The sequence below is a fragment of the Streptomyces sp. NPDC087270 genome, assembly GCF_044744625.1.
In the GTDB taxonomy this organism is placed as follows: domain Bacteria; phylum Actinomycetota; class Actinomycetes; order Streptomycetales; family Streptomycetaceae; genus Actinacidiphila.
Genome location: NZ_JBIUYR010000022.1, coordinates 56,218 through 96,736, shown reverse-complemented (window position 1 = coordinate 96,736; position 40,519 = coordinate 56,218). Strand labels below are relative to the sequence as shown.

Sequence of the window (40,519 nt, the reverse complement as noted above, 5' to 3'; positions counted from 1 at the left end):
GATCGGGTGCCCCCTGGTCGGTGCTTGGGGTGGGGGGGGGGGGGGGGGGTTCCGCCGGGGGGGGGCCCCCCCCCCCGCCGCCGTATGCGTATGCCCGCTCCGCTCGGCACCGTTCACCCCGGCCCGCCCCACCACCCGACATAAATCCGCAAATCCGGCCTTTCGGGTGGGTTCGTCAACACGGTGACTGCGCCTGCCCTGTTTCACCTCCCTCGTCAGAGTGACTAAATGTCGCCAAATCATCACCAGTCGCTACGATCCGATGCGTGAACCAGGTAGCTCGCCGTCTCGGCAAGACATTCGCGCTCGTTCTTCCGGTCGTCCTCGTGCTGTCGGGGACGCTCGCCGTCACCCGCGTGCCGTGGGCCGGTTCGTCCTCGGACGGACAGGTGCTGACCGCGGCGTCGTCGAAGAAGCAAGCGGCCCTCGCGCCCCAGGAGGCGCTGCGCCAGAAACTGCTGGCCGAACTCCAGGAGAAGGACCCGGGCGCCGCCCTGACCGACCTCCAGGTGGCCATGGCCAAGCAGCCCAGCCTGGCGCGCTACTGCGTCGACATCGCCCGCTCGCTGGGCCGCGCGGCCGTCGCCAAGTACGACGGTGCCGCCCACCGCGCCCAGGCGTGGTCGCGACCGGTGTGCGACACCTCGTTCGCGACGGGCGTGGCGTCCGTCGGCTGAACGGTCCCCCGCCCTGACGGCACGCGGACAGGCGTACGGCCCGCACCACACGGGCCGTACGCCCCTCGTCGCATAGGGTGCGCTCCATGAAGCGCGCCGACCAACGACCCCGTACCACCGCCTCATCCACCGCCGCCCGGGACACCGGTGGCGGAGCTTCCACCCCGGTCACCCAGGCGGTACTGCTCGCCGGCGGCCAGGGGTCACGGCTGCGGCCGTACACCGACGACCGGCCCAAGCCGATGGTGGAGATCCCCGGCACCGGGACGCCGATCATCGGCCACCAACTGGCCTGGCTGGCCGCGGAAGGCGTCACGGACGCCGTGATCTCCTGCGGCCACCTCGCCGAGGTACTGCAGGAGTGGCTGGACGGGACCCCGCTCCCGCTCAACGTCACCACCGTCATCGAACGCGAACCGCTGGGCCGCGGCGGCGGGTTGAAGTACGCGGCCGCCTCGCTGCCCCGCCCCGACGAGTCCTGGTACGCCACCAACGGCGACATCTGGACCCGCTTCCCGCTGCACGAGATGGCCGAGTTCCACGAGGAGCGCGGCGCCGTCGCGACGCTCGCGCTGGCCCGCCCCCGTATCCCCTGGGGCGCCGTGGAGACCAACGAGTTCGGGCAGGTGCTGGACTTCATCGAGGCGCCCCCGTCGCCTTACCTGATCAACGCCGGTGTGTACGTCTTCGCGCCCGAGTTCACCGCGATGCTGCCCGACCTCGGGGACCACGAGCGGACCACCTTCCCCCGGCTCGCCCGCGAACGCCGGCTCGCCGGGTTCCCGATCCCCCACGGTGCGTACTGGCGGGCCATCGACACCGCCAAGGACCTCAACGAGGCCGCCAAGGAGCTGGGTTCGCACCAGGGGTGATGTCCCTGGCGCCGCACCCCGGCAGCCGTCCCAGGGCCCTTCCAGAGCCGCGTCGGGACCGCGCCAGGGCCCTCCCACGGCCATCCCGGAGCCCCGCACCCCGGAAGGCGTCCTCAGGGCCCGTTCCGCGGAGCCGGCCCAGGCCGCCCCTCCCCCCTCGCGGCAGGCAGAACGAACGCGCAGGGGCGCCCCCTTCGAAAGGGGGCGCCCCTGCGCGGTGTGCCAGACGGTCAGGCCATGTTCTGCGGGGCTTCCGAGTGGCCCGCGGGCCCCGCCGAAAGACCCAGCAGCGGCCCGCTGCCGAGCAGCCCGCCGATCGCGCCCTGCGAGGGCTTCGCCGGCGGTGCGGGCGGCGGCGGAGCCTGCGTCTCGGCGGGCGGCGGCGCGTGCGTCACCGGGGAACTGCCGGAGGAGCCCCCGGACGAGCCGCCGGACCCGGACCCGGTACCGGTGCCGGACCCCGTGGAGCCGCCTCCCGTACCGATGGTGGTGTGGGTGCTCTGCGGCGCGGTGCTGCCGACCGACGAGTGCGTGTGGCTCGGCTCCGCGCCGGGCTGCGCCCCGTCGGCGCCGCCCTTCCCGTGCTTGCCGGCGCCGGACGACCGCGTCGGGTCGGCCGAGGCACCGGTCGAACCCCCGTCGCTGTCACCGCCGGAGACCTCGGGCAGCGGCGAACCGGGCAGGTTGTTCACGGGAGTCGACGCGGGGCCGGAGTGGCCGTGCTCCGTGCTGCTGGAGCGGACGGCCGCGCCCAGCACCGAACCGACCAGCAGCGTCAGGCCGATGGTGACCGTGGCGAGCACGGCGCCCCTGCGCAGCACGCGGCGGCGCAGGTCCCACAGGGTGACGCGGGGACCGAGCCGGCGCCAGGCGTCGCTCGCGAGGTGGCCGTCGATCGAGTAGACCGGGGCACCGGCGATCACCAGCGGGCTCCAGGCGGCCAGGTAGATGAAGTCGGGCGCGTCGTAGACCGGGACGGTCCGCCAGCTCACCGTGACCAGCAGGGCGATCGACACGGCGGCACCGAACGCCGCGGCGATCCGCTGCCAGAGACCGAAGACGGTGAGCACGCCCACCACGACCTGCAGGAAGGCGATGGACAGGCCCGCGCCCACCGGGTGGTTGAGCGCGGCGTCGCGCAGCGGCTCGGCGGCGCCCCAAGGGTGCAGCGAGGAGAGCCACTTGACCATCGAGCCGCGGTGGCCGCCGTCGAAGTAGACCCGGTCGCACAGCTTTCCCATGCCCGCGTAGATCGACACGAAGCCGAGGAAGACCCGCAGCGGCAGCAGCACGATGCCGAGGTTCATCCGCCGGTGCGGGTAGTACGCGTGCCTGACCGCGTCACCGCGGCGCCCGCGCGCGCGGCCGCGGTCGCCGCTGTCGGGCCCGTCGCCGTCGCGGTCGTCGTAACCGTCGTCGTCGTAACCGCGACCGCTCCTGCCGATCAACGGCTCGTCGAAGGGGGCGCGTTGGCCGATCACCGTGGGAGCCGCGGCAGGCAGTACGGACGTGTCGTCGATCCGCGGCAGCACCTGCGTCGCGGCTCCGGAGCTCCCCGGACCGGCCGCGGCGCCGGCCTGCCGGCGCACCGCCTGCGTCAACTCGGGCGAGGTGTGGCCGGACCACACAACGGGCTTGCCGCGACGCGCGGACGGCATCCGTACCGTGTCCGCGACGCCGAGGGCGCGGGTCGAGGCGGCGCCGAGCTGCACCCGGAAGCTCGCGTGGTTGACGATGACCTGGGCGGGATCGCTCGGCACCCGTGCCATGGTCATCACGCGCTCATCAAACCCGGGCGCCCCTCCCCCCGTGGAGGTGCGGGGTGTTCTGGTGTCCACACTCATCTAACCGAGTGACGGTCGTTTAGGACACTGCCTGACGGTCCCCCGTCAGACCACCCGCGCCGCGGACCCGTCGAGCCCTCGGGCCGTCGGACCCCGAGGGAGGAACCGGCCGATCCGTTCCACCCGTCGGCGGATCTCACCGAAATCTCATCCCCCTCCCATGGTGTCACCAAGGCGGCACCAAGAAACCGCCAGCAGGATGCGGTGGTCAGCCCAAGTCCCGGTCCAGGAGCGGTGCGATGATCCTGCACGACCCCCGAGTGCGCCGGCTCGCCCGGCGGGTCCGCCTCAAGGCCCGGCGGGTGATCACCGCGCCTCCCCCGGTGCTCGGGCCCGAGGCGACCCGCCTGGTGCCCGACCCGGTGTTCGTCATCTCCTCGATCCGCTCGGGCTCCACGCTGCTGCGGGTGCTGCTCAACAGCCATCCCGACGTCCGCGCCCCGCACGAGATGCACCTGCGCACCCTCACCCTGACCTACGCCGAGCCCTACACCGAGAAGGCGATGGGCCTGCTCGACCTGGACCAGCGGGAGTTGGAGCACCTGCTGTGGGACCGGGTGCTCCACCGCGAGCTGGTGCGCAGCGAGAAGAAGGTCATCGTCGACAAGACGCCGGGCAACGCCGACCAGTGGCAGCGGCTGCACGAGGCGTGGCCCCGGGCCCGGTTCATCTTCCTGCTGCGCCACCCCGCCTCGGTGGTCGCCTCCCAGATGGACTCCCGGCCGGACAAGGGCATCGACTGGACGGTCCGGCACATCCGGCGCTACGTCGAGCAGGTCGACGCCGCCCGCGGCGCGCTCGACGGCCTCACCGTCCGCTACGAGGACCTGACCGCCGACCCCGAGGCGGAGTGCCGCCGGCTGTGTACGTTCCTGGGCGTCGACTGGACGCCGAAGATGGTGCGTTACGGGCGCCAGGACCACGGTCCGTTCCAGGTCGCGATGGGCGACTGGAGCGACAAGATCAAGTCGGGGCGGGTCCAGGCACCGCGCCCGCTGCCGAGCCCGGAGGACGTCCCGGAGCCGCTGCGCGCGATCACCCGCAAGTGGGAGTACCCCTGCTAGGAACCCGGTGGGCCGCCCCGGGTTCGCCCGGCCGGTAAGGGCGCCGCGCCTGGGCGGCAGCCCTTACACCCCTGGCGCCCCTTACACCCCTGGCACCCCGCACCCGTACCCCGCTGGCACTCCGTTCACCCCGTGCTCCCCTGGCGGCGTCAGCGTGACGCGCGGCGGCGGGACGCCTCGTACAGCACCACGCCGGCCGCGACACCCGCGTTGAGCGACTCGGCGCCGCCCGGCATCGGAATCCGCACCCGCACGTCGCACGTCTCGCCGACCAGCCGGGACAGCCCCTTGCCCTCGCTGCCGGCCACCACGACCACCGGGCCGTCCAGCAGTTCCAGGTCCTGGAGTTCCAGTTCCCCGTCGGCGGCCAGCCCGACCACGGTCAGCCCGGCCTTCTGGTACGCCTCAAGGGTGCGGGTGAGGTTGGTGGCACGGGCCACCGGCACCCGGGCGGCGGTGCCCGCGGAGGTCTTCCAGGCGCCCGCGGTCATACCCGCCGCGCGCCGCTCGGGCACCACCACGCCGTGCCCGCCGAACGCGGCGACCGAGCGCACCACGGCGCCGAGGTTGCGCGGGTCGGTGACGCCGTCGAGCGCCACGATCAGCGGGTCCTCGCCGCGGCCGGCGGCGGACGCCACCAGGTCCTCGGGGTGGGCGTACTCGTAGGGCGGGATCTGGAGCACCAGCCCCTGGTGGTTCAGCCCCGCGGTGATCCGGTCGAGCTCCGGCCGCGGCGCCTCCAGCAGCGGCACCCCGCGGTCGGTGGCGAGCGTCACGGCCTCGCGCACCCGTTCGTCGTTCTCGATGTACTGCTGGACGTAGACGGCCGTCGCGGGGATGTCGGCGCGCAGCGCCTCGACCACCGGGTTGCGCCCGACCACCATCTCCGAGGTCGACTTGGCACCGCGGCCCGAGGGCCGGCGGGACTGCGACGAGACGGTCCTGCGGGCCTGCGCGTTGGCGACCCGGTTCTTCTTGTGCCCCTTGCGCACCTCGGCCGGCGGCGTGGGGCCCTTGCCCTCGAGGGCCTTGCGGCGCTGCCCGCCACTGCCGACCGTGGCGCCCTTCTTGTTGGACGTACGGCGGTTCCTGCGCTGGCTGTTCCCGGCCATGGGACACTCTCACTTCTTCGGTCGAACGCTGCAAAGCTCCACGGGTCCCGCGAGCCGGTGAACACCGGAGGCCGACCCCGGAGGCCAACCCCCGGAAGACCGGCCCCTGCGGGCCGGTCGCCGAGGTCAGCCCCTGAGCGTCCAGCGCGAGCCGGTCGGGGTGTCCTCGATCTCCAGACCCGCCTGGACGAGCTGGTCGCGGATGGCGTCGGCGGTGCCGTAGTCCTTGCGGGACCGCGCGGACTGCCGCTGCTCCAGGACCAGCTGCACCAGGGAGTCGACGACGCCGTGCAGGTCGTCGCCGCCCTCGGAGCCGCTCCAGTGCGGGTCGAGAGGGTCGAGACCCAGTACTCCGAGCATCGCACGGACCTCGGCCAGACGCGCGACCGCCGTCTCCTTGTCGTCGGCGGTGAGCGCGCTGTTGCCCTGCCGGACCGTGGTGTGCACCACGGCCAGCGCCTGCGGGACGCCCATGTCGTCGTCCATCGCCTCGGCGAAGGCCGGCGGGACCTCGGCGGCCGGCTCGACCACACCCGCCTTCTCCACCACGCGCTGCGCGAAGCCCTCGATCCGGGCGAACGCCGACTCGGCCTCGCGCAGGGCCTCCTCGCTGTACTCGATCATCGAGCGGTAGTGCGGGGTGCCCAGGTAGTAGCGCAGCACGATCGGCCGCCAGCGCCGCACCATCTCGGAGACCAGCACCGAGTTGCCGAGCGACTTGCTCATCTTCTCGCCGCTCATGGTGACCCACGCGTTGTGCACCCAGTACCGGGCGAACTCGTCGCCGTACGCCTTCGCCTGGGCGATCTCGTTCTCGTGGTGCGGGAAGATCAGGTCGATGCCGCCGCCGTGGATGTCGAAGACGCGGCCCAGGTACTTGTGGGCCATCGCCGAGCACTCCAGGTGCCAGCCGGGCCGGCCGCGGCCCCACGGGGTCTCCCACGACGGCTCGCCGGGCTTGGCGGCCTTCCACATCGCGAAGTCCCGCTGGTCGCGCTTGCCGGTCTCGCCGTCGCCCTCCGGCTGCCGCAGGTTGTCCAGCTCCTGGTTGGACAGCTCCAGGTAGTCGGGGAACGAGCGCACGTCGAAGTAGACGTTCCCGTCGGCCTCGTAGGCGTGGCCGCGCTCGATCAGGCCGCGCATCATCGCGATCATCTCCGGCACGTGGCCGGTGGCCCGCGGCTCGTACGTCGGCGGGAGGCAGCCGAGCGCGTCGTAACCACTGGTGAAGGCGCGCTCGTTCTCGTACCCGATCGCCCACCAGGGGCGGTCCTGCTCGGCCGCCTTCCTGATGATCTTGTCGTCGATGTCCGTCACGTTGCGCACGAAGGTCACTTCGTAGCCGCGGTAGCCGAACCACCGGCGCATGATGTCGAAGTTCAGACCGGACCGGATATGGCCGATGTGCGGGGCCGCCTGCACGGTGGCGCCACACAGGTAGATCGAGACGCGGCCCGGCGTGAGCGGGGCGAAATCACGAACCTGGCGCGCGTTGGTGTCGTACAGGCGAATAGTCACGGGGACAAGGGTAGTGGCTCCACGTGAGCGGCCCGCCCCCTCTGCCCGATCCTGACATCTCCTCGACACACCACGGCCGGCCGGCCCCGCACGGACGGTCCGGGAACCGTCAGGACGCGGTCGTGCGCGCGGTCCGTACCACCAGCGCCGTGGCGATCGCGGCGAGCCCTTCACCGCGGCCGGTGAAGCCCAGCCCGTCCGTGGTGGCGGCGCTGACGAAGACCGGCGCCCCCACGGCGGTGGCCAGTACCCGCTGCGCCTCGTCGCGCCGCTTCCCGATCTTGGGCCGCTGCCCGACCACCTGGACGGCCACGTTCCCGACCACGAACCCCGCGTCCCGGACGATCCGGGCGGCCTCGGCGAGGAGCGTCAGCCCCGACGCCCCCGCCCACTCGGGCCGCCCGGTGCCGAAGTGCGCGCCGAGGTCGCCGAGCCCGGCCGCGGAGAACAGCGCGTTGCACGCGGCGTGCGCGACCACGTCGGCGTCGGAGTGCCCGGCGAGGCCGGTCCCCTCGCCCTCCCACTTCAGGCCCGCGCACCACAGCTCACGGCCCTCCTCGAAGGCGTGGATGTCGGTGCCGATGCCGACCTGCGGCAGCCCCGGCAGCCCGCCGTCGTACGGTCCTGTGCTGTGCTCCTCAGTGGCCATGGGCCCTCCTGCGGGCGAGTACGGCCTCGGCGAGCACGAGGTCCAGCGGACGGGTCACCTTGAACGCCTCTTCGTGTCCGGGCACCACCCGGACCGGCACGCCGAGCTGCTCGACCATGCTCGCGTCGTCCGTGACGTCCTGGGTGACGGTGGCGTGCGCCTTGGCGAGTACGGCCCGGTCGAAGCCCTGCGGGGTCTGCACGGCGCGCAGCAGAGCGCGCTGCGGGGTGCCGGTGACCGCGCCGGTCTCCGGTTCCACGCTCTTGACGGTGTCGGCGAGCGGGAGGCCGGGGACGACGGCCGGCGCGCCGGCGCGCACCGCCTCGACCACGCCCTCGACGGTCTCCACCGGCACCAGCGGGCGGGCCGCGTCGTGGACCAGCACCACGTCGACGTCGTCGGGCAGCGCGGCCAGGCCGAGCCGTACCGAGTCCTGCCGGGACTCGCCGCCGGGGACGACGGTGACGGCGGTCGCCTCGGGCAGTTCGTGGGCGTCGAGCAGCGCCCTGACCTCGGCCGCGCCGTCGGGCGGGGCGACCACGACAATGACCTGGACGGCCCGGGCCGCGGCCATCGCGCGGACCGCGTGGACGAGGATCGGCACCCCGCCAAGGGTGCGCAGCGCCTTGGGCGCGCCGGGGCCGAGCCGGACGCCACGTCCGGCGGCGGGAATGACAGCGGCGGTACGCAGGTTTGTGTCCTTGTGTCAGATGGGTATCGCACTCAGAGTGCCTGGCGCGGTGTTCCTCCGGACCCCTTCCGTGACCTCCGGAGGACCTTCGCTCGCCCGGCACGAGGGGCATGCCGTGGCATCAGCATGCCGCAGCACCCGGTCATCCTGCTCAACCGGGTGCCGCGGCAGGTCCCCCGGGGGTGGCCGGGGGTGCGTCTGCGTAAGTCGGTACGTCACATGGGGCGGCGTGGGGTCTCACACCGGCAAGGACGCGACACGAGAACGTCCGAAAAGGGACGGTCTTACGACGCGAGGACCTCGTCGAGCAGCGTCTCGGCCTTGTCCTCGTTGGTGTTCTCGGCCAGTGCGAGTTCGCTGACCAGGATCTGTCGCGCCTTGGCGAGCATGCGCTTCTCACCCGCCGACAGGCCGCGCTCGCGCTCGCGCCGCCACAAGTCGCGCACGACCTCCGCGACCTTGATGACGTCGCCGGACGCGAGCTTCTCCAGATTTGCCTTGTAGCGGCGGGACCAGTTGGTGGGCTCCTCGGTGTACGGCGCGCGCAGCACCTCGAAGACCCGGTCCAAACCGTCCTGACCGACCACGTCGCGTACGCCGACGAACTCCGCATTGTCCGCGGGCACGCGTACCGTCAAGTCGCCCTGGGCGACCTTGAGCACCAAGTAGGTCTTGTCCACGCCTTTGATCTGGCGAATTTCGATCGCTTCGATCAGCGCGGCCCCGTGATGGGGATAGACCACGGTGTCGCCAACCTTGAACGTCATGTGACAGGTACCCCTTCCGTGGCTATCCAGGGTAACACGGGAACGGCGTCTTCTGAATGGCGTTTCCGCAGGTCAGGGCATATCTCGGGGCTTGACAACCGCCCCCGGAACGTGCTGGAGGGGGCGCCCGCGACGGGGTATTCGCAGGTCGGAGCCGGTATACGCCGGGCCCGAAACGTACCCGTTACAGCCCCGAACGGCCCCGAACAACGGGCGATACGTCCCGATTTGTCGCTTCCACTGGAGTGCACCATCGCTACGCCGTTCGGGCCGGTGGCCGGTTACCGGCCGTCCGAAGATCGAATTTTGCCCGATCATGGAAAAGGCCCCGTGACCGATCTTGGGGCGCGCCGGTAATCAACGCGCCCTAATGGCGGGGCCGGTGCGCGGCCGAGGGCGTGGCGTCGGTAATGTAAGGCCGCTGGAAGATCTTCCGTACCCTGCCCAAGGAGATGCCGCCGCCGTGGTCCGCAGCATCCGTCGCGGCGCTCTCGCCGCCGTACTCGCGCTCTCGCTCGCGCCTCTCGCCGCCGCCTGTTCGGCCGGCAACGACGCGGCGACGCTGGAGGTTCACCCGGACAGCGACTCGGGGTCGACGGGGAACGTGAAGGTGCAGAACGCCTTCGTGCTCACCGACCCGAGCGGACCGGCGACCCTCACCGCCCGCCTGTTCAACAACGGCTCCTCCGCCCAGAGCCTGCAGTCCGTGCAGATCGGCGGGACCACGATGGCCACGCTCAAGGGCGCGCACGGCGGGTCGACGATCAGCGTGCCGGCGCACGGCAGCGTGCTGATCGGCGGCAAGGGCAACCCCGCGGCGGTCCTGCCCGGGCGGAACGAGGCGCTGCGCGACGGCGACGTCCAGAACGCGGTCTTCTCCTTCAGCTCGTCCGGCGCGGTGAAGATGGAAGTCAACGTGACGCCGGCGAGCAGTTACTTCGCGCCGTACGGGCCGGGTTCGCTGCCCACGACGACCGCGCCGACGACGCCGACGACGGGTTCCACGCCGACCGGCTCGCCCGGGTCGTCCGACAAGACCTCCGGCAAGACCTCGGACAAGACGTCAGGCAAGTCGTCCGGCAAGTCCTCGGACAAGACGTCCGGCACCTCGTCGAGCACGTCGACGGGCACGCCGACCGGCACGGAGACGCCCAAGGCGTAGGCACGCGCAGGTAGACGACGTAAGGGGCTCGACACCAGGTGTCGAGCCCCTTACCGTTCGCGGCGCGCCGGGCCGGCCTACGGCTCGAACTTGTACCCGAGGCCGCGGACCGTCACCAGGTAGCGCGGCGCGCCCGGGTCCGGCTCGATCTTCGCCCGCAGTCGCTTGACGTGGACGTCGAGGGTCTTGGTGTCGCCGACGTAGTCCGCGCCCCAGACCCGGTCGATGAGCTGCATCCGGGTGAGCACGCGCCCGGCGTTGCGCAGCAGCATCTCCAGCAGGTCGAACTCCTTCAGCGGGAGGTCCACCTTGCCGCCGCCGACGGTGACCACGTGCCGGTCCACGTCCATCCGGACCGGACCGGCCTCCAGGGCGGCCGGCGAGATCTCCTCCGGCTCGCCCCGGCGGCGCAGCACCGCACGGATACGGGCGACCAGCTCCCGGGAGGAGAAGGGCTTGGTCACATAGTCGTCGGCACCTATTTCCAGGCCGACCACCTTGTCGATCTCGCTGTCCTTGGCGGTCACCATGATCACCGGGACATTGGACTTGAGCCGAAGCTGGCGGCAGACCTCGGTGCCGGGCAGGCCCGGCAGCATCAGGTCGAGCAGTACCAGGTCGGCGCCGTTGCGCTCGAACTCGTCCAGCGCGTCGGGCCCGGTCGCGGAGATCGCGACCTCGAAGCCCTCCTTGCGGAGCATGTACGACAGCGCGTCGCTGAAGGACTCTTCGTCCTCTACGACGAGTACGCGGGTCACGGGAGGACCTCCGGGGCGGGGATGTGTTCGGGGAGGGTCTGGAAGAGCTTGTCGTCCGTCGGCTCGTCGACGGCGTCGTCGTACTGCTCGTCCGGGTCGGAACGGGCGGACGGGTGGGACCGTTCCGGCTGGTGGGGCAGGTCGGAGCGGTCGGATCGGTCCGATCCGGAGCCCGGTTCCGGGGGACGGCCGCGGGCTGCCTCGGGCAGGCGCAGCGTGAAGGTGGAGCCCTGTCCCTCGGCGCTCCACACCGTGACCTCCCCGCCGTGCGAGGCAGCCACGTGTTTGACGATGGACAGTCCGAGACCGGTGCCGCCGGTGGCCCGCGAGCGCGCCGGGTCGACCCGGTAGAAGCGCTCGAAGACCCGTTCGCGGTCCCGCTCGGAGATGCCGATGCCCTGGTCGGTCACGGAGATCTCGATCAGATCCCCGCCGGCCGCGCTGATCCGGCGGCCGGCGATGCCGACCCGGGTGCGGGCCGGACTGTAGTTGACGGCGTTCTCGACGAGATTGCCGAGGGCGGCGGCGAGCTGGCCCCGGTTGCCCCAGATGAAGAGATCGGGGGTGGTGCCGGTGGCCATGGTGATCTGCTTGGAGTTGGCGGGCTGCCGGCAGCGGTCGACGGCCTCGGCGACGAGGTCGTCCACGGCGACCGGCTCGGCGTCGACGAGGGCGTCGTCGTCCTGGACCCGGGACAGGTCGATGATCTCCTGCACCAGGCTGGTCAGCCGGGTGGCCTCGATCTGCATGCGGCCGGCGAAGCGGTTGACCGCCTCGGGGTCGTCGGACGCGTCCATCACCGCTTCGGAGAGCAGCGAGAGGGCGCCGACCGGGGTCTTCAGCTCGTGGCTGACATTCGCCACGAAGTCGCGGCGCACCGCCTCGATCCGGCGGGCCTCGGTCAGGTCCTCCACCAGCAGCAGCACCAGCCGGGAGCCCAGCGGGGCGACCCGGGCGGAGACCGCCAGCCCCTCGCCCCGCCCGGCACCGCGGCGTGGCAGGTCCAGCTCGACCTGGCGTATCTCACCGTCCCTGCGGGTCTCGCGGGCCATCTGGAGCATCTGGTCGACGGCCAGCCGGCCGCCGCGGACCAGCCCGAGGGCGTACGCCGCCGAGCTGGCCTTGACCACGGTGTCGCCTTCGTCGAGGACGACGGCGGAGGAACGGAGCACGGACAGGACGGTGTCCACGCCCGGCGGTAGTACAGCGGTCATGTTGTCGGTCCGTTGCGCTTTGCGGGTGGGCCGGGCCTGTTCCCGCTCGCTCCACCGGAACGCGAGTACGGCGCTGGCGCCGGTCAGGAGACCGGCTATCGCGCTGGCGGCGGCTACTGCCGCGTTCACGTCCACACCTACAGGTTAGGTGGCCTGCTCAATTGCTTTACAACCCCGGGAGCGAGCTCTCGGATGTACGTTGCCAAGAGTTCACCTTGAGGAAGGTCCTGATTCATCTGCGAGGCGCGATCGGTACGCGTACACCCATCAGCGTGTGAGCGTGGAGGAGAAGCCTCTCTTTTGAGCACAGTTTCTGAGCACACGTTTCGGCCACGGCATGTGTGCCCTCGGCCTGTACGGAAGGAAAGCGATGCGGGACGCATACCACGAGGAGCTTGACTCGATCGGTGACGGGCTGGTCGAGATGGCCCGGCTGGTCGGGTCCGCGATCGGCCGTGCCACCACCGCGATGCTGGACGCGGACCTCAAGGTCGCGGAGAGCGTGATCGCCGCGGACGAGAAGGTCGACGACCTCCAGCGCGAGCTGGAGAACCGCGCGATCACGCTGCTGGCCCGGCAGCAGCCGGTCGCCACCGATCTGCGGATCGTCGTGACGAGCCTGCGGATGAGCGCCGACCTGGAGCGCTCCGGCGACCTGGCCCGGCACGTGGCCAAGCTCGCCCGGCTGCGCTTCCCGGAGTCGGCCGTGCCGCGCGACCTGCACAGCACCATCCTGGAGATGGGCCAGCTCGCGCAGCGGCTGATGGCGAAGGCCGCCGAGGTGATCATCACCAAGGACGTCGACGACGCGCTCCAGCTCGAAGCGGACGACGACCGCATGGACGAGTTGCACCGCACGCTCTTCCAGCACCTCCTCGACGACCGCTGGAAGCACGGCATCGAGACCGCGGTCGACGTCACACTGGTCGGCCGGTACTACGAGCGCTTCGCCGACCACGCGGTCTCGGTCGCCAAGCGGGTGGTCTACCTGGTGACGGGCGAGCACGCGGACGAGCTGAGCCCGACCCCGACGTCGGTCGAGGGCGCGTAACGGCGGGGGCGCGCGTCTTACGGTGAGGCGCGTCCTACGGCGGGCCGGTCAGCGGCTGCGGGCCGGCGGCGGCGCACGGCAGGGCCGCCGGTTCCGGGTATCCGGGTCCGCGTCACCGGTCGACGGTCGCGGCCCGGGGCCGGCGGCGTGGGGCGCGCCCCGGCCAGGCGGAGGGGGGCGCGCGCGACGGCCAGGCGGAGGGGGGCGCGCGCGGCGGCGGCGCCTGCCCGGGATGCGCTCGTGCGCCCTTGAACACCGGAACACGCCGGGGTTCACTGGTGGTCAGGCAAGCCTGAGGAGGGTGTCACCGATGCCGCAGTCCCCCACCCCACCGCCCGTCCGCGACCGCGACCGCCCCGCGCCAGAGAACGCGTCCCCCCTGCGCACCCCGCTCCCCCTGGTCGCCGCCTGCGGCTGCGGCTCGGGCTGCGGCTGCGGCTGCCAGTCCGGCAGCCCCTGCCAGTGCAGCGGCTGCTCCCACTAGGTCCTCCCACCAGCACGCGTATCCAGGCTCCGCCCGGTCGACCGGGCGGAGCCCGCGCATGCCGGGGCCGGCAGCCCAGCGGGCCGGTGCAGCCGCGCCGGCGTACGTCCGCGCGGGAGCCAACCAGCCGTCACGTCGGCGGTGAGCTGTCGCCCGCGAGGGCATGAGGTGGATCTGGGGCCAGCACACGACCAGCGAGGCGGAGCGCGCCGAGATCGCCGCCTCGCCACTGCGGGCCGCCACCGAGCAACCGGCCGACCTGCCCCCGGCCCTGGTGCTCACCGGCAAGGCGGACGTGCTGCGCACCGCGGGCGTACCGGTCACCACTGTCCGCTACCAGCGGCATCATCCCCGACTCCGTAATGGTCGACGCCCTCCGCGAAACCCACGCCGCCCAGGCCGCGATCACCCTCGCCGCCACCACCCTCCACGACGCGCTCCACGCCTGACCCCACCCCGCCACCCAGCTCCGACAGGGGAACTCACAACGGCGGTGGCGGCGCGCAACGCTTCCGCTGCCGCCGTCGCCTGAACTCCCCGGCGGGGATCGGAAGTGCCACGAGCAGGGGAATGCAGGCGACTTGCCGCCACGACTCGCCAAAGACCCACCGATCCACGGCGACACAGAAAACAGCCCAGGCGCACAACGCAATGACCAGCAGACGCCAACGCCTTCGCTCGCCCATCCCATCCCCCACCGCCCGACCCGCGCGAGACCCCTCCCCGAACGCACGCCGGCGCAGGCACCTGCCTACTGGCTCCCCTGCCTACGCCACAACCAAGCCTCAGGAAAGGGAGGTTCCCCGCGTCCGTCGCCGGCACCGCCACGCCTGACGGCCCACAGACGGCCCCGAACGCACGCATGCCCCCTTCCCGCGGACGAACCCGCAGGTCGGGGGCATGGTCGGGCTGGACGGGCTACTTCTTGCCCTGGTTCTTGACCGCTTCGATCGCGGCGGCCGCGGCGTCGGGGTCGAGGTAGGTGCCGCCGGGGGTGACCGGGCGGAAGTCGGTGTCGAGGTCGTAGGCGAGGGGGATGCCGGTGGGGATGTTCAGGCCGGCGATGTCGGCGTCGGAGATGCCGTCGAGGTGCTTGACGAGGGCCCGCAGCGAGTTGCCGTGGGCGACCACGAGCACGGTGCGGCCGGTGAGCAGGTCGGGCACGATGCCGTCGTACCAGTACGGGAGCATCCGCTCGACGACGTCCTTGAGGCACTCGGTGCGGGGACGCAGCTCCGGCGGGATCGTGGCGTAGCGCGGGTCGTCGGACTGGGAGTACTCGGCGCCGTCGGCGAGCACCGGCGGCGGGGTGTCGTAGGAACGGCGCCAGAGCATGAACTGCTCCTCGCCGAACTCCGCGAGGGTCTGCGCCTTGTCCTTGCCCTGGAGGGCACCGTAGTGCCGCTCGTTCAGCCGCCAGGAGCGCCGCACCGGGACCCACAGCCGGTCGGCCGCCTCCAGGGCGAGCTGGGAGGTGCGGATCGCGCGCTTGAGTACGGAGGTGTGCAGCACGTCGGGGAGCAGGCCGGCGTCCTTGAGCAGCTCGCCGCCCCGGACCGCCTCCTTCTCACCCTTGTCGTTGAGGTTGACGTCCACCCAGCCGGTGAAGAGGTTCTTCGCGTTCCACTCACTCTCGCCGTGGCGGAGCAGGATCAGCTTGTACGCAGCAGCAGCCATGCCTCTGAGCGTAATGGAAATCGAGTGGCGCCCCGCGACCGGCCTATGTAATCTGCGCATCGTGAGAGCGACTATTACATCGACGGTGCGGGAGACCATGTCGGGGCTGCCCCGGCAGTTCTGGTGGTTGTGGACAAGCACCCTGGTCAACCGGCTGGGCGGCTTCGTCGCGACCTTCCTCGCGCTGTACCTGACGGCGCAGCGCGGCTACTCCCCTTCGTACGCCGGGCTGGTGGCCGCGCTCTACGGCCTGGGCGGGGCCGGCGGCGCCGTGCTCGGCGGGGTGCTGGCCGACCGGATCGGGCGCCGGATCACCCTGCTCACCGCGCAGGTCGGCGCCGCCGCGGCCACCGCCGTGCTCGGCCTGGTCACCGCACCGCTCGCCGTCGCCGCGGTCGCCGCGCTCCTCGGCCTCGTCGGCAACGCCTCCCGCCCCGCGCTCTCCGCGATGATCTCCGACCTGGTGCCGCCGGAGGACCGGGTGCGCGCGTTCTCCCTCAACTACTGGGCGATCAACATAGGGTTCGGCGTCTCGGCGGCCGTCGCGGGCTTCGTCGCCGCCGAGGGCTACCTCTGGCTGTTCCTCGGCGACGCGGTCACCACGCTGCTGTGTGCGCTGGTGGTCTTCGCCAAGGTCCGGGAGACGCTGCCGAACGACGTGCCGAGCGCCGCGCCGAATGCCGCGCCGAGCACCGCGCCACGTGCCGCGCCGCACGCCACGTCGGGTGCCGCGCCCGGCCGCAGGGCCGCACGCACCGCCGCGGCCGGGAAGCGCGATCCGCGCACCACCACCGGCCCCGCGCGCCCGATCACCCTCGCCGACGTCGCCCGCGACCGCCGCTTCATGGCCGTGGTCGGCCTGACCTTCCTGGTCGGCGCGGTGATGCAGCAGGGCTCCTCCACCCTCGCGGTCGACATGGGCGCCGACGGCTACTCCGCGCGGCAGTACGGCCTGGTGATCGCGCTGAACGGCCTGGTGATCGTGCTGCTCCAGATCCCGCTCACCCGGGCACTGCGTTCGCGCAGCGCGGCCGGCCTGCTGGCCACGGGGTCCCTGCTGATGGCCTGGGGGTTCGGGGCCACCGCCTTCGCCGGGTCCGTGGCGGTCTACGCGCTGACCGTCGTGATCTGGACGGTCGGCGAGATCGTGCACGCCCCCGCGTCCATGTCGGTGGTCGCCGACCTCGCCCCCGCCTCCGCGCGCGGCCGCTACCAGGGCATGTTCTCGCTGTCCTGGTCCGCCGCCGCCTTCGCCGGGCCGCTCGCGGGCGGCGTCACCCTGGACCACCTCGGGCGGGGCGCCGTCTGGTGGGGATGCGCGGCCGTCGGCACCGTGGCGGGCGCGGGCTACTACGGCCTGCTCCGTACGCGTACGTCGCCGCTTCTCGCGGAGGTGCCCGCTCCGGCGGCGCCGCTCGCCGCACAGACGCCAACACCCGTCGCGCCGACCGGGAACGACCTCGACCCGGTCTGACCGCACCCGCCTCCGCACCGCCCTCGCACCGCCTCCACCCGCCCCGCCACGCACCCCCATCACGCACCCCCGTCACCGCAGCAGTTCGCGCTGCGCCCGGTACAGATCCGCGGGGACGTCCGCGGCCGGACCGGGGGCACCGTAGGACTGGAGCCTGGTGTCGAGCGGGCCGGCGAAGTCGGGGGTGTCGGTCTGGGCGAACTCGGTGACCTCGGAGACCGCGACCGTCGCGCTGCGCGGGGCGACCTCGTCGATGCGGACGCAGCCCGCCCGGCCGTTGGTGACGGTGATGTTCCAGTGGGTGAACCGGGCGCCGTAGAGCGGCCCCGCGGTCAGGTCGCCACCGTGCCGGCCGTCGTTCTCGCAGCTGATGTCGGTACGCACGCAGGCGAACGGCAGCCCGCGGTGGGTGTCGAAGGTCCCCATCTCCATCCGCCCGCCCGCCCAGACGTTGTAGGACGACAGCCCCTCCACGTTGATGCCGTGCAGTTGGGCGTCGGGCGGGGCCGGGGTGGTGCGGCGCTCGACGGCGAAGTCGGTGACGAGGTTGTCGTGCGAGCCCTCGCGGCAGGCGTACGCGTGGTGGCAGCCGCGGCCGGCCACGCGGGTGCGCCGGAAGGTGGTGGCCTTCGCCGCGACCATCAGAAAGCCGTTGTCGACGTCGACCGCGTGCACATCGTCCACCCAGCAGTCCCAAGTGCATTGCGCGGCAAGGCCGTTCCAGCCCCGGTCCCGCAGGTGCGGGCCCTGCTCGCCGGCCGCCGTCGCGATCGTCAGGCCCTCCACCCCGGAGCCGGTCAGCGGCCGCACGCAGGTGGTGAACGTCGGTTGCCACTCCGAGCGGGTGTCCAGCGGCAGCGGCCGGTCGAGGCCGATCTCGTCCCCGTCGACGGACACGATCCGCACCGGCCACTCGTACGGCAGGTACGACAGCAGCTTCGTCTTGTCCGACCAGTCGTACGCCGCCGCGCCCGGCACGTCGCCGGCCATGTGCCGCAGCAGGCCATGGGACGGGGTGTCGGCGTACTGGAGCAGGACCCGGTCGCCGGCCCGCAGCGACGAGGGGTCGTCCACCCGCACGCTCCAACTGCCCTGCCGGGACTGCGTGGTGACCCGGGCCAGCGGCTCGAAGTCCGTTCGGCGGTTGCCGGTCCAGCCCTCGAACGGCCAGTCCCGCTCGCGGATCGCGCCGGTCAACTCGCGGTAGCGGGCCGCCGGACACATCCAGACCAGGCCGCCCGCCCACGACCAGCTGGACTTGTCGCCGCCGTACCTGCTGCCGTAGCCACCGACGATCTCCTCCAGCGGGCGGGTCGCGTACAGCGTGGTCCGCCCGCTGCCCGCGCCCCGCAGCGTGGTGCCGCTCCAGCCGACCTGCACCACGTCGTCGATCCGGTACGTGCCGGGGCCCAGCAGCACCTCCCCGCCGCCGGACTCCCCCACCTCACGCAGCGCCCGGTTGATCGCGGGCGCCGCGTCCGCCGTGCCGCCCGCCCGCGCACCGAACTCCTCGACGCGCGCCCGGAGTTGGCGCCGGGGGAAGTCGGTGGCACCGTCCGCGCAGCCGGCCTGCGCCACGTAGGGGATCTGCGGGTGCGCGTAGGGATTCGCCGCGAACTCCGCCCACATCCCGCCGCCCGGGTGCTCCGCCATGACCCCGCCCTTCCACCGAGTTCATGAATCTGAATACGATTCACTCATGCGTCCGCCGGTACGATACGCGGGATGGCTTCCGACGGGAACGGGGAAGACCCGCCTGCCGCGGATTCCTCCAGCAGACGTAGGCGTCTGCGGAGAGGGCGGGCGCCGGGGTGGGCGGCGGCCCGCTACTCCTCGGAGGACGGCCTGGTCAGGTGGGTGAACGCGTCCAGGTTTCGGGTGGACTCGCCGCGGGCCACCCGCCAGGCGTACTCCTTGCGGATCGCGGACGCGAAGCCGAGTTCGAGCAGCACGTTGAAGGAGCCGTCCGCGTTCTCCAGGACCGCGCCCAGGAGCCGGTCGACCTCCGCCGGGGTGACGGCGGCCAGCGGGAGCCGGCCGGCGAGGTAGACGTCGCCGAGCCGGTCGATGGCGTAACCGACGCCGTACGTACGGAGGTTGCGTTCGAGCAGCCAGCGGTGGAAGGCGTCGTGGTTCTCGTCGGGGTGGCGGATCACGAAGGCGTTGAGGGAGAGGGTGTGCTCGCCGACGATGAGCTGGGTGGTGGTGGACAGCTTGCGGGTGCCCGGGAGTTGGGTGACGTACGTGCCCACGCGGGGTGACTCCCACGGGAGTTCGGCCTCGCGCAGCGCCTGCTCCACCGCCGCCCGGGCGCGGGCGGCGGCCGGCGACGGCGCACGGCCGGCGTCCGCGGGCTCCGGCGGCTCGGCAGACCCCTCCGGCGCGGAGGACGCGGAGGACGCGGACGGCGCGGACGGCCCGCCCGGCGCGGAGGGCTCCGTGGACTTCGGGGGCTCCGTGGACTCGGGGTGCTCCGGGGAAGCGTCAGCCATGGGCCGATCGTAGGTGACGCCGGTGCTCCTGCTGCGCCGCCGCGTACACCTCGGCCGTGTCCGCCGCCGCGGCGCCCCAGCCGAAGCCGCGGGCGTGCCGGGCCGCGGCCGCGCCGAGGTCGTCCGCGAGGTGCGGGTGGTCGACGAAGCGCCGCAGCGCCTCGGCGTAGTCGCGCGGGTCGTGCCCGGGGACGAGGAAGCCGGTGCGGCCGTCGGCGACCGCGACCGGCAGCCCGCCGACCGCGGCGGCGACCACCGGGGTGCCGCACGCCTGCGCCTCGATCGCGACCAGCCCGAAGGACTCGCTGTAGGACGGCATGACCAGGACCGTCGCCGCGCGGTACCAGTCCGCGAGCCGCGCCTGGTCCACCGGCGGCTGGAACCGGATGACGTCGCACACGCCGAGCCGCGCGGCCAGCTTGTGCAGCGCCTCGGGCTTGGCCAGCCCGCTGCCGCTGGGGCCGCCGACGATCGGCACGACCAGCCGCTCGCGCAGCGCCGGGTCGCGCTCCAGCAGCACCGCCACGGCGCGGACCAGCACGTCGGGCGCCTTCAGCGGCTGTATCCGCCCGGCGAAGAGCGGGATCACCGCGTCCTGCGGCAGCCCGAGCCGAGCCCGGGCGGCGGACCGCCCGCCGGCGTCGGGCCGGAAGCGGTCGAGGTTCACACCGGGGTGGACGACGGCGACCTTGCCGGGCGCCGCGCCGTAGTGCCGCGCCAGCTCGGCGGCCTCCTCGTCGGTGTTCGCGATCAGCCGGTCAGCGGCCGCCACCACCTGCGTCTCGCCGATCACCCGGGCGGTCGGCTCGGGGCAGTCGTCGGCGGCGAGCGCGGCGTTCTTCACCTTGGCCATGGTGTGCATGGCGTGCACCAGGGGTACGCCCCAGCGCTCGGCGGCCAGCCAGCCGACATGGCCGGAGAGCCAGTAGTGGGAGTGCACCAGGTCGTAGTGCCCCGGGCGGTGACCGGCCCACGCCTGCATCACGCCGTGCGTGAACGCGCAGAGCTGGGCCGGCAGGTCCTCCTTGGCGAGCCCTTCGTACGGGCCGGCGTCCACGTGCCGCACCAGCACGCCGGGGGCCAGCTCGACCGCGGGGGGCGCGCCGCCGGTGGTGGCCCGGGTGAAGATCTCCACCTCGATGTCCCGCTCGGCCAGCCGTCTGGCCAGCTCCACGATGTACACGTTCATGCCGCCGGCGTCGCCGGTGCCCGGCTGGTGCAGAGGAGAGGTGTGCACGCTCAGCATCGCCACCCGCCGTACCCGGCGCCCGACCGTCCACCTCTTGTGCGGGGTTCCGCGGCGCGCGCCGAGCCGGGACGTGTACGTGGTCACCATGCGATCCTTCCGGCAGCCGTACCCCCGTCGTCAACCTCGCACAACACCGGAATGTGCGATTCCATTTCCGATCTTCCGCACCGATGTCAGGTCGTTACCACGGCGCCCGGGGCCACGATCGGCATGACCCGCGTGACCGGCCATGACCGTACCCGTGCCGGTACGACGACGGCGTGACCGTGCGCTCCCTCGTGCGAAGCCCCGTGCCCGGCGGCCGGCGCCCGGTGTATCGCGCGGCCGGACCCTTCGCGGGGCGCATGCCCCCGGTCCGCCCGTTCACGCTCGTCCGGTCCGCCCGTTCACGCTCGTCTACCCTCGTGCCCATGAGCAGCGGGCGCGCGGTGGGCGCGGTGGGCACGGTGACCAGGGGCACCACCAACCCCAACCGCCTGCGCCGGATGGACCGCTGGATCGCCGCCACCCTCGCCCGGGAGCTGCGCGGCGCCGCCGACCCGCTCGCCGTCGACCTCGGATACGGCGCCGCGCCCTGGACGGCCGTCGAGCTGCTGACGCGGCTGCGCCGGGTACGGCCGCAGGCCGAGGTGGCCGGCGTCGAGATCGAGCCCGCCCGGGTCGCCGCGGCACTCCCCTATACCCGCGACGGCCTGACCTTCCTGCACGGCGGCTTCGAACTCCCGCTGCCCGGCGGCCGCCGCCCCCTGCTGATCCGCGCGGCGAACGTGCTGCGCCAGTACGACGAGGCCGAGGTAGCCGGCGTCTGGGCCGCGCTACGGGCCCGGCTGGCACCCGGCGGCCTGCTGGTCGAGGGCACCTGCGACGAGATCGGGCGCCGGCACGTCTGGGTCGCGCTCGGCCCGGAGGGTCCGCGCAGCATCACCTTCGCGACCCGGCTCGGCTCGCTCCACCGCCCGTCCGACCTCGCGGAGCGCCTCCCCAAGGCGCTCATCCACCACAACGTGCCGGGCGAACCCGTCCACACCTTCCTCACGGCGTTCGACCGCGCCTGGGCGTCCGCGGCGCCCCTCTCCTCGCTCGGCGCGCGGCAGCGCTGGATCAGGGCGGTACGCGACCTGCGCGACCAGGGCTGGCCGGTGCTCGACGGCCCCACCCGCTGGCGCCAGGGCGAGATCACGCTGGCGTGGGAGTCCGTCGCGCCGTGAGAGGCCGCGCCTCGCGGGGTCCGGGGCACCCCGAGAAGGACCCCGGACCCGGAAGAGGGTCGCGTACGCCACACGGTTGCACCCGTCACGCGTGACCTTGGTCATGGGCGGATACCCCCATTGGCTCCCAAACCGCCCGCCCGTACCGGCATATGGCACGGGGGATTCACTTTCGGCACTCCCGTCCCGTCCGCTTGAACCACTAGGGTCGCCAGACCGAGACCTCAGGGGGAGGGAAGGAGCCGAGTGATGTCCGCTGCCAGGCGCGGCACCGAACGGCCCTCGGACACCCACCGCGGTGCCCAGGGCCGTGCAGGCGTGCCCGCGGACGCCTCGACGCGGCACGACGCTCCCCAGGAGCCCCCGGCGCCGGAACCGGCACCGGCCTCCTCGTCCGATCCGGCGCCCGCAGGCGCGACCGCCACCGGCTCCATCGCCACCGGCGCCGCCGGCTCCACCGCCACCGGTCAGACGCTGGCGCTGCCCCGGCAGCGCCAGGACACCGTCCCGGACCCGCTCGTACTGACCCTGCTGGTGATCGGCGACGACCCGGCCGGCGCGTTCACCGCGCCCTACTTCCACGAGTCGGGCGGCCCCCGTATCCGCGTGCTGCGGGCGCGCAACCTGACCGCGGCGGGGCGGCTGCTCACCGACGACGTGCACTGCATCCTGCTCGATCTGCCGGACGTGCTCGGCGGCCTCCAGCAGGTGCTGCGGCTGGCGCCGGGCACCGCGGTCCTCGTCCTCACCGACGGCACGGACGACGGGGAGACCGCCGCCGAGGCGGTCCGGGTCGGCGCGCAGGACCACCTCGTACGGGACAGCGTGGACGGTGGGACCGTCACCCGCGCCGTGCGCTACGCGGTGGAGCGCAAACGCGCCGACCTCGCGCAGCGCCAGCTCACCCAGACCCGGCTGCTCGCCCAGGAGAACCGGCGGTTGGAGCGCGGGCTGCTGCCCACCCCGCTGCTGGAGGGCGCGACCGGGCTGCGGTTCGCCTCGCGCTACCGGCCGGGCCGCAGCCGGGCCCTGCTCGGCGGCGACTTCTACGACACGGTGCGCACCCCCGACGGGACCGTGCACGCGATGATCGGCGACGTGTGCGGGCACGGCCCGGACGCTGCCGCGCTCGGCGTGGAACTGCGGATCGCCTGGCGGGCGCTGACCTTCGCCGGGCTGGGCGGCGAGGAACTGCTGCGCACCATGCAGGACGTGCTGGTGCACGAGCGGGCCGACGAGGAGATCTTCGCCACGTTGTGCGCGGTCGACATCGCGCCGGACGGCCGCTCGGCCGAGCTGCACCTGGCCGGGCACCCGGCCCCGATGCTCGCCGCCCCCGACCGGCCGCCGGCGTTGCTGCCGTTCGAGGCGGGCGGGCCGGCGCTCGGGCTGCTGCCGGACGCCTCCTGGGACCGGATCGGGGTCCGGCTGGACGGCGAGTGGTCGCTGATGCTCTACACCGACGGCCTGATCGAGGGCCGGATCGGCAAGGGCACGCAGCGGCTGGGCCAGGAGGGCATGATCGGGCTCGCCGGGCAGCTGATGGCCGCGGGCCTCGGCGGTGAGGAACTGCTGGACGCGACCATGGCGAAGGTGCGCGAACTCAACGGTGGTGAGCTGACGGACGACGTGGCCGTGGTGCTGCTGGAGCGGCAGGCGTAGGACCCGGTACGGACTCTCAGCGGCGGCCGTTGTACGGGCCGTACGGGCCGTCGCTGCTGCTGCCCCCGCTGCGGCTGCCGCCACGGCGACCGAAGCGACCACCGCCGCCACCGGCGCTACGCCCACGGCCGCTGACGGCGCGGACCGCCGGGCGGACGTCGACCATGTACACGATCACGGCGATCAGGCCGATGACCGGCAGGAACGACATGATGCTGAACAGCTTCATCACCGCGGCCGCGATGCCGAGGATGATCAGCCAGAACGCCTTGGTGTTCTTGTCCGCTGCCCGATAGGCGTCCTCACGACGGATCGCCGCGTCGACGAACGCGAAGAGCGCGAAGAGGAAAAGCGCCAACGAGATCAGGCCGACCACCGAAAAGAACGCTGTGATCAGCAAGTCGTCCACCGCCTCTCAGTCACTGTCTGGTCATGGCCACCGTACCGGTCCTACCCACCTAACGGACCGGGCGCGCATCCGGTGCCCGGTCCATCGGTCGGTCTTCACCTCGTGCTGCCCCGGTCGGTCCCGGTCGGCCGCGCCGAGGCGGGCGGGTCACTCCGCCGGCTTGCGCGGGGTGGTACGGCGCTGGGCGGCCGGCTTCTTCGGGGCGGCGGGCTTGGGGGACTCCGTCGCGGCCTTGCCCGACTGCGGCTTCGGCTTGGCGGCGGACGCCGAGGCCGATCCGGATGCCGAGCCGGACTTCGACGTGTGCCCCACGGCGGGAAAGTCCACGACCTCGTCGGCCGGCTCGCCACGCCACTTCGCCACGGCGTCCTTGCCGCGCACGGCCAGCTCGTCGTACGTCTCGCGGGTGCGCACCGCGTACTCCGCGGCGCGGCCGACGCCCTGGAGCGCGAAGCCCTGCACGGACTCGCCGATCTTGCGGAGGTCCGGCCGCAGTTCCTTCAGGTCCAGGTCGGAGAAGGTCTCGTTGAGCTTGCTCTGGGCGTCCTTGGCTCCCTCGGTGACGCGCTGCTGCACGTCCTTCGGGTCCGTCGCCCGCAGCTTCTCGAACCGCTCGGGCGCCTGCTCGCGCAGCTTCTCCAGCAGGCCCGGGACCTCCCGCAGCTTCTCCGCGGCCAGGTCCGCGGTGCCCGCGACCGCGTAGAGCGGGGTCGGGTTGCGCAGGCCCTTCACGATGTCATCGGTGATCGTCATTGCTCTCGTCCCTCTTCTTCCTTGCTTCGTCGCTTGCACGTCGCTTGCTCATCGCTTGCTTTGTCACTCGTTCGGCGGTTGCCCGCCGGTCCTGCCGGGTGCTGCCCGGCCCGCCACCACCGAAGCGGCTGCCCCGTCCCGACCCGCTTCCCATGCGGCGCCCGTGCCGTCCGCCCCCTCAGGGGCCGCGGCGTTCTCCTTGCGGAAGGACTCGTAGATCTGGATCAGCACCTGCTTCTGCCGTTCGTTGATCGACGGGTCGGCCAGGATCGCCGCCGGCACCTCCAGCTCGTCCCGCTCCCGCGCGTCGAGCATTCCCGCCTGCACGTAGAGGGTCTCCGCCGATATCCGCAGCGCCTTCGCCAGCTGCTGCAGGATCTCCGCGCTCGGCTTCCGCAGCCCGCGCTCGATCTGACTCAGATAGGGGTTCGACACCCCCGCGGCATCAGCGAGCTGCCGCAGGCTCAACTGCGCGCTGCGCCGCTGCTCCCGCAGGAACTCCCCCAGCTCGCCCACCTTCAACGCACCCATGTCCCCAGCGTGCCCCACCCTGCTAACTTTTGCAAGCAACCCGCTTGCAACTGTTTCCCTCCAGCCGCGGGGGGTGGTGACAGGGGTCGGTGGGGGTGGCACCGTAGGGCGGATGGGTGCGGATGAGGTGGTCACGGCGGAGGACGGGACGCGGTTGTGGGCGACCCGGGGCGGCGAGGGGGCCCCGGTGGTGTGCTGCCACGGTGGGCCCGGGTTGTGGGACTTCCTGGGGGACCTGGCCGGGCTGCTGGCGGACCGGGCCACCGTGTACCGCTGGGACCAGCGCGGATGCGGGCGGTCGCAGCGGCGCGGGCCGTACTCGGTCGCCCGGTCGGTGGCCGACCTGGATGCCGTACGGCGCCATTTCGGGCTGGAGCGGATGGCGCTCCTGGGGCATTCGTACGGGGCCCAACTGGCCCTTCAATACGCGCTGGACCACCCCGAGCGGGTCAGCGCGCTGGTCTACGTCTCCGGCAGCGGGATCGACGCGCGCGACACCTGGCGGTCGGCCTACCACCGGAACCTGCGCGCCAACCTCGGTGCGGACGTGGACCGTTGGGAGGCGCTCGGCGACCGCGAGCAGCGCACCGAGGCGGAGATCCGGGAGTGGTGCGTGCTGCAGTGGTCGGCCGACTACGCCGACCGGGAGAAGGCGCGGGAACAGGCCGAGGAATCGGCCACACCCTGGTTCGGCGTCAACTTCGCCTGCAACACGACCGTCAACGCCGACGTGAACCGCACCTCGGGCACACCCGAACTGCTCGCGGCCTGCCAGGAGTTGGAGGTGCCCGTGCTGATCGTGCACGGCGCCGAGGACATCCGGCCGGACTGGGCGCTCGACTCGTTGGAACGGGCCCTCCCCCGGGTCTCCCGGACGCTGCTCGACGGCGCCGGCCACCTCCCCTGGGTGGAGCGGCCCCACGCGTTCCGCGCCGCGGTCGGCGACTTCCTGGCTCGCGAACTCCCCTTCCACGGAAGGTGAGTTCGCTGGCGGACCGACATGGCTCCGCCCGTGGACGCGCCAGTGGACGCGCCGGTGCTACGGACCTTCGTGGCGCAGGGATCGCGGGGGTGGGGTGGTGAGGGCGGCGAGGCCGGCCAGGCAGGCGAGGGTGGCGCAGAGGGCGATCGCGGGTCTGGGGCCGGAGGCGTGTGCGAGCCAGCCGAGGGCGTTGTTGCCGACCACCAGGGCGAGGCTCTGGACGAGTGCGAGGAGCGACTGGACGCGGGACAGGTGCGTGTCGGGGGCGCCCGCGAGGACCAGGGGGCCCAGGTGGCAGGCGAACACGCCCGAGCCGGTGCCGACGAGGACTGCCGCGGCGACGGCGGCGGCCGGGGCGGACGCCGGAACGGCCGCGAGCGCGGCGGCTCCCACCGCCGCGGACACCAGCCCCAGGCCCGCGCCCGCGCCGATCCGCCGCAGCGGTCCGCGACGGGCGGCCACCAGCGCGGCCAGGAGTACGCCGGCGCCCTGACCGGCGGCGACCAGGCCCGCCGTACCCGGCCCCCAGCCGTCGGACCGCGCCAGCAGCGGCGCGAGCAGGCCGACCACGGGGAGCACTCCGGCGGCGGCAACGGCCGTGAGGAGCAGCGCGGGACGCAGCACGGGATCGGCCGCGGCCAGCCGCACCCCGCCGGCGATCCCCGCGAACAGGCTTTCCGTACAAGGGACTTCCCGACCCGGAACGTCCCGACGCTGGTCTTCCCGGCCCAGGGCTTCCCGACCCGGAACGTCCCCGCCCGGGACTTCCCCGCCCGGGTCCTCCCGACGCGGCGACCGTCGCGCCTCGGCGGCCGGCCGCACCCACGCCATGACGGCGAGGACCGCCGCGAACGTGGCCGCGTCGACCAGCGCGGTGCCGCTCAGGCCCGCCACCGCGACCAGCACCGCCCCCAGCGGAGCCCCGAGCAGGGCGGCGACCTGGCCGCCGGCCTGCCGCACGGCCAGCGCCCGGGGCAGTTGCTCCTTGCCCACCAGGCGGCGCGGCATGGACCCCGTCGCGGGCAGATAGAACGCGTCCACCGTCCCGACGACCGCGGCGAACCCGAGCAGCATCGCCGGCGGCGCGCCCCACGCCCGGCCCGCCACGGCGAGAGCGAGTACGGCCGCGAGCATCACCACGTCCCCGGCGATCATCACCCGGCGCGCCCCGAAGCGGTCCCCGACCGCCCCGCCCACCAGCAGGAACACGGTCCGGGGCAGCGTGATCGCCGTCAGCACCAGCGCGGCCGTCCGGCCGCCGTGCGCACTGGCCGCCCACCCCAGGGCGAAGGCGAGAGCCGCGTCACCTGCCAGCGAGGCCCGGGTCCCCGCGAGCCAGAGCAGGTACGACCGGGGAAGCGCCGTCCGCGCGGGAGGGGGGACGACCGGGTCGGTGGTGTCGAGTGAGGCCATGGCCGCCGACCGTAGGGCCCTCAAGTCGGTCGAGGGCCAGTCCGCGCTTCGCACCACGCACCGCGGGGAGTTCGCCCGCGCGGGTACGGGCACGCACCCGCAACGCGGTCCGGACGGCGCGCACCGCCCGAACCGCGCCCCAACCACGCCCGCTACCTGCCGAGTTCGGCCGGTTCCGCGATCCGCGTCAGCTTCCGCGGGTTCCGCACCACGTAGATCCGGGTGATCCGCCCGTCCGCCACCACGAGGCTCACCGCGGCCGGCTCGCCGTCGAGCTCGATCCGGACCGCGGCCGCGCCGATGAGCCGCACCGTCGCCACACACACCTCACCGGGGTGGTGGGGGCCGTCGGCCCTCGCTCTCCGTCAGCGCTTGCGCGGCTGGTTGAAGCGCAGGAGGTTGCCGGCCGGGTCGCGGAAGGCGCAGTCGCGGACGCCGTACGGCTGGTCGACCGGCTCCTGGAGCACCTCGGCGCCCGCCGCGCGGATGCGCTCGAAGGTCGCGTCCACGTCGTCGGTGGCGAAGATCACGCCGCGCAGCATCCCCTTGGCGAGCAGTTCGGCCATCGCGTCCTTGTCGGCGGGCGAGGCGTTCGGGTTCGCGAGCGGCGGTTCGAGCACGATCTCCACGTCCGGCTGCGACGGCGAGCCGACCGTCACCCAGCGCATCCCCTCGAACCCGACGTCGTTGCGCACCTCGAGACCGAGCACATCGCGGTAGAACGCAAGCGCCTTGTCGTGGTCGTCGACGGCGATGAAGCACTGCGAAAGCCTGATGTCCATGGAAATCACGCTACGGGCGGGCGGCGGAATCCGCGCCTCCGCGCCCGCCCGGACCGTTGCGCACCGGCCGGGTGAGGATCTTGGCAACGCACGCCGGGATGGCCGCGCCCGGGTCATGGCTGCGGGCCCGGTACGCGCTCGGGCTCTCGCCGACCAGTTCGGTGAAGCGCGAGCTGAACGACCCCAGCGACGTACAGCCGACCGCGAAGCAGACGTCCGTCACGCTCAGGTCGCCCCGCCGCAGCAGCGCCTTGGCCCGTTCGATCCTGCGGGTCATCAGGTAGCTGTACGGGGTCTCGCCGAAGGCGGCGCGGAAGCTGCGGGAGAAGTGCCCGGGAGACATCAGCGCGACCCGCGCCAGCGCCGGCACGTCGAGGGGCTGTGCGTAGTCGCGGTCCATCGCGTCTCTGGCCTTGCGGAGCCGGACGAGGTCCTCGATCGTCACCCGGCCAGTCTACGGCCGGCCCGCGGACCCACCGGGTGCGCCGCCCGGGCCGGTGAGGAGGGCCTCGGCGTGCTTGCGGAAGGCGGTCACCAGCCGGCTGCGGTCGCCGGCGCGGGTGGCCAGCACCACGTGGCTCGGTTCGACGCCTTCGAGCGGGATCAAGGCCAGGTCGGGGCGGGGGCCGATCGTGCCGGAGCCGAGCGGCACGATCGCTACGGCCTGCCCGGCGGCGATCAGCTCGATCTTGTCCTCGACGGAGTCCACCACGGGACCGCCGGGCGCGGAGCTGCCGTCGGGGCGGGGGTCGATCCGCCAGAAGGCGTTCCAGGCGGGGTCGGCGACGCGGGGCATGGGTTCGTCGGCGACGTCGTCGAGGGTGACCGACTCCCGCCCGGCGAGGCGGTGGTCGTAGGGCACCAGCAGGACGCGCGGCTCGTCGTAGAGGACCGTCACGTGCAGCCGGCCGGTGGCGAACGGCAGCCGGGTGACCACCGCGTCCACCCGGTGGTCGCGCAGGGCCTCACCCGCTTCGTGCCAGAGCAGGTGGTGGGTGCGCACGTCGGCGTCCGGGTGCTTGCGACGCAGCTCGCGCACGGCCGGGGTGATGATGATGTTCGTGATGTAGCCGATGGTGATACGGCTGGGCTCGGCGGCGGCGCGGGCCCGCGCTGAAGCCTGGGCGGCGGAGCGCAGCAGCGCCCGCGCGAGCGGGAGGAAGACCTCGCCGGCCCCGGTGAGCCGGCTGCCCTGCGGGGTGCGGTCCAGCAGGCGGGCGCCGACCTGCTCCTCCAGGCGGCTGATCTGGCGGCTCAGCGAGGACTGGGTGAGGTGGAGGGCCGCGGCGGCCCGCCCGAAGTGCCGGTGCTCGGCGACGGCGGCGAAGGAGCGCACGAGCCGCAGGTCGAGGTCCTCGCGGGGCACGGGCGGGTCTGTCATGACTTCAGCGTAGCGGCCACACCTGGCCGCTTCACCGCTTGCCTACGGCCTGACCTGCGATGTTGCGAATATCGGGATGCGCATTCCGGAACATTCATTGGACCCGTGGCGCCGCTCGCCCGCAAGGTGGCAGCACGGGCCGGGCGCCACCGTACGGCCGTCCCGGGCACGTCGCGGACGGCCCGGCCCGTGGCAACGCGACCGGCACGAGCGGACAAGCGGAACGAGCGGAACGAGCCGACCATGAACGAGATCTGGATTCTGGGAGCGACCGGCCGGACCGGACGCGCGATCGCCGCGCTGCTGGCGGCGGGTGACGCCCCGCTGGTCCTGGTGGGACGCGATGCCGTGCGGCTGCGCGAGCTGGCCGGGACGATCGGCGGCACCTCGCGGACCGTGGTGATCGGCCCGGCCGCCGGAACCGAAGGGGCAGCCGGGCCCCATGGCACAGCCGATACCCATGGATCGGCTGATGCCAATGGCACAGCCGGCAACCGTGGTTCAGCCCGTACCAATGGCACAGGCGATGCCCGCCGGGGACGTACCAACGGTTCCGCCGCCACCGTCGCCGCGATCACCGCGCAGCTCGCGGCGGCCGCGCCCGCCGTGGTCGTCAACACAATCGGCCCGTTCACGGAGACGGCGCTGCCGATCGCCCGCGCGTGCCCGCCCGGCACCCACTACCTCGATCTCGCCAACGAACTCCTCGCGGTCACCGGGTTGCTCGGGTTGCACGACGAAGCCGCCGCCGACGGCCGCTGCCTGGTGACCGGCGCCGGGTTCGGCGTGCTCGCCACCGAGAGCGTCGTGCTGAAGCTGTGCGCGGGCCGGCCGGCGCCGGCGCGGGTGCGGGTCGACGCGCTGGCGGCGGTCGAGAACGAGCCCGGCGCGATCGGGGCCGCGCTGGCGGCGAGCATCGTCGACGCGATCTCGGTCGGCGGGCGCCGTTACGAGCGGGGGCGACTGGTGTCCGCCCGGCTCGGCGGCGACTTCGAGCGGTTCGCCCTGCCCGACGGTTCGGCGGCCCACAGCGCCGGCGGCCCGTCCGGCGAGCTGGAGGCGGCCCACCGGGCCAGCGGGGCGCCCTTCGTGGTCGCCGCGTCGGGCGCGATGCCGGCCGGGCGGGCGATCCGCGCGGTGCTGCCGGCGGCGGCCGTCCTGCTGGCGCGCCGCCCGCTCGGCAACGCGGTGAAGCGCCGCTTCGCCCGGGTCCAGGTCGGCCCCGGCGAACGGAACCGGGAGTTCTCCTGGGCGCGCGCCCTGGTCCAGGACGCCGACGGCGGCCACCGCGAAGGGTGGCTGCGGGCGGGCGACGGCATGTCGTTCACGGCCGGGGTGGCCTCGGAGGTCGCGAGCCGCCTCGCGCGGGGCGAAGGGAAGCCCGGCGCGTACACGCCCGGCGCGCTCTTCGGCCCCGAACTGGCCGAGGCGGCCGGCGGGACCTTCCTCCTCGACGAGGCGACGGTCTGAGCCGGTCTGAGCCGGTCTGAGCCGGTCCGCGGCGTGCTCGGCCCGCCGGTGGCCGCGGTCAGAAGGGTCAGACGGGTCAGAGGGGGAGGTCGGGAGCCGCCAACTCGGCGAGCAGCGGCGCCAGTCGGGCGGCCGAGGCAGCAGCCGCGGTCCGCGGTGCGGCGCGGGCGAGTTCGCCGCTCGCCGCGCTGACAGCCGCGCGCAGCGCGCGGTGGATCTCGGCGGCGTCGAGGGCGCGGACGAGGGTCGCGGCGAGCGGGTCGGTGACCTCGTCGGGCAGGAGGTGGGCGCCCTTGGCGTGGGCCGTGGGCAGCCCGAGGCGCAGGCAGGCGAGGGTGAGGAGGTGCTCGCGCATCGCGCCGATCCAGTGCTCGGCCTGCCACAGGCGGCCACGCGCCAGGCAGATCCGGACGTGCAGGGCGTGATGCCACAGCAGGCCCGTCAGCAGGTCGGGGTCCGGGTCCCGGTAGGGCCGCAGCGGCTGCGAAGTACCGAACAGCAGGCGCCAGTTGGGTCCGCGCGGGCCGAACTCGGCCTCGGGTGCGAAGGTGACGTCGGCCTCCAGCCAGCCGGGCAGCAGGAACGCCCGGACGGTGCCGGTGCCGACCGGCAGGTCCCAGTGGTGCAGGGCGCCGAGTTCGGCGGTGAGCCACCGCGTCCAGCGCGCCACCGTGTCCGCGACCTCCCCGCGTACGGACAGCACCAGGTCGGTGTCCGACCAGCGGTCGCCGGCGCCGACCGCGTACGAGCCCGTGAACGCGGCCCCCACCACGGCGGCATCGGCCTCCGCGCGCGCGACCAGCCGCTCTCGCAGGCGGTCCCGCTCCTCGACCGTGAACATCGCGCGGCTCCCTCCGGCAGCGGGTGAAGATCCTACGACGGCCCCGGCGCCCGGGCTTGATAACGTGCCGAACCATGCCCTTCGAGGACGAGTTGAAGCCGGTGCGGGTCGTGCCGTACCAGAGCACGTGGCGGGCGGACTTCGTGGAGCTGGCGCGGGTGCTGGGTGGGGCGCTGGGCGCGGAGGCGGTCGCGATCGACCATGTGGGCTCGACGTCCGTGCCGGGCCTGGCGGCGAAGGACTGCGTGGACGTGCAGGTGCGGGTGGGCGACGTGGACGAGGCACGGCTGGAGCCGCTGCTCGCCGCGATCGGCTTCCGGTGCCGGCCCGAGCCGTGGAACCGGACGGAGGTGTCGGGCGGGCGGGAGTGCCGCAAGCTCGTCTTCGCGCCGCCGCCCGGGGCGCGCTCCTGCAACGTGCACCTGCGGCGGGCCGACGGCCCCAACTCCCGCTTCGCGCTGCTCTTCCGCGACTACCTGCGCGCGGACGAGGCCGCCCGCGCGGGCTGGGGCGCGTTCAAGCGGCGGCTGGCCGCGAGCGTGCCCGACATCTTCGACTACGGCCAGATCAAGGCGACGGCCACGGAGGTGCTGATGGCCGGTGCCGAACGGTGGGCGGCTGACACGGGCTGGACGGTCGGCGGGGCACCGGGGAACGCCGCACCCTGATCCGTGCCGGCCGGTGCTCCCCCGCGCGGGCCGGTCCGGACGGCACAACCTCGTGCGACGCGTGCAACCGCGTACGGCCCGTACGGCCCGCGCGACGTCCGATTCCCGCCAGCACCGCCCCGCGCCCGTGACAAGACTGGCCGTATGACCACGCGAAACGCCCAGAACCACGCCGACGGCCGGACCGGCGGCCCCGCCGCCCAGCACACCCGGATCGAGCCCGGCATCCTCTACTTCGGCACCCCCGTGGTGCTGCTCTCCACCGAGAACGAGGACGGCAGCGCGAACCTCGCGCCGATGTCGTCCGCGTTCTGGCTCGGCTGGCGGGCGATGCTCGGGCTCGGCGCGAGGTCGCAGACCACGCTGAACCTGCTCAGGACCGGCGAATGCGTGCTGAACCTGCCGGACGACTCGCTCGCCGCGGCCGTGGACGCGCTCGCCCTGACCACCGGCCGCGACCCCGTGCCCGAGGGCAAGCAGAAGCGCGGATACCGCTTCCACAAGGAGAAGTTCGCCCGCGCCGGGCTCACCCCGGTCGACTCGGAAACCGTACGGCCGCCGCGCGCCGCGCAGTGCCCGGTGGCCATGGAGGCGGTGGTCGAGGCCACCCATCCGCTCGCCGACGACGACCCCCAACAGCGCGGCGGCATCGTGGTGTTCGAGGTGCGGGTGCAGCGAGTGCTCGTGCACGACGCGATCCGGATGCCCGGCACGCGCGACCGGATCGACCCCGACCGCTGGCGGCCGCTGCTGATGAGTTTCCAGGAACTGTACGGACTCGGCGGCCGGTTGCGGGAGTCCGCGCTGGCGAGCATCCCCGAGGACATGTACCGCGGGCCCGACATCGCCCGTTCGCACGCCGCCGGAGTGGCTGCTGGGCACTCTTGACACCCGCGGGCCGCCCGCCGACGCTGGGGCGGGGCGCGCCACCGCCGATCGAGCCGCGCCGCCAACTCCGTTGCACAGCACGCACAGCAGGCACAGCACGCAACGCACAGCAGGCAAGGCACCGCCCCCGCACGTGCAGGCACGGCTGTACGGCCGGACGGCGGGCGACGGCAGCGAAGGAGCGGTCATGCGCGGGCCAGACGCGTTTCCGACGGTGGCGGGTGTCGCCGCGGCGGCCCGGATGCTCACGCTGCGCCACCCGGACCTGTGCCGGATGCGGTTGGCCGGCGAGTCCCGGTCCGGGCGGCCCCTGTGGCTGCTGTCCGTCGGGCACCCGCGGGACAGCGGCCGGCACATCCTCGTGGTGGCCGGCGCGAACTGCGACGAGCAGGCGGGCGGCGGCACCGTGCTGTGGCTGGCCGAGCAGGCCGTCCACGACCGGCGACGGCTCAAGGAAGCCGGCCTGACCTGGGACTTCCTGCTCTGCCTCGACCCCGACGGCGCGCTCCTCAACGAGACGGGCCCGGCCGGTCCCCGCCCGCCCGCGGTGCACTTCCGGCACGCCTACCGCCCCGCCTCCTCCGAACGCCCTTACGCCGCCGCCTCGTTGCCCGCAGCCGCCGGCCGCCTCCCCGAGACGCTGGCGCTGTCCGCCCTCGTCGACGAGCTGCGGCCGGTGCTGCGCTGCTCGCTGCACGGCACCGACGTGGGGGGCGCCTGGGTCCGGCTCTCCGCCGAAGTGGCGGGGCTGGCCGAGCCGTTCGGGAAGATCGCCGCCGAACTCGACATCCCCGTGCAGACCGGCACGTACGAAGCGCTGTCCTCGCACGGCGCCGGGCCCGGTGTCTTCGTCCGGCCGGCGGGGCCGGGGCGGCAGTACGGACCGGAACTGCGGGTCGAGGTGCCGATGTGGGCGACCCGGCGGGTGGCCTACGCCGAGCCGCACCCGGACCCGGCGTACGCGCTGGCCGTGCTGGCGGCGCGGCTGCGGAACGAGGGGACCACCGGGGAGGAGGCGTTCGAGCAGGCGCTGGAACTGCTCGGGGACGCCGCGGACGGGCCGGTGCTGCGGGCCGCACGGCAGGCGGTCAACGGGTGGGCGGCGCTCGCGGAGGACTTCGACGCGATCGGGCGGGAGTCGCCGGTGCCGCTGACCATGGCGCACGTCGCCGCGTTCGACATCGCCGCGCGGCGGGCGCCGCTGCGGGCGGCGGGGACGCTGCTGCGGCTGCTCGACGAGGCGCGGCTGGACGAGGACCCGGACAGCCCGCCCGCCCGGCTGCGGGCCCGGCTGGAGCGGCGCCTCGACGCGGGTGCGGGGGACCTGATCGCGGCGATGGACGCGGTGTGGGTGCCGATCTCCGAGCAGATGGAATTGCAGGCGCGGACGGTGCTGGCCGCCGCCGCGGGGCTCGGGTGAGGCGGGTGAGGCGGCACGAGACGCCGTGGGAGTGCCGGTCCGCTTCCGGGCGCGAGGCGGTCTTGACAGGGGGACGAAGGGGTCGGAACCTTGGCGGGGCATCGGGCAAATCGGCGATTACCCCGTCAACTTCATCGTGGGGCCGTTGATTTGGACAGCGAGGAGATCCCGTGGCAACGACGACCGGCGGAGCGTGACTTCGGCGATGGCCGACGCCTATCCGAGTGTCGCGGGGGTGGTGGCGACGGCGGCGGCGTTCGCCGGTTTCCATCCCGGCCTGTGCGAGTTGCGGGCGGTCGGCCGATCGCGGGCCGGGCGCCCGCTGCACGTACTGACCGTGGGGCACGGACGGCGGAACGTCCTGGTGGTGGCGGGGCCGCACTCCGATGAGCGGGTGGGGGCGGCGACCGCGCTGCGGCTGGCCGAACGCGTCGCGCACGACCCGCTGCTGCACGCCGGCGCCGACGCGACCTGGCACCTGCTGCTGTGCCTGGACCCCGACGGCGCGGTGCGCCACGAAGCCGGGCCGCCGATACGCCGCACCCCCGCCGCGCACTTCCGGCACGCGTACCGCCCGCCGCCTGACGAGCAACCGGAGTGGGCCCCGTCGATCCGGCCGCCGGACGACCAACTCCCGGAGTCCCAGGTGCTGCTGGACCTGATCGACGAGCTGCGGCCGGTCCTCCAGTGCTCGCTGCACGGCAACGACCTCGGCGGCTGCTGGGTGCAGTTGACCCGCGACATACCCGGACTCGCCGAGCCGCTGGGCAAGTTGGCGGCCGAGCACGACGTGCCGGTGCAGACCGGCACCTATGACGCGCTGCGGTGGACGGTGTCGGGGCCCGGTGTCTACGTGCTGCCCGAGCCGGGCGCGCGGGCCAGGTCGGACCGGCTGCCGGCGGACGTCGACCGTTCGACCTGGACCCGGCCGCACCGCCACGGCGGGATGACCGCACTGTTCGAGGTGCCGATGTGGTCGGCCCGTACGGTCACCGACCCCGCTCCGCATCCGGAGGCGGCCGGCGAACTGGCCCGGCTGGGACGGCAGTTGCGGGCTCACGCGCGCCGGGTCGAGGTGCTGATCGCGGAGGTGCGGGCGGTGCTGCCGGCCACGGCCCCGGACCGCGCCCACCTGCTGCGGGTCGCGACGGAACTGGCCGCGGCCTGCCCGCAGGTCGCCGCGGAGTGGGAGCGCATGCCCCCGGACGCGGTCCCGCTGACCGCCGCGCACCTCGCGGCTCTCGACATCGCGGCCCGCAGGATTCCCCTGCGGGCCGCCGGCACGCTGCTACGGCTCCTCGACGGCCGCCCGGGCCCGGCCACCGCCGAGGTCAAGGTCGCATGCGAGCGCCAACTCGCCCGATGGGCAGACGAGTTGACCCTCGGCCACGACCCGGTCTGGGTGCCGGTCGACGAGCAGGTGCGGGTCCAGTCCGAGGCGGTGCTGGCGGCCTTCCGGCTGGCCGTGGCCCACGGGTGACGTCGACCGGGCACCGTCCCGACGCCAGGCGGTGACCTGGCAGACCATGACCGCTCAGGCGGTGACCTGGCAGACCGTGACCGCTCAGACGGTGACCCCTCAGACCGTGACCGCTCCGAGCTCCGCCGCCACCAGCTCCGCGAGCTGCACCGCGTTGAGCGCGGCGCCCTTGCGCAGGTTGTCGTTGGAGACGAACAGCGCGAGGCCGTTCTCGACCGTCTCGTCCTGCCGGATGCGGCCCACGTAGGAGGGGTCGGCGCCCGCGGCCTGCAACGGGGTGGGGATCTCCGAGATCTCCACCCCGGGCGCGGCGGCGAGCAGTTCGTACGCCCGCGCGACGCTGATCGGGCGGGCGAAGCGGGCGTTGATCTGCAGCGAGTGGCCGGAGAAGACCGGGACCCGTACGCAGGTGCCGGACACCTTCAGCTCGGGGATCTCCAGGATCTTGCGGGACTCGTGGCGCAGCTTCTGCTCCTCGTCGGTCTCGAAGCTGCCGTCGTCCACCAGGTTCCCGGCGAGCGGCACCACGTTGTAGGCGATGGGCCGCTGGTAGACCGCCGGGGCGGGGAACTCGACGGCCGACCCGTCGAAGGTGAGGCCGTCGGCCTGCTCGGTGACCTTCACCGCCTGGCCGTGCAGTTCGGCCACGCCGGCCAGGCCCGAGCCGGAGACGGCCTGGTAGGTGGCGACGACCAGCGCGACCAGCCCGGCCTCCTCGTGCAGCGGGCGCATCACCGGCATGAAGGCCATCGTGGTGCAGTTCGGGTTGGCGATGATGCCCTTCGGGCGGGTCGCGATCGCGTGCGGATTGACCTCGGAGACCACCAGCGGGACGTCCGGGTCGCGTCGCCACGCGGAGGAGTTGTCGATCACGACGGCGCCCTGTGCGGCGACCTTCTCCGCCAGCGCGCGGGAGGTGCCGCCGCCCGCGGAGAAGATGACGATGTCCAGACCGGAGTAGTCGGCACTCGCCGCGTCCTCGACGGTGACGGTGGCGCCGTCCGGGCCGCCCTCCCACGGAAGGGTGCGGCCCGCCGAACGGGCCGAGGCGAAGAGGCGGAGCTGCGTGACGGGGAACTTCCGCTCGGCCAGCACCTTGCGGACGACCCCGCCGACCTGTCCGGTCGCTCCGACGATTCCGATCCTCATTGCGGTATCTCTCCGATCATGCCTGTCTGGGGGTGCCCGTCCGTTTCGAGTATCCCCCGGCCCGGGCGTGGGGCGCCGCGCGATTTCACGGGGCGAGACGGCCGGGGCCGGCGGCGGCCGCGACTCCGGCTTCCCGCGGGGCGCCCTCCACCGCCGCGAGGGCCGTGAGCACCGCGGCCACCGCCGACGGGCTCGCCGGGAGCAGCGGCAGCCGTACGTCCGGGGTCGGGATGCGGCCCTGCGCGTGCAGGACGGCCTTCACCACGGCCGGGTTCGGCTCGCTGAAGACGGCGGCGGCCAGCGCCGACAGCCCGCGCCCGCCGGACACGTCACCGGCGCCGGGGCCCGCCGCCGCGAGCGCCGCCCACTCCCGGGTCGCCAGGTGCGCCGAGGCCAGGATGGCGCCATGGGCCCCGAGCGCCAGCAGCGCGGGGGCGAAGACGTCGTCGCCGGCCAGCACCTCGAAGCCCTCGGGCGCCGACCGGAGAAGCGCGACGGTCTCCGCGGTGACCTCGCCCGCCGCGTACTTCACGCCCGCCACCCCGGGGATCGCCGCGAGGGCGACGAGGGTGGCGGCGGAGAGCGGCTGCCCGGTGCGGTAGGGGACGTGGTAGATCAGCACCGGCACCGGGCTCGCGGCGGCGACCTCGCGGAAGTGGGCGAGCACCCCGGCCTCGCCCGGCCGGGTGAAGGAGGGGACGGTGACGAGCGCGGCGTCGGGCGCCTCGGGCAGCCCGGCGAGGGCGGCCACCTCGCGGGCGGCACGCCGGGTGGAGCCGGCACCGCCCACCCCCACAGTGAAGCGGGCGCCGTGCGCGCGGCAGATCCGGCCGACGGCGGCGGTGACCGCGGCCCGCTCGTCCGGTTCGAGCGCGGCGGCCTCCGCGGTGGTGCCGAGGGCGACCAGCCCGCCGGCCCCCGCCTCCAGCAGATCGTGGCCGAGGCGCTCCAGCGCGGCGAGGTCGACCCGGCCGTCCGGCCCGAACGGCGTGATCAGCGGTACGTGGATCATGTCTGCGAGTCTGCGCCGCCGGTCGTCGCAAGGTCCAGTTAAATGTCGTGCACGGAACTCTTAAGCAGCTCTACGCTTCCGGCCATGTATGAGATCTCCGCCGATCCGGCCCGCCTCGACGTCCCCCGCATCCACCAGTGGCTGTCCGTCGACTCGTATTGGGCGAAGGGACGTTCCCTCGACAAGCAGCAGGCCGCGATGGCCGGCTCCCTCAACTTCGGGGCGTACCACGAGACCACCGGCGAGCAGCACGGATACGCCCGCGTCGTCACCGACCTCGCCACGTTCGCCTGGCTCTGCGACGTGTTCGTCGACCCAGCCGCCCGCGGCAACGGCCTCGGCACCGCCCTGGTCGCCGCCGTCCGCGACCACCTCGCGCCGTACGACATACGCCGCGTCATGCTGGCGACCGCCGACGCGCACGGCGTCTACGCGAAGCTCGGCTTCGAACCGCTCGCCGACCCGTCGAAGTGGATGTCCCTCGGCCGCCAGTAGCCCACCGCCAGTAGCCCGCCGGCACCAGCCCGCCGGCAGCCGCGCCGCGACGCCCAGGCCGCCGGCGCGGCGCCGCCGGCGGGTCGGAAGGTTCCGCGCCAGGCGGTCAGAAGACGTCCGGGCACCAGGGGCGGCGCGCGGTGCGGAAGAGGGTGTCCGCGACTCGGGCCGCCTGCGCGCGGTGCTCGGTGATCCGGCCGAGCACGGCCAGCCGGACCGCGGACTCGTCGCCGAGGTACAGGCAGCCGAGGTCGGCGGCCGACAGCGACAGGTCGGCCGGCGCCGTCGAGGGGGTGCAGGAGGCGGCCCCCTTGTCGTCGGTCTCCAGCAGGAAGCGGCCGGCGGCGGGGCCCGCCACGGTCCGGTCGCCGTCGCGCACCTCGTCGTGGACCTGGAGGACCAGGCCGGTGGCGGCGCCCTCGTAGCGGCGGGCGGTGAGCGCGGCCGGGGTGTCCAGCACCCGCAGCCACATGAAGTCGGCGTACGCCTCGGGGCGGGCCGCGCGCGGGTCGCCCAGCAGCAGCGGCATGATGTCGTCGGGCGCGCGGTACCCGGACGTGATCCGGGTGATCCAGTCCATCGAGAACAGGAACCGCCACAGCGCCTGCTCGGCGGCCGGGGTGGCCGCGATCAGGTCCCCGACCGTGAGCTCCGCCCGCGGCAGCTTCCCCGGCCAGTGATGGTCCTGCACGTCCCAGAGGACGAACCCGTCGACCTCGCCGTCCGGGCCGCGGTAGAGCGCGCAGTACCGCTCCTTCCACTCCGGCAGCCGCACCTCGCCGGTGGTCCGCCGCCACCACAGCGGCGGCCGGTCGATCGCGCCCGGGGTGGCCGCCCTGACCCGGTCGTGCAGCGCGGGACCGGCTTCGCCCAACTCCGCCAGGGTGGCCATGTCCACCCGGCCGCCGTCGTCCGGCCCGGCGTAGCGGTGATCGAGCGCGGCCCGCGCCACATCGACCTCCCAGTTCGTCACCCAGGTCGCCGGGCCGAAGCCGAACCGGCCGTAGATCGGGTACTCGGCGGCGATCAGGATCGACACCGCGTCCCCGCGCTCCTTGGCGTCGGCGATGTCCGCGGCCATCATCCGCCCGGCCAGCCCGCGCCGGCGGTGGGTGGCGGTCACCGAGACGTTGGTGACCGCCGACGCGGGCACCGCCGCGCCGCCCGGCACCGTCAGCTCCCGGGGCATGCTGCGGAAGGTCGCCACGCAGCGGCCCCGG

General features: G+C 73.6%; 38 protein-coding genes and 2 pseudogenes (1 of these 40 cut by a window edge). 16 read left to right on the top strand and 24 right to left on the bottom strand.

The window, feature by feature from the left end:
* The first annotated feature begins 266 nt into the window (after positions 1 to 266).
* Both ACIPAE_RS33780 and ACIPAE_RS33775 read left to right on the top strand, forming a co-directional pair.
* Positions 267 to 677, top strand: a complete 411-nt coding sequence (locus ACIPAE_RS33780; RefSeq protein ID WP_328467598.1) for a hypothetical protein — start codon at positions 267 to 269, stop codon at positions 675 to 677.
* 86 nt (positions 678 to 763) lie between these two features.
* Entirely contained in the window at positions 764 to 1,549 is a 786-nt protein-coding gene (locus tag ACIPAE_RS33775) for an NDP-sugar synthase (protein ID WP_402450519.1), read from the top strand.
* A gap of 230 nt (positions 1,550 to 1,779) precedes the next feature.
* On the opposite strand, the gene ACIPAE_RS33770 is transcribed toward ACIPAE_RS33775, so the two are convergent.
* Complete coding sequence (locus tag ACIPAE_RS33770) at positions 1,780 to 3,324, bottom strand: DoxX family protein (protein ID WP_402450594.1); 1,545 nt, start codon at positions 3,322 to 3,324, stop codon at positions 1,780 to 1,782.
* 308 nt (positions 3,325 to 3,632) lie between these two features.
* Here ACIPAE_RS33770 and ACIPAE_RS33765 point away from each other — a divergent pair, with 308 nt between their 5' ends.
* A complete protein-coding gene (locus ACIPAE_RS33765; protein WP_329366170.1) occupies positions 3,633 to 4,457 on the top strand; it encodes a sulfotransferase in 825 nt (274 codons plus the stop codon).
* A gap of 149 nt (positions 4,458 to 4,606) precedes the next feature.
* Here ACIPAE_RS33765 and rlmB read toward each other — a convergent pair whose 3' ends face one another.
* From rlmB to ACIPAE_RS33740, 5 genes are all read right to left on the bottom strand, one after another.
* Positions 4,607 to 5,569 carry a 23S rRNA (guanosine(2251)-2'-O)-methyltransferase RlmB gene (rlmB, locus tag ACIPAE_RS33760; protein WP_329366172.1) on the bottom strand — a complete coding sequence of 321 codons (963 nt, stop codon included), beginning with the start codon at positions 5,567 to 5,569 and terminating at the stop codon, positions 4,607 to 4,609.
* A gap of 126 nt (positions 5,570 to 5,695) precedes the next feature.
* Entirely contained in the window at positions 5,696 to 7,087 is a 1,392-nt protein-coding gene (gene cysS, locus ACIPAE_RS33755; RefSeq protein WP_329366174.1) for a cysteine--tRNA ligase, read from the bottom strand.
* A gap of 109 nt (positions 7,088 to 7,196) precedes the next feature.
* Positions 7,197 to 7,736, bottom strand: coding sequence for a 2-C-methyl-D-erythritol 2,4-cyclodiphosphate synthase (gene ispF, locus ACIPAE_RS33750; RefSeq protein ID WP_402450515.1), 540 nt, complete (start codon positions 7,734 to 7,736; stop codon positions 7,197 to 7,199).
* A complete protein-coding gene (gene ispD, locus ACIPAE_RS33745) occupies positions 7,726 to 8,427 on the bottom strand; it encodes a 2-C-methyl-D-erythritol 4-phosphate cytidylyltransferase (protein WP_328474354.1) in 702 nt (233 codons plus the stop codon). The genes ispF and ispD overlap by 11 nt, the downstream gene beginning before the upstream one ends.
* Positions 8,428 to 8,711: 284 nt before the next feature.
* The gene (locus ACIPAE_RS33740) at positions 8,712 to 9,194 is read right to left on the bottom strand and encodes a CarD family transcriptional regulator (protein ID WP_103889522.1); all 483 of its coding nucleotides are present in this window, start codon (positions 9,192 to 9,194) and stop codon (positions 8,712 to 8,714) included.
* A gap of 463 nt (positions 9,195 to 9,657) precedes the next feature.
* On the opposite strand from ACIPAE_RS33740, the gene ACIPAE_RS33735 reads away from it, so the two are divergent.
* Positions 9,658 to 10,356: a DUF461 domain-containing protein gene (locus ACIPAE_RS33735; RefSeq protein WP_402450514.1), complete on the top strand. Its 699-nt coding sequence runs from the start codon at positions 9,658 to 9,660 to the stop codon at positions 10,354 to 10,356.
* A 77-nt stretch (positions 10,357 to 10,433) separates the two neighbouring features.
* On the opposite strand, the gene ACIPAE_RS33730 is transcribed toward ACIPAE_RS33735, so the two are convergent.
* Together ACIPAE_RS33730 and ACIPAE_RS33725 are read right to left on the bottom strand one after the other, a co-directional pair.
* Positions 10,434 to 11,114: a response regulator transcription factor gene (locus ACIPAE_RS33730; protein ID WP_031525271.1), complete on the bottom strand. Its 681-nt coding sequence runs from the start codon at positions 11,112 to 11,114 to the stop codon at positions 10,434 to 10,436.
* The gene (locus ACIPAE_RS33725) at positions 11,111 to 12,463 is read right to left on the bottom strand and encodes an ATP-binding protein (protein ID WP_329366180.1); all 1,353 of its coding nucleotides are present in this window, start codon (positions 12,461 to 12,463) and stop codon (positions 11,111 to 11,113) included. Before ACIPAE_RS33725 ends, ACIPAE_RS33730 begins: the two co-directional genes overlap by 4 nt.
* Positions 12,464 to 12,698: 235 nt before the next feature.
* Between ACIPAE_RS33725 and phoU the strand changes: the two genes are divergently transcribed.
* Positions 12,699 to 13,379 carry a phosphate signaling complex protein PhoU gene (gene phoU / locus ACIPAE_RS33720; RefSeq protein ID WP_328467578.1) on the top strand — a complete coding sequence of 227 codons (681 nt, stop codon included), beginning with the start codon at positions 12,699 to 12,701 and terminating at the stop codon, positions 13,377 to 13,379.
* Positions 13,380 to 14,017: 638 nt separating this feature from the next.
* Positions 14,018 to 14,312, top strand: a pseudogene (locus tag ACIPAE_RS33715) (alpha/beta hydrolase fold domain-containing protein); the annotation flags it as partial.
* A 469-nt stretch (positions 14,313 to 14,781) separates the two neighbouring features.
* Here the strand turns inward: ACIPAE_RS33715 and ACIPAE_RS33710 are convergent.
* Complete coding sequence (locus tag ACIPAE_RS33710; RefSeq protein ID WP_366412530.1) at positions 14,782 to 15,540, bottom strand: phosphoglyceromutase; 759 nt, start codon at positions 15,538 to 15,540, stop codon at positions 14,782 to 14,784.
* A gap of 97 nt (positions 15,541 to 15,637) precedes the next feature.
* Between ACIPAE_RS33710 and ACIPAE_RS33705 the strand changes: the two genes are divergently transcribed.
* Entirely contained in the window at positions 15,638 to 17,014 is a 1,377-nt protein-coding gene (locus tag ACIPAE_RS33705) for an MDR family MFS transporter (RefSeq protein WP_402450591.1), read from the top strand.
* 72 nt (positions 17,015 to 17,086) lie between these two features.
* Here ACIPAE_RS33705 and ACIPAE_RS33700 read toward each other — a convergent pair whose 3' ends face one another.
* The 3 genes from ACIPAE_RS33700 to mshA form a co-directional block, all read right to left on the bottom strand.
* Positions 17,087 to 18,667: a glycosyl hydrolase family 28-related protein gene (locus tag ACIPAE_RS33700; RefSeq protein ID WP_402450509.1), complete on the bottom strand. Its 1,581-nt coding sequence runs from the start codon at positions 18,665 to 18,667 to the stop codon at positions 17,087 to 17,089.
* A 173-nt stretch (positions 18,668 to 18,840) separates the two neighbouring features.
* Positions 18,841 to 19,314 (bottom strand): YbjN domain-containing protein, encoded by a 474-nt coding sequence (locus ACIPAE_RS33695; RefSeq protein ID WP_328474350.1) that lies wholly within the window; start codon positions 19,312 to 19,314, stop codon positions 18,841 to 18,843.
* Positions 19,315 to 19,498: 184 nt separating this feature from the next.
* Entirely contained in the window at positions 19,499 to 20,839 is a 1,341-nt protein-coding gene (gene mshA / locus ACIPAE_RS33690) for a D-inositol-3-phosphate glycosyltransferase (protein WP_402450589.1), read from the bottom strand.
* A gap of 326 nt (positions 20,840 to 21,165) precedes the next feature.
* Here mshA and ACIPAE_RS33685 point away from each other — a divergent pair, with 326 nt between their 5' ends.
* Positions 21,166 to 21,963: a class I SAM-dependent methyltransferase gene (locus ACIPAE_RS33685; protein WP_402450507.1), complete on the top strand. Its 798-nt coding sequence runs from the start codon at positions 21,166 to 21,168 to the stop codon at positions 21,961 to 21,963.
* Between the two features lie 249 nt (positions 21,964 to 22,212).
* Positions 22,213 to 23,625 carry a PP2C family protein-serine/threonine phosphatase gene (locus tag ACIPAE_RS33680; RefSeq protein ID WP_402450504.1) on the top strand — a complete coding sequence of 471 codons (1,413 nt, stop codon included), beginning with the start codon at positions 22,213 to 22,215 and terminating at the stop codon, positions 23,623 to 23,625.
* Between the two features lie 16 nt (positions 23,626 to 23,641).
* Here ACIPAE_RS33680 and ACIPAE_RS33675 read toward each other — a convergent pair whose 3' ends face one another.
* From ACIPAE_RS33675 to ACIPAE_RS33665, 3 genes are all read right to left on the bottom strand, one after another.
* Positions 23,642 to 24,025, bottom strand: a complete 384-nt coding sequence (locus ACIPAE_RS33675; protein ID WP_328467566.1) for a DUF2516 family protein — start codon at positions 24,023 to 24,025, stop codon at positions 23,642 to 23,644.
* 156 nt (positions 24,026 to 24,181) lie between these two features.
* On the bottom strand, positions 24,182 to 24,787 hold the full coding sequence (locus ACIPAE_RS33670) for a hypothetical protein (protein WP_402450502.1): 606 nt from the start codon (positions 24,785 to 24,787) through the stop codon (positions 24,182 to 24,184).
* 63 nt (positions 24,788 to 24,850) lie between these two features.
* Positions 24,851 to 25,318: a helix-turn-helix domain-containing protein gene (locus ACIPAE_RS33665; RefSeq protein WP_329366200.1), complete on the bottom strand. Its 468-nt coding sequence runs from the start codon at positions 25,316 to 25,318 to the stop codon at positions 24,851 to 24,853.
* 112 nt (positions 25,319 to 25,430) lie between these two features.
* Between ACIPAE_RS33665 and ACIPAE_RS33660 the strand changes: the two genes are divergently transcribed.
* Complete coding sequence (locus ACIPAE_RS33660) at positions 25,431 to 26,300, top strand: alpha/beta fold hydrolase (RefSeq protein WP_402450499.1); 870 nt, start codon at positions 25,431 to 25,433, stop codon at positions 26,298 to 26,300.
* A gap of 57 nt (positions 26,301 to 26,357) precedes the next feature.
* Here ACIPAE_RS33660 and ACIPAE_RS33655 read toward each other — a convergent pair whose 3' ends face one another.
* The 5 genes and pseudogenes from ACIPAE_RS33655 to ACIPAE_RS33635 all read right to left on the bottom strand — a co-directional run bounded on the left by ACIPAE_RS33655 (position 26,358) and on the right by ACIPAE_RS33635 (position 29,876).
* The gene (locus ACIPAE_RS33655) at positions 26,358 to 27,713 is read right to left on the bottom strand and encodes an MFS transporter (protein WP_402450496.1); all 1,356 of its coding nucleotides are present in this window, start codon (positions 27,711 to 27,713) and stop codon (positions 26,358 to 26,360) included.
* Positions 27,714 to 27,865: 152 nt separating this feature from the next.
* Positions 27,866 to 28,027: pseudogene (locus ACIPAE_RS33650) on the bottom strand (RNA polymerase subunit sigma-24); the annotation flags it as partial.
* 51 nt (positions 28,028 to 28,078) lie between these two features.
* Positions 28,079 to 28,495, bottom strand: coding sequence for a VOC family protein (locus tag ACIPAE_RS33645; protein ID WP_328467554.1), 417 nt, complete (start codon positions 28,493 to 28,495; stop codon positions 28,079 to 28,081).
* A gap of 10 nt (positions 28,496 to 28,505) precedes the next feature.
* The gene (locus ACIPAE_RS33640) at positions 28,506 to 28,940 is read right to left on the bottom strand and encodes a helix-turn-helix transcriptional regulator (RefSeq protein WP_402450493.1); all 435 of its coding nucleotides are present in this window, start codon (positions 28,938 to 28,940) and stop codon (positions 28,506 to 28,508) included.
* Between the two features lie 9 nt (positions 28,941 to 28,949).
* Positions 28,950 to 29,876, bottom strand: coding sequence for a LysR family transcriptional regulator (locus ACIPAE_RS33635; protein WP_402450490.1), 927 nt, complete (start codon positions 29,874 to 29,876; stop codon positions 28,950 to 28,952).
* A 243-nt stretch (positions 29,877 to 30,119) separates the two neighbouring features.
* Here ACIPAE_RS33635 and ACIPAE_RS33630 point away from each other — a divergent pair, with 243 nt between their 5' ends.
* On the top strand, positions 30,120 to 31,346 hold the full coding sequence (locus ACIPAE_RS33630) for a hypothetical protein (protein WP_402450487.1): 1,227 nt from the start codon (positions 30,120 to 30,122) through the stop codon (positions 31,344 to 31,346).
* A 76-nt stretch (positions 31,347 to 31,422) separates the two neighbouring features.
* Here the strand turns inward: ACIPAE_RS33630 and ACIPAE_RS33625 are convergent, their stop codons facing one another.
* Positions 31,423 to 32,187, bottom strand: coding sequence for a hypothetical protein (locus ACIPAE_RS33625; protein WP_402450485.1), 765 nt, complete (start codon positions 32,185 to 32,187; stop codon positions 31,423 to 31,425).
* A 74-nt stretch (positions 32,188 to 32,261) separates the two neighbouring features.
* On the opposite strand from ACIPAE_RS33625, the gene ACIPAE_RS33620 reads away from it, so the two are divergent.
* The 4 genes from ACIPAE_RS33620 to ACIPAE_RS33605 all read left to right on the top strand — a co-directional run bounded on the left by ACIPAE_RS33620 (position 32,262) and on the right by ACIPAE_RS33605 (position 36,643).
* On the top strand, positions 32,262 to 32,855 hold the full coding sequence (locus tag ACIPAE_RS33620; RefSeq protein ID WP_402450484.1) for a GrpB family protein: 594 nt from the start codon (positions 32,262 to 32,264) through the stop codon (positions 32,853 to 32,855).
* 144 nt (positions 32,856 to 32,999) lie between these two features.
* Positions 33,000 to 33,743 carry a flavin reductase family protein gene (locus ACIPAE_RS33615; protein WP_329366215.1) on the top strand — a complete coding sequence of 248 codons (744 nt, stop codon included), beginning with the start codon at positions 33,000 to 33,002 and terminating at the stop codon, positions 33,741 to 33,743.
* A gap of 187 nt (positions 33,744 to 33,930) precedes the next feature.
* Positions 33,931 to 35,163 (top strand): M14 family zinc carboxypeptidase, encoded by a 1,233-nt coding sequence (locus ACIPAE_RS33610; RefSeq protein WP_329366217.1) that lies wholly within the window; start codon positions 33,931 to 33,933, stop codon positions 35,161 to 35,163.
* 193 nt (positions 35,164 to 35,356) lie between these two features.
* The gene (locus tag ACIPAE_RS33605) at positions 35,357 to 36,643 is read left to right on the top strand and encodes a M14 family zinc carboxypeptidase (RefSeq protein ID WP_402450482.1); all 1,287 of its coding nucleotides are present in this window, start codon (positions 35,357 to 35,359) and stop codon (positions 36,641 to 36,643) included.
* A 99-nt stretch (positions 36,644 to 36,742) separates the two neighbouring features.
* Here the strand turns inward: ACIPAE_RS33605 and ACIPAE_RS33600 are convergent, their stop codons facing one another.
* Complete coding sequence (locus tag ACIPAE_RS33600) at positions 36,743 to 37,792, bottom strand: aspartate-semialdehyde dehydrogenase (RefSeq protein ID WP_402450481.1); 1,050 nt, start codon at positions 37,790 to 37,792, stop codon at positions 36,743 to 36,745.
* Positions 37,793 to 37,877: 85 nt separating this feature from the next.
* A complete protein-coding gene (locus ACIPAE_RS33595; RefSeq protein WP_402450480.1) occupies positions 37,878 to 38,804 on the bottom strand; it encodes a dihydrodipicolinate synthase family protein in 927 nt (308 codons plus the stop codon).
* A gap of 84 nt (positions 38,805 to 38,888) precedes the next feature.
* On the opposite strand from ACIPAE_RS33595, the gene ACIPAE_RS33590 reads away from it, so the two are divergent.
* A complete protein-coding gene (locus ACIPAE_RS33590; RefSeq protein WP_329366224.1) occupies positions 38,889 to 39,299 on the top strand; it encodes a GNAT family N-acetyltransferase in 411 nt (136 codons plus the stop codon).
* A 106-nt stretch (positions 39,300 to 39,405) separates the two neighbouring features.
* Here ACIPAE_RS33590 and ACIPAE_RS33585 read toward each other — a convergent pair whose 3' ends face one another.
* On the bottom strand, positions 39,406 to 40,519 hold the 3' portion of the coding sequence (locus tag ACIPAE_RS33585) for a GNAT family N-acetyltransferase (protein ID WP_402450479.1). Its footprint extends 155 nt past the window's final position; only the last 1,114 of its 1,269 coding nucleotides appear in the window; its start codon lies beyond the right edge, outside the window — the gene reads right to left on this strand; its stop codon occupies positions 39,406 to 39,408.

Coding starts and splice junctions, on each gene's coding strand:
- ACIPAE_RS33655 (WP_402450496.1), bottom strand. CDS start 27,713: ATGGCCTCACTCGACACCACCGACCCGGTCGTCCCCCCTCCCGCGCGG.
- ACIPAE_RS33705 (WP_402450591.1), top strand. CDS start 15,638: ATGTCGGGGCTGCCCCGGCAGTTCTGGTGGTTGTGGACAAGCACCCTG.
- ACIPAE_RS33620 (WP_402450484.1), top strand. CDS start 32,262: ATGCCCTTCGAGGACGAGTTGAAGCCGGTGCGGGTCGTGCCGTACCAG.
- ACIPAE_RS33625 (WP_402450485.1), bottom strand. CDS start 32,187: ATGTTCACGGTCGAGGAGCGGGACCGCCTGCGAGAGCGGCTGGTCGCG.
- ACIPAE_RS33775 (WP_402450519.1), top strand. CDS start 764: ATGAAGCGCGCCGACCAACGACCCCGTACCACCGCCTCATCCACCGCC.
- ACIPAE_RS33665 (WP_329366200.1), bottom strand. CDS start 25,318: ATGGGTGCGTTGAAGGTGGGCGAGCTGGGGGAGTTCCTGCGGGAGCAG.
- ACIPAE_RS33685 (WP_402450507.1), top strand. CDS start 21,166: ATGAGCAGCGGGCGCGCGGTGGGCGCGGTGGGCACGGTGACCAGGGGC.
- ACIPAE_RS33765 (WP_329366170.1), top strand. CDS start 3,633: ATGATCCTGCACGACCCCCGAGTGCGCCGGCTCGCCCGGCGGGTCCGC.
- ACIPAE_RS33700 (WP_402450509.1), bottom strand. CDS start 18,667: ATGGCGGAGCACCCGGGCGGCGGGATGTGGGCGGAGTTCGCGGCGAAT.
- ACIPAE_RS33590 (WP_329366224.1), top strand. CDS start 38,889: ATGTATGAGATCTCCGCCGATCCGGCCCGCCTCGACGTCCCCCGCATC.
- phoU (WP_328467578.1), top strand. CDS start 12,699: ATGCGGGACGCATACCACGAGGAGCTTGACTCGATCGGTGACGGGCTG.
- ACIPAE_RS33660 (WP_402450499.1), top strand. CDS start 25,431: ATGGGTGCGGATGAGGTGGTCACGGCGGAGGACGGGACGCGGTTGTGG.
- ispF (WP_402450515.1), bottom strand. CDS start 7,736: ATGGCCACTGAGGAGCACAGCACAGGACCGTACGACGGCGGGCTGCCG.
- ACIPAE_RS33670 (WP_402450502.1), bottom strand. CDS start 24,787: ATGACGATCACCGATGACATCGTGAAGGGCCTGCGCAACCCGACCCCG.
- ACIPAE_RS33630 (WP_402450487.1), top strand. CDS start 30,120: ATGAACGAGATCTGGATTCTGGGAGCGACCGGCCGGACCGGACGCGCG.
- ACIPAE_RS33770 (WP_402450594.1), bottom strand. CDS start 3,324: ATGACCATGGCACGGGTGCCGAGCGATCCCGCCCAGGTCATCGTCAAC.
- ACIPAE_RS33610 (WP_329366217.1), top strand. CDS start 33,931: ATGCGCGGGCCAGACGCGTTTCCGACGGTGGCGGGTGTCGCCGCGGCG.
- ACIPAE_RS33615 (WP_329366215.1), top strand. CDS start 33,000: ATGACCACGCGAAACGCCCAGAACCACGCCGACGGCCGGACCGGCGGC.
- ACIPAE_RS33635 (WP_402450490.1), bottom strand. CDS start 29,876: ATGACAGACCCGCCCGTGCCCCGCGAGGACCTCGACCTGCGGCTCGTG.
- ACIPAE_RS33710 (WP_366412530.1), bottom strand. CDS start 15,540: ATGGCTGCTGCTGCGTACAAGCTGATCCTGCTCCGCCACGGCGAGAGT.
- ACIPAE_RS33595 (WP_402450480.1), bottom strand. CDS start 38,804: ATGATCCACGTACCGCTGATCACGCCGTTCGGGCCGGACGGCCGGGTC.
- ACIPAE_RS33740 (WP_103889522.1), bottom strand. CDS start 9,194: ATGACGTTCAAGGTTGGCGACACCGTGGTCTATCCCCATCACGGGGCC.
- ACIPAE_RS33600 (WP_402450481.1), bottom strand. CDS start 37,792: ATGAGGATCGGAATCGTCGGAGCGACCGGACAGGTCGGCGGGGTCGTC.
- rlmB (WP_329366172.1), bottom strand. CDS start 5,569: ATGGCCGGGAACAGCCAGCGCAGGAACCGCCGTACGTCCAACAAGAAG.
- ACIPAE_RS33645 (WP_328467554.1), bottom strand. CDS start 28,495: ATGGACATCAGGCTTTCGCAGTGCTTCATCGCCGTCGACGACCACGAC.
- ACIPAE_RS33680 (WP_402450504.1), top strand. CDS start 22,213: ATGTCCGCTGCCAGGCGCGGCACCGAACGGCCCTCGGACACCCACCGC.